At 52.1% G+C, this 40,551-nt stretch carries 43 protein-coding genes; 18 read left to right on the forward strand and 25 right to left on the reverse strand.

What is annotated here, in order from left to right; all coding sequences use genetic code 11:
• Positions 1-653: 653 nt before the first annotated feature.
• Complete coding sequence (locus Psfp_RS13910; RefSeq protein ID WP_282434344.1) at positions 654-1,478, reverse strand: class I SAM-dependent methyltransferase; 825 nt, start codon at positions 1,476-1,478, stop codon at positions 654-656.
• Positions 1,479-1,705: 227 nt separating this feature from the next.
• On the opposite strand from Psfp_RS13910, the gene Psfp_RS13915 reads away from it, so the two are divergent.
• From Psfp_RS13915 to Psfp_RS13935, 5 genes are all read left to right on the forward strand, one after another.
• The gene (locus Psfp_RS13915) at positions 1,706-2,122 is read left to right on the forward strand and encodes a DUF6147 family protein (RefSeq protein ID WP_134219145.1); all 417 of its coding nucleotides are present in this window, start codon (positions 1,706-1,708) and stop codon (positions 2,120-2,122) included.
• A gap of 527 nt (positions 2,123-2,649) precedes the next feature.
• Positions 2,650-3,318: a hypothetical protein gene (locus Psfp_RS13920; protein ID WP_134219146.1), complete on the forward strand. Its 669-nt coding sequence runs from the start codon at positions 2,650-2,652 to the stop codon at positions 3,316-3,318.
• 30 nt (positions 3,319-3,348) lie between these two features.
• On the forward strand, positions 3,349-3,564 hold the full coding sequence (locus Psfp_RS13925) for a hypothetical protein (protein ID WP_134219147.1): 216 nt from the start codon (positions 3,349-3,351) through the stop codon (positions 3,562-3,564).
• Between the two features lie 96 nt (positions 3,565-3,660).
• Positions 3,661-4,017, forward strand: a complete 357-nt coding sequence (locus Psfp_RS13930) for a Mu transposase C-terminal domain-containing protein (RefSeq protein WP_134219148.1) — start codon at positions 3,661-3,663, stop codon at positions 4,015-4,017.
• Positions 4,018-4,063: 46 nt separating this feature from the next.
• Positions 4,064-4,666 (forward strand): IS3 family transposase, encoded by a 603-nt coding sequence (locus tag Psfp_RS13935; protein WP_243120657.1) that lies wholly within the window; start codon positions 4,064-4,066, stop codon positions 4,664-4,666.
• Positions 4,667-4,806: 140 nt separating this feature from the next.
• Here the strand turns inward: Psfp_RS13935 and Psfp_RS13940 are convergent, their stop codons facing one another.
• From Psfp_RS13940 to Psfp_RS13965, 6 genes are all read right to left on the reverse strand, one after another.
• Positions 4,807-5,982 carry a class I SAM-dependent rRNA methyltransferase gene (locus Psfp_RS13940; RefSeq protein ID WP_134219150.1) on the reverse strand — a complete coding sequence of 392 codons (1,176 nt, stop codon included), beginning with the start codon at positions 5,980-5,982 and terminating at the stop codon, positions 4,807-4,809.
• A gap of 289 nt (positions 5,983-6,271) precedes the next feature.
• The gene (locus Psfp_RS13945; RefSeq protein ID WP_134219151.1) at positions 6,272-7,570 is read right to left on the reverse strand and encodes an amidohydrolase; all 1,299 of its coding nucleotides are present in this window, start codon (positions 7,568-7,570) and stop codon (positions 6,272-6,274) included.
• Between the two features lie 18 nt (positions 7,571-7,588).
• On the reverse strand, positions 7,589-8,839 hold the full coding sequence (locus tag Psfp_RS13950; protein ID WP_134219152.1) for an adenosylhomocysteinase: 1,251 nt from the start codon (positions 8,837-8,839) through the stop codon (positions 7,589-7,591).
• 270 nt (positions 8,840-9,109) lie between these two features.
• Positions 9,110-10,138: an S-methyl-5-thioribose-1-phosphate isomerase gene (gene mtnA, locus Psfp_RS13955; protein WP_134219179.1), complete on the reverse strand. Its 1,029-nt coding sequence runs from the start codon at positions 10,136-10,138 to the stop codon at positions 9,110-9,112.
• A 200-nt stretch (positions 10,139-10,338) separates the two neighbouring features.
• Positions 10,339-11,130: an S-methyl-5'-thioadenosine phosphorylase gene (gene mtnP, locus Psfp_RS13960; RefSeq protein ID WP_134219153.1), complete on the reverse strand. Its 792-nt coding sequence runs from the start codon at positions 11,128-11,130 to the stop codon at positions 10,339-10,341.
• A gap of 117 nt (positions 11,131-11,247) precedes the next feature.
• A complete protein-coding gene (locus tag Psfp_RS13965) occupies positions 11,248-11,538 on the reverse strand; it encodes a hypothetical protein (protein ID WP_243120658.1) in 291 nt (96 codons plus the stop codon).
• Positions 11,539-11,725: 187 nt separating this feature from the next.
• Between Psfp_RS13965 and Psfp_RS13970 the strand changes: the two genes are divergently transcribed.
• The 4 genes from Psfp_RS13970 to Psfp_RS13985 are packed head-to-tail and all read left to right on the forward strand — an operon-like array spanning position 11,726 to position 14,449.
• Complete coding sequence (locus tag Psfp_RS13970; RefSeq protein ID WP_205079578.1) at positions 11,726-12,022, forward strand: metalloregulator ArsR/SmtB family transcription factor; 297 nt, start codon at positions 11,726-11,728, stop codon at positions 12,020-12,022.
• Positions 12,022-13,686: an FAD-dependent oxidoreductase gene (locus tag Psfp_RS13975; RefSeq protein WP_134219154.1), complete on the forward strand. Its 1,665-nt coding sequence runs from the start codon at positions 12,022-12,024 to the stop codon at positions 13,684-13,686. Before Psfp_RS13970 ends, Psfp_RS13975 begins: the two co-directional genes overlap by 1 nt.
• Positions 13,687-13,699: 13 nt before the next feature.
• Positions 13,700-13,933, forward strand: a complete 234-nt coding sequence (locus tag Psfp_RS13980; protein ID WP_134219155.1) for a sulfurtransferase TusA family protein — start codon at positions 13,700-13,702, stop codon at positions 13,931-13,933.
• Positions 13,934-13,972: 39 nt separating this feature from the next.
• Positions 13,973-14,449 carry a DsrE/DsrF/DrsH-like family protein gene (locus tag Psfp_RS13985; RefSeq protein ID WP_134219156.1) on the forward strand — a complete coding sequence of 159 codons (477 nt, stop codon included), beginning with the start codon at positions 13,973-13,975 and terminating at the stop codon, positions 14,447-14,449.
• A 182-nt stretch (positions 14,450-14,631) separates the two neighbouring features.
• Here the strand turns inward: Psfp_RS13985 and ftsY are convergent, their stop codons facing one another.
• The 13 genes from ftsY to Psfp_RS14050 all read right to left on the reverse strand — a co-directional run bounded on the left by ftsY (position 14,632) and on the right by Psfp_RS14050 (position 24,725).
• Positions 14,632-15,543, reverse strand: coding sequence for a signal recognition particle-docking protein FtsY (gene ftsY / locus Psfp_RS13990; RefSeq protein ID WP_134219157.1), 912 nt, complete (start codon positions 15,541-15,543; stop codon positions 14,632-14,634).
• A 94-nt stretch (positions 15,544-15,637) separates the two neighbouring features.
• Positions 15,638-16,357, reverse strand: coding sequence for a ribonuclease III (gene rnc, locus Psfp_RS13995; protein ID WP_134219182.1), 720 nt, complete (start codon positions 16,355-16,357; stop codon positions 15,638-15,640).
• Positions 16,347-17,588, reverse strand: a complete 1,242-nt coding sequence (gene fabF, locus Psfp_RS14000; protein WP_134219158.1) for a beta-ketoacyl-ACP synthase II — start codon at positions 17,586-17,588, stop codon at positions 16,347-16,349. The genes rnc and fabF overlap by 11 nt, the downstream gene beginning before the upstream one ends.
• A 66-nt stretch (positions 17,589-17,654) precedes the next feature.
• Positions 17,655-17,885 (reverse strand): acyl carrier protein, encoded by a 231-nt coding sequence (gene acpP / locus Psfp_RS14005; RefSeq protein WP_134219159.1) that lies wholly within the window; start codon positions 17,883-17,885, stop codon positions 17,655-17,657.
• A gap of 44 nt (positions 17,886-17,929) precedes the next feature.
• Entirely contained in the window at positions 17,930-18,676 is a 747-nt protein-coding gene (fabG, locus tag Psfp_RS14010; protein ID WP_134219160.1) for a 3-oxoacyl-[acyl-carrier-protein] reductase, read from the reverse strand.
• A gap of 1 nt (position 18,677) precedes the next feature.
• Entirely contained in the window at positions 18,678-19,619 is a 942-nt protein-coding gene (fabD, locus tag Psfp_RS14015) for an ACP S-malonyltransferase (protein ID WP_134219161.1), read from the reverse strand.
• A gap of 2 nt (positions 19,620-19,621) precedes the next feature.
• The gene (fabK, locus tag Psfp_RS14020) at positions 19,622-20,569 is read right to left on the reverse strand and encodes an enoyl-[acyl-carrier-protein] reductase FabK (protein WP_134219162.1); all 948 of its coding nucleotides are present in this window, start codon (positions 20,567-20,569) and stop codon (positions 19,622-19,624) included.
• A 37-nt stretch (positions 20,570-20,606) separates the two neighbouring features.
• Positions 20,607-21,599 carry a beta-ketoacyl-ACP synthase III gene (locus Psfp_RS14025; protein WP_205079581.1) on the reverse strand — a complete coding sequence of 331 codons (993 nt, stop codon included), beginning with the start codon at positions 21,597-21,599 and terminating at the stop codon, positions 20,607-20,609.
• On the reverse strand, positions 21,592-22,623 hold the full coding sequence (gene plsX / locus Psfp_RS14030) for a phosphate acyltransferase PlsX (protein WP_134219164.1): 1,032 nt from the start codon (positions 22,621-22,623) through the stop codon (positions 21,592-21,594). Before plsX ends, Psfp_RS14025 begins: the two co-directional genes overlap by 8 nt.
• Positions 22,620-23,195, reverse strand: a complete 576-nt coding sequence (fapR, locus tag Psfp_RS14035; RefSeq protein WP_134219165.1) for a transcription factor FapR — start codon at positions 23,193-23,195, stop codon at positions 22,620-22,622. The genes plsX and fapR overlap by 4 nt, the downstream gene beginning before the upstream one ends.
• Before the next feature lie 153 nt (positions 23,196-23,348).
• Positions 23,349-23,528, reverse strand: coding sequence for a 50S ribosomal protein L32 (rpmF, locus tag Psfp_RS14040; RefSeq protein WP_134219166.1), 180 nt, complete (start codon positions 23,526-23,528; stop codon positions 23,349-23,351).
• Positions 23,529-23,544: 16 nt separating this feature from the next.
• Complete coding sequence (locus Psfp_RS14045; protein ID WP_243120660.1) at positions 23,545-24,087, reverse strand: DUF177 domain-containing protein; 543 nt, start codon at positions 24,085-24,087, stop codon at positions 23,545-23,547.
• Between the two features lie 53 nt (positions 24,088-24,140).
• Positions 24,141-24,725 carry a GerMN domain-containing protein gene (locus Psfp_RS14050; RefSeq protein ID WP_190240538.1) on the reverse strand — a complete coding sequence of 195 codons (585 nt, stop codon included), beginning with the start codon at positions 24,723-24,725 and terminating at the stop codon, positions 24,141-24,143.
• Between the two features lie 181 nt (positions 24,726-24,906).
• Between Psfp_RS14050 and ylbJ the strand changes: the two genes are divergently transcribed.
• The 3 genes from ylbJ to Psfp_RS14065 all read left to right on the forward strand — a co-directional run bounded on the left by ylbJ (position 24,907) and on the right by Psfp_RS14065 (position 30,337).
• Positions 24,907-26,172, forward strand: a complete 1,266-nt coding sequence (gene ylbJ, locus Psfp_RS14055) for a sporulation integral membrane protein YlbJ (RefSeq protein ID WP_134219169.1) — start codon at positions 24,907-24,909, stop codon at positions 26,170-26,172.
• 999 nt (positions 26,173-27,171) lie between these two features.
• Complete coding sequence (gene acs / locus Psfp_RS14060; RefSeq protein WP_134219170.1) at positions 27,172-29,274, forward strand: acetate--CoA ligase alpha subunit; 2,103 nt, start codon at positions 27,172-27,174, stop codon at positions 29,272-29,274.
• Positions 29,275-29,284: 10 nt separating this feature from the next.
• Positions 29,285-30,337 (forward strand): phosphotransacetylase family protein, encoded by a 1,053-nt coding sequence (locus Psfp_RS14065; protein WP_134219171.1) that lies wholly within the window; start codon positions 29,285-29,287, stop codon positions 30,335-30,337.
• Between the two features lie 4 nt (positions 30,338-30,341).
• Here Psfp_RS14065 and Psfp_RS14070 read toward each other — a convergent pair whose 3' ends face one another.
• The 3 genes from Psfp_RS14070 to rsmD are packed head-to-tail and all read right to left on the reverse strand — an operon-like array spanning position 30,342 to position 31,861.
• Positions 30,342-30,788: an ATPase gene (locus Psfp_RS14070; protein WP_134219172.1), complete on the reverse strand. Its 447-nt coding sequence runs from the start codon at positions 30,786-30,788 to the stop codon at positions 30,342-30,344.
• Between the two features lie 17 nt (positions 30,789-30,805).
• The gene (coaD, locus tag Psfp_RS14075; RefSeq protein WP_134219173.1) at positions 30,806-31,297 is read right to left on the reverse strand and encodes a pantetheine-phosphate adenylyltransferase; all 492 of its coding nucleotides are present in this window, start codon (positions 31,295-31,297) and stop codon (positions 30,806-30,808) included.
• A gap of 6 nt (positions 31,298-31,303) precedes the next feature.
• The gene (rsmD, locus tag Psfp_RS14080; RefSeq protein WP_243120661.1) at positions 31,304-31,861 is read right to left on the reverse strand and encodes a 16S rRNA (guanine(966)-N(2))-methyltransferase RsmD; all 558 of its coding nucleotides are present in this window, start codon (positions 31,859-31,861) and stop codon (positions 31,304-31,306) included.
• Positions 31,862-32,019: 158 nt separating this feature from the next.
• On the opposite strand from rsmD, the gene gpr reads away from it, so the two are divergent.
• On the forward strand, positions 32,020-33,003 hold the full coding sequence (gpr, locus tag Psfp_RS14085; RefSeq protein WP_134219174.1) for a GPR endopeptidase: 984 nt from the start codon (positions 32,020-32,022) through the stop codon (positions 33,001-33,003).
• Positions 33,004-33,157: 154 nt separating this feature from the next.
• On the opposite strand, the gene Psfp_RS14090 is transcribed toward gpr, so the two are convergent.
• Positions 33,158-33,640, reverse strand: a complete 483-nt coding sequence (locus tag Psfp_RS14090) for a DUF523 domain-containing protein (RefSeq protein WP_348981150.1) — start codon at positions 33,638-33,640, stop codon at positions 33,158-33,160.
• Between the two features lie 266 nt (positions 33,641-33,906).
• On the opposite strand from Psfp_RS14090, the gene Psfp_RS14095 reads away from it, so the two are divergent.
• The 5 genes from Psfp_RS14095 to Psfp_RS22535 all read left to right on the forward strand — a co-directional run bounded on the left by Psfp_RS14095 (position 33,907) and on the right by Psfp_RS22535 (position 38,774).
• Complete coding sequence (locus Psfp_RS14095; RefSeq protein WP_243120662.1) at positions 33,907-35,016, forward strand: BMP family ABC transporter substrate-binding protein; 1,110 nt, start codon at positions 33,907-33,909, stop codon at positions 35,014-35,016.
• A gap of 75 nt (positions 35,017-35,091) precedes the next feature.
• Positions 35,092-36,624: an ABC transporter ATP-binding protein gene (locus tag Psfp_RS14100; protein ID WP_134219176.1), complete on the forward strand. Its 1,533-nt coding sequence runs from the start codon at positions 35,092-35,094 to the stop codon at positions 36,622-36,624.
• Positions 36,621-37,712 (forward strand): ABC transporter permease, encoded by a 1,092-nt coding sequence (locus Psfp_RS14105; protein WP_134219177.1) that lies wholly within the window; start codon positions 36,621-36,623, stop codon positions 37,710-37,712. Before Psfp_RS14100 ends, Psfp_RS14105 begins: the two co-directional genes overlap by 4 nt.
• Entirely contained in the window at positions 37,709-38,641 is a 933-nt protein-coding gene (locus Psfp_RS14110; RefSeq protein WP_134219178.1) for an ABC transporter permease, read from the forward strand. The genes Psfp_RS14105 and Psfp_RS14110 overlap by 4 nt, the downstream gene beginning before the upstream one ends.
• A gap of 4 nt (positions 38,642-38,645) precedes the next feature.
• Complete coding sequence (locus Psfp_RS22535) at positions 38,646-38,774, forward strand: hypothetical protein (RefSeq protein WP_282432465.1); 129 nt, start codon at positions 38,646-38,648, stop codon at positions 38,772-38,774.
• A 37-nt stretch (positions 38,775-38,811) separates the two neighbouring features.
• Here the strand turns inward: Psfp_RS22535 and Psfp_RS14115 are convergent, their stop codons facing one another.
• Entirely contained in the window at positions 38,812-40,179 is a 1,368-nt protein-coding gene (locus tag Psfp_RS14115; protein WP_205079580.1) for a potassium transporter TrkG, read from the reverse strand.
• Positions 40,180-40,551: the final 372 nt, after the last annotated feature.

Raw genomic sequence — 40,551 nt, forward strand, 5'->3', positions numbered from 1 at the left:
CGCCTTAGCTGTTCACAATAAATGAATTGAGGCTTATTGGTTTTCCTGTTCCGTGAGCAATATTTATTAATTCTATGTAAACAAGAGAATAAGGGGAGTAGACTCTAAAATTAGGGGTTTAAACCGCAGTCAGCTATGTTTGATAAATACCTGCATATATTTGGTATTTACTCCCTGGTCCTTTTTGCCCATGCTGTCCTGCAGCAGTTCATGGGAATATCTTTTAAATCCAGCCTGAATAAATTCATTTTTCTAACTCTGGTTGGCATTAGTTTGGGCGCAATTTTTGAAATACTCGAATTCATGTCGGATATAACAATTCACCCTACACTCCCAAACCAAAAGGACCTAACGGATACAAATTTAGATCTAATCGCCGATTGCGCCGGCGCCTTAATAGCAGCATTTCATGTCGCAATTATGCCGCTAACGCGGCGCCGGTAGAAGATTGCATAATCAATAAATAAGGATCACCGGCGTATTGTATCCAGAATTGCTAAAGGTAGTGAGGTATCCATATAGAAAAAAGCCGAACGTTTCATAAATCCACGTTCGGCTCAAACCCTTGTCATTACTGATTATTTTGGTATCGGAGGCGGACTTGAACCCGTACGGTTATCAACATCCCTCAAACGTGTTACTCTCTTTGTTTGCTACCAGACCTGGAGGACGGCGCACTTGAGGTAGTGGGTTTCGGGAGAAGCCGGCAGTGTCGGGTGGTCTTTGGCCTGCCGGCGCAGCTCCACCAGACGCAGTTGGCGGCCGGCATCTTTTGCTGCTTCCAGGATGACTTCCATAAATTGCTCCTCTCTCATATGGAACGAGCAGGAGCAGGTTACCAGAAAACCGCCTGGCGGCAACAGCTTCATGCCTCTCAGGTTGCTCTCCTTATAGCCGCGCACAGCGCCCCGCAGTGCCTGCTTGGACTTGGTAAAAGCAGGCGGGTCCAAAATTACCAGGTCATACCGCTCCCCGGCCTTTTCCAGTGCCCGCAGTTCATCAAAAGCATTAGCTTCACGGAAACTGCAAACTTCTTCGAAACCGTTCCTGGAAGCATTTCGCCGGGCCACATCCAGGGCCGGGCCGGCCATATCCACGCCAAGCACTTCCCTGGCGCCGTAAGCGGCGGCATAAACGATGAAGGTACCGGTATGGCAGAAGCAATCAAGCACTCTTGCCCCTTCAGCCAGGCCCCTTAGCGCCATGCGGTTTTCCCGCTGGTCCAAAAAGTAGCCGGTCTTGTTTAATACAGTGTTTCTTGCTATAGCCTTTACCCAGGACTCCAGTTTACCCGAATCTTTTAGCTGGTCAAAATTCTTGATAGCCTGAAAAATAGTTTCCTGGGCAGCCTCCTCGGCCATTGCATGATTATCGCAATATTTGTAGGCGGTATAATATGCGGTTTTATAATAATTTTTATAAATAAACTCTGCTATATCATGACGAGTTTCATTTTTGCCGAATAATTTGAAACGCAAGCAGCTCGCCTTCGTATTAAGTTGGTAATAAGTTATAAATTACGACAAACATTTGAAGAAACCTTTAATGTTTATGAAAAACATACTACGCCCTCGGGTTTCAAGTGCATATTGGTGAATAATGTCGAACCTCGTCTATCGATTTTCAAAAAATATTGCTATTGATGTGCAACCTTTTTTAATATAAAAACTCTACTATATAGAAACAAATCTAAGGAGGACTTTTTATGAGAAGACGCTGTCAACTTATGGTCACAGTTTCAATGTTGCTGTTTTTGCTGACGTCCGGCCTTGCCGAGGCAAAAAACGGAGGGGCTACTCCACAAGCATTTAATTATTTATCAAAAGCCCAAAGCTTAATGTTTGTTAATGCCAATAACACCATCAGCGTTAAAGGAGAAACCGGTGCATACACCGACGTTGAAAAAATTGCGGTTACTGTATATCTGGAAAAGTACAACGGCAGCGGTTGGACTGTGGTAAAGAGCTGGGATAATTGCAATTACGACGATTCAAATGTCATTTGCACAGGAACCTCGGGGACTCTTTCCCCTGGAACTTACAGGGTCAAAAGTTACCACCGAATAGATAATAATGGGACTGTTGAAACAACAAATTCATATTCAAACCAGCAAACTATTTGAGAATTGCCTTCTAAATTAATGGGGGGGTGAATCCGATGGACAAATTTTAAGTGGTCCGTAAGGCGACCCAAGAAATTCGCAATAACTAGCACCTGCATTGCGCCTGCACAAACCACCTATATTAACCTCAATATTATCATTCTAGCGCGTGTGGCATAATTTAACAAATAAATAGAAAAACAAGAGGTTCTATCTGAAATCTAAAATGGAAAGACCCGCGGTAAAAAGTCAAGTCACTAAGTTGGAAAATTTTCAAAGTGTTATGTAAAAAAGGCAATATGAATAGGCACTAGTGAGCAGCAAGGTCCTTCAGGAGCTTGAGGAATTTCGAAAAAAAGGGAAAACCCTAGCGAAGTGAATCTGGTTGGCTACCATATTCGCTAGGGTTTAACAAATAACTTCCCGTATAAAGCGAGAGCTGTTTGTATCATAGCATAGTCTTCGTCTCATGGGAAGGAAAGAAAGGAGAGAAATTTAGTAAGAACTAGCCAGCCAATAATTCTAATTATAAATGGAGGTTAAATTGGATGAAATTTAGTAAGCTAAGTATTATAATGGTTATGATTGTTATTGTTGGGTTGCTCGTACCCGGAATGGCGTTTGCCAACTCTGCAGAAGTTTCTGAGAAAGACTCCGCGAAAAAGAATGCAGCTAAACATATAAGTGAATTCTTGTCTGACCGCGATAAGAGCATTTCAGCACTGAATAAAGCGGCTAAAGCTCCAGTAATAGATACTGAAGAGTATACTTTGAGTAACGGTGACAAAGTTAGAAAAGAATTCCGGAAATTAAAAGTTAATGATAATTTAACAATAGAAAGCACACGAACATATACAATAAGTGCCACTATGCATACTATCGAAGATTCTTACGGTTTGTTCTGGGGTGGCGTACCCGGTGCTGGCGGCTACATGGTAGCTGTCTATAAATATACACATCCAACGATTAACAATCCAAACTCAATGACAACCCAAATTTATGGTGCCTCTGGTCATGTCGAAAATCTTGATACAATGAACTATAGATTTGTAAACGAAGAAGGAACGTGGGATACGGGTGAATCATACAATCCTAGCGCTCAAGTAGTTTTTGAAATGGAAATGAGAATTCCCGGAACCATATATTGGCAAGATGTTACTTATACAAATTCTTGTAAATTTAACAGTTATGGCGAAGCTTCTTTTAGTTGGTCTTAATTGGTAAGAATAGTAGGGGGAAAATGGCAAATGCTAAATTTAGATGACATAAAATTAAAAATTCAGGAATGGCTATCGGTCAATTCTAATTTAATTCAACTAAAAAAACTATTAAACAAAGTTGCCTTTATATTAATCATTGCAGCATATCTTCTGCCTCTGCCCGTTTGGCTTTCCGATCTTTTATTTTGGCTAGCTATATCTATTGCCATTTTTCTCACCTATTTAGAATATAAGTTCAAATAGGTCACTAATAAGTTCTTTGGTTCTAAAAGGGCTGTTGCACATGAACGGAGTGTTCGAAGTGCAGTAGCCCTTGTTTTATCAGAAGGGCAAATAGGGATGTTTCTTGTATCGGTATCCGGTACCACCTTTCCCGGCTTATCGGGTCTTACCCGGCGTTGGTGGGTACATGGTGGAACGGGTGAAACCCCCAAGGCCCGGCTGGCCGCCAGTAAACGAGAACCCCGCCGCATCTCCGTAACTCAACTGATAGACATCTTCCTCTGGGAAGAAAAACGAAAGGTGGATAAAATGGGTTGTATCAAAGTGGCAGGCAACATCTACGAGGTGGACCTGGAGTTGGTTGGGCAGACGGTACTCTTGCGCTACGACCCCTTCTACCTCTCTGCTATCCAGGTCTGGTATGACAACAAGCGCTATGCTGATGCTGTTCCCTTAAACCTGGTTCGTTCTTAACCGGCAGCAAAATAAGCATTACAACGTCAAACGCATCCACAGACTTATGAGAGCTGCAAATCTCCAGGCAGTTATCCGCCGCAAAAAGAAGACATACATACCTTCTACACCTCAGATAACAGCAGAAAATGTTCTTAACCTTAATTTCGAAGCAAAACAAATGAATGAAAAATGGCTTACTGATGTTACTGAATTCAAATATGGTAATGGGCAAAAGGCCTATCTTAGTGCAATATTGGATTTGGGAGATCGCTCAATTGTGTCTTATGTGCTTGGGCATTGCAATAACAATAATTTGGTTTTTAAAACCTTTGATTTAGCCATTAAATACAACCCGGAAGCAAGTCCCTTATTTCACAGTGACCACGGCTTCCAATATACAAATACCGCCTTTCGGGCAAAACTTGATCGGGCAGGGTGTACGCAAAGCATGTCCCGAGTTAGCCGATGTATTGATAACGGGCCTATGGAAGGATTTTGGGGCACACTGAAATCTGAAATGTATTACTTGAAAAAGTTTCATACATACGATGAACTTGAAAAAGCAATTGATGAATATATCCATTTTTACAACTATGAACGGTACCAGGCAAAACTAAACGGCCTGGCTCCGATTGAGTTTCGAAACCAAGCCGTTAATATTGCTTAGTGCTTTTAGTTTTTTATTGTCTACTTGACAGGGAGCAGTTCAATTTAGCGGGTTTTCAGACAAATTATGGTGTCGGAGGCGGGAGTTGAACCCGTACGGTTATCAACATCCCTCAAACGTGTCAATTCTCTTTGTTTGCGCTACCAGACCTGGAGGATGGCGCACTTGAGGTAGTGGGTTTCTGGAGAAGCCGGCAGTGTCGGGTGGTCTTTGGCCTGCCGGCGCAAATCTACCAGGCGCAGCTGGCGGCCGGCATCTTTTGCTGCTTCCAGGATGACTTCCATAAACTGCTCCTCTCTCATATGGAAGGAGCAGGAGCAGGTTACCAGGAAACCGCCTGGCGGCAACAGCTTCATGCCCCTCAGGTTGATCTCCTTATAGCCGCGCACAGCACCCCGCAGGGCCTGCTTGGACTTGGTAAAAGCTGGCGGGTCCAAAATTACCAGGTCAAACCGCTCTCCGGCCTTTTCCAGCGCCCGCAGTTCATCAAAAGCATTAGCTTCACGGAAACTGCAAACTTCTTCGAAACCGTTCCTGGAAGCATTCCGCCGGGCCACATCCAGGGCCGGGGCGGCAATATCGACGCCAAGCACTTCCCTGGCGCCGTAAGCGGCGGCATAAACGCTGAAGGTACCGGTATGGCAGAAGCAATCAAGCACTCTTGCCCCTTCAGCCAGGCCGCTTAACGCCATGCGGTTTTCCCGCTGGTCCAGAAAGTAGCCGGTCTTCTGGCCGCCTGCCAGGTCGACCAGAAAGCCTAACCCGTTCTCATGGATCTCCACCAGTGGCTCAAAAGGGCCTTTTAGGATACCGGTTCTAAGCGGCAGTCCCTCCAATTCCCGCACGGAAACGTCGTTGCGCTCGTATATGCCGGACGGGGCCAGGAGTTCATCCAAAATTTTCACAATCAGGTCCTTGTACCTGTCGATACCGAGGGCCAGCGTTTGCAGCGCCAGATAATCACCAAATTTATCCACAATTAGCGCCGGCAGAAAATCGGCCTCGGCAAAAATCAACCGGCAGGCGTCGGTATCACGTACCACCCGCCGCCGGTATTCCAGCGCCGCCTTTATCCGGGCCGCGAAAAAATCGCGGTTAATCTCTTCAGAACGGTTACGTGTCAACATGCGCACCAGGATTTTTGAGGCCGGGTTGATATACCCGCGCCCAAGAAACTTGCCTTTAGCGTCAATTACCTCCACGATGTCTCCAGGCAGAAAGTCACCGGAGATTTCATCAACTTCAGTCGAGTAAATCCAGGGATGGCCCCCTGCCACCCGGTGCTGCCTGTTCCTGGCCAATTTCACCTCTGCCAAATGCTGCACTCCTGTCTTTTAAAACCGTATTTTTTTATCTAAACCAACCATGTTTTTCAATTGCAAACTTCCCTGAAAATGCAGGTGCGAATTCATTCGCACAAAGGCTACATTATATCACCCAGTTCGGCGCTAACGCGCCGTGTACGATTGAAATCGCACCTGCATCGGCTGGTGTTTTCATGATATGTGACGCCGCGATAGCGGCGTGTGGAACTATCCAGAGATAACGCATATTTATATTCTTATGAGCTGTTTTATAGGCGCGATTTTAATCGCACATTTAGTATTACCGGCCCGCCAAACGGAATGCGCTCTCCTGAGCCCGGCTCATAACTTCTTCCTCGTCAATGGTCAGGACCAGCCTGTCTTCCATGACGATCTCACCGTTAATGATCACGGTGTCCACGTCAGCCGACTGGGCGGCATAGACCAGGTGCGCAATCAGGTCGTGCTGCGGGTAGAGGTGAGGGCGCTGGAAGTCGACCAGGATCAAATCGGCCTTCATACCGGGCTTCAACATCCCCACGTCGCCAAGACCCAGCACACGGGCTCCGTTGGACGTAGCCATTTGCAGGGACTTAAAGGAAGGCATCGCCATCGGGTCGCCGGTGGCGATTTTATGCAGCAGGGACGCTATGCGCATTTCCTCCATCATATCGAGGTTGTTGTTGCTGGCAGCCCCGTCGGTACCCAGGCCTACTATTGCCCCCGCCTTGAGCAGCTCCGTTACCGGGGCAATACCGCTGGCCAGCTTCATGTTGCTGGCGGGGCAATGGGCCACACCGACCTTTTTGGCAGCCAGAACGGCAATATCTTCTTGTTTCAGATGAACACAGTGGGCTGCCAGCACCGGCAGGTCAAAGAGGCCGATTGAATCGAGCAACTGGACGGGTGTCATGCCGTACTTTTCCTCGATTTGCCGGATTTCGTCCTGTGTCTCGGCCACATGGATGTGGATACCGGCATCATACTTCTCTGCTAATGTCATGACCCTTTTTAAATAATCCGGCGGACAGGTGTAAGGAGCATGCGGCCCAAACATGGTGGTAATCCTGCCGTCGGCCCTGCCGCTCCAATCTTTCACCAGTTTTACGTTTTCTTCAATAGCCCGTTCGGCAGCGGGTCCGGCCCCCACCATGCCGCGCGCCAGGCAGGCCCTGATGCCGCTTTCCTCCACGGCCAGGGCCACTTCGTCCATTTCAAAATACATATCGGCAAAAGTAGTGGTCCCCGACTTGATCATTTCCAGGCAGCACAGCATTGCCCCCCAGTAACAATCCTCCGGCTGCAGCTTGGCTTCCAGCGGCCATATTTTCTCGTTAAGCCACTTCATCAATGGCAGGTCGTCGGCGTAGCTGCGCAGGAGGGTCATAGACGCGTGCGTGTGACAGTTGATAAAACCCGGCATCGCCACCATGCCGCTGCCGTCAATAACGTGCTCGGCTATAAAATTTTTGGGGACACATCCTTGAGGTCCCGCTGCTATGATGCTGTCACCCGCGATAGCTACCTCGCCGTTATGAAAAACAGCGTCGTGCTTCTCCATAGTCAACACGGTAGCGCCTTTTATTAAAATTCTAGCCATTTTGCTCCCCCCGGTTACTTATTCATGCCACTCTCGCATGTAAGCTTCCTGCTCGCTGGTAAGGCTGTCAATAACTACGCCCATCGATTTAAGCTTAAGAGCGGCCACCCGCCGGTCAATCTCCTCCGGTACGTGATACAGCCTCTTCTGGAATTGTTGTGCGTTTTCCACAATATACCTGGCTGAAAGCGCCTGCACGGCAAAGGACATATCCATGATTTCAGCAGGATGCCCGTCACCGGCCGCGAGGTTAACCAGCCTTCCTTCAGCCAGAAGGTAGATTCTGCGCCCGTCTTTCAGGGTGAACTGCTCGATATTATGGCGAGCCTGACGCTGTTCCACCGCCATGGCTGCCAAATCAGGTTTGTTGATTTCTACGTCAAAGTGCCCGGCATTAGCCAGGATGGCCCCATCTTTCATTTTTATGAATTGGCGCTGTGTAAGGACATCCCGGCAGCCTGTAACCGTGATAAAAATATCACCCTGGGTGGCGGCCCCATCCTTGTTCATGACCTGGTAGCCGTCCATGCAGGCCTCTATCGCCCGCACCGGGTCAACTTCGCACACAATGACACGGGCGCCCAGCCCTTTGGCACGCATGGCCACGCCCTTGCCGCACCAGCCATAGCCCATTACTACCGCAGTCTTGCCGGCTACCACCAGGTTGGTAGTCCGCATGATCCCGGACCAGACCGACTCTCCGGTACCGTAACGGTTGTCAAACAGGAACTTGCACTGGGCGTTGTTTACCGCGAGCATCGGGAAGAGCAGCTTGCCCTCGCGATCCAGCGCTTCGAGACGCCGGATGCCGGTGGTGGTTTCCTCGCAACCGCCGGCAACCCCCCCGGCCAGGTCCCTGCGGATCGTATGCAACAGGCTGACCAGGTCTCCCCCGTCGTCAATGACCACCTGTGGCCGCGTATCAAGAGCCTGCAGCAGGTGGTTATGATACTCCTGGCCGCTGGCGTTATGCCAGGCGTAAACCTTTATCCCTGCCGCGGCCAGGGCCGCCGCCACGTCGTCCTGGGTGGAAAGCGGGTTGGACCCGGTGACGGTCACTTCCGCCCCGCCGGCCCGGATAACCTCGGCCAGGTAGGCTGTTTTGGCCTCCAGGTGAATGGACATCGCAACCCGAGCGCCGTCGAAGGGACGGTCCCGCTCAAATTCCTCGCGTATATGGTTCAACACAGGCATGTGGGCTCGCACCCAGTCTATTTTTAATCGCCCGCCAGGAGCGAGCTTAATGTCTTTAATAGCATAATCGGACAAATCAGTCTGCCTCCTTGTTGAGAGATGGGACGTGAGTCGTGGGTATATACTGCATTCCCCTGGGGTCATGCACGAATAAATTCGCACCCGCTTTGTTCAGCGGAGAATCGTATTCGCAGCGATAAGACAGGGGCCGGTTTGAAATGAAGCGTTAAGAAAATAGACCTTTAATCATATAAGCCTTCAGCTTTTTTGATATAGTTACGATTTCTGCAGACACAGTTTAGGATTTTTACATTGCATTTGGCTTTTGTAGGAATGGTTCGGCTATTACCCCTCTACCGTTTTTTTAAGGTTCTCCAGGTAGGGCGGGCGAACAATCCCCCGTTCGGTGATGATGGCTGCAACCAGACGGGCCGGTGTAACATCAAAGGCAGGGTTCCAGACCTGCACCCCCGTGGGGGCTATTTGTTGTCCGGCCAGGTGGGTTACCTCGGCCATATCCCGTTCTTCAATTGTTATCTCGGAACCCGAGGTCAAGCTCAAGTCTACCGTGGAAATGGGGGCGGCCACGTAAAATGGGATATTATGCTCTTTGGCCAGGACCGCCAGGCTGTAGGTACCGATTTTATTGGCCACGTCACCGCCGGCGGTAATGCGGTCCGCGCCCACCAGTACCAGGTCAACCATGCCTTTGGCCATCAAATAGCCGGCCATATTATCCGTGATTACGGTTACCGGGATGCCCTCCTGGCACATTTCCCAGGCGGTCAGACGGGCGCCCTGCAAAAGGGGCCTGGTCTCACCGGCAAAAACGCTTATATCTTTGCCTTCCTCCCTGGCCGCCCGGATCACCCCCAGGGCAGTCCCGTAACCCGCTGTAGCCAGAGCCCCGGCGTTGCAGTGGGTAAGAATGCGGGCCCCTTGTGGTATAAGCTCCCGGCCGTATTTCCCCATCCTCCTGTTACCGGACTCATCCTCCTGATGAATGGCGTGGGCCTCGTCAAGGACAACTTGCCGAAGTACCGCCGGGTCGTCCGACTGGGCGCCAACCAACCTGCGCATGACCCGGTCTACAGCCCAGCACAGGTTAACAGCCGTCGGCCTGGTGGCCGCCAGTTCACCGGCTGCCTCCCGTAATTCTGCTATATAGGCCTCCCTGGAGCCGGTTTCAATTTTCCCGGCCGCCAACGCCAGACCGTAAGCAGCGGCCGCCCCGATGGCCGGGGCGCCACGCACCGAAAGGTTTTTAATCGCTGTAGCCACCTCGTGGTAATCACTGCACCTGAGGTAATTTACCGTGCCGGGGAGGCCGGTCTGATCCAGCAGTTCCAGCAGGCCTTCCTCCAACCAGCGCATGGTTTCCAAAACTGTTCACCCCCATTATGCTTTACCAAGCTGCTGAAAATGATAGGTTCGTACAAATGGTCGCAGGGTACAGGTGTATCCTGTCCCCCAACTTGGTTATGAATAAATGATTAGAAGGATGAATACTCAGCGATGTGTTTAAGGGATTATACTGCGTTCCTTTGTGGTCAGGTGCGAATGAATTCTCTGTACTACCCCAGTTTGACCTGGTCCAGCGCACTATGGCAATCACAGCGGCGATCCGGGTCAAGCCAGTGGATGGCCTGCATTACCAGTTTTCTGATGTTCTCTCCGTACTGCATCATCACATCTACAACTTCCTGGTGCGTCAGGCGGCTAGGGGATATCCCTGCGGCATAGTTGGTAACCATGGCGATAGTGGCGTAACACATTTCAGATTCCCTGGCCAGACAGACCTCCGGGACACTGGTCATACCTACCAGGTCGCCACCCAGCAGGCGGTACATTTTTATCTCGGCGGCCGTCTCAAAACGGGGTCCCTCGCAGCTGACGTAGGTCCCTGACGAGTGCGAGGTAAAGCCCAGGCTGCGTGCGGCATGTGAAAGGATCTCCCGCAGTTCCGGGCAGTATGGCTCGGTCATGTCAACGTGCACCACCCCGGACATGCCCCCGTCAAAAAAGGTGTGCTGCCGGCATTTGGTAAAATCAAGAAACTGGTCTACAAAGATAAAGTGACCGGGCTGCATCGCGGGGTTAAGCGACCCCACGGCTCCGGTGGCCAGAATATTCTTGACCCCCAGTTTTTTCAAGGCCGTAATATTGGCACGGTAATTAATCAAGTGCGGCGGGACTGAATGGTCTTCATGGTGGCGGTTCATAAAAGCCACCGGTTTACCGCGGTAGTTTCCGATTTTGAGCTGCACTTCACCGTATGGCGTTCCCACAGTCTCATCTCTAATGTTAGTCATAATATTCGGGTCGTATACTCCCGTTCCGCCAATCACGGCAATTTTTACTTCCATAATTATCTAGCCCCCTCTTCGTTGAGTGCAATGAGCAATTTGGATCTTTCTCCTAATATTCGCCTCTTTTGGTTTCTTTTCCTCTTCAGCGTAAAAAATAGGCAGTGGTTTAATTCATCAGCTGCCGCCCTCCACCTTCAGGAAAGTGAGGCGGTGGTCATAATGACAATTTGGACAGGCAAAAAGGTGGACACAGTGGGCGCCGTCATCACAGCCGTAACCATCCTGGTAGATGTCCTGAGCCAGATAAGGGCTGTAATCGTCGTAATAATCCTGGATTTTTCCAGCGTCAACCATCTGCCGGCCGCAATTGGGACAGTTCTTCTCTACTGCGATCAAGCTGTTGCAAACCGGACACACCACCACAGCGCTCACCCCGAAAGAAAAGTATGTAACTACTATATGCAAATGAATCAACTATGATTTTCAACCACATACTACCGGCAAAAAAAACATCTACGTACAATGTGTGCCCAGAGCAGGTTTTTATTGTACCCTTTTAGTTTTTCCCGAAAAGTTTACAATAGTCCGTTGACAAATATATCTTAATATCGTAATATATGAATTAACAGATTAATACAAAGGGGTAATGATATTGAAGGAAATGGAGCCATATATTGAGAAAGCGGAACTGCTCAAAGCGCTGGCCCATCCCACCAGGCTCTGCATTGTCCACGGCCTGCTGGAAAGCGAGTGCAATGTCAATTACATCATAAGCTGTCTTGAATTACCCCAGTCAACGGTTTCCCAGCAACTCGGTATCCTGCGCAGCAAAGGGATTATTGAAGGCCGCCGCAAGGGAACTGAGGTATGCTATAAGGTTACCAATGAACTAGCCCGCGAGATTGTAAGATTTTTATTTTTTGATCAAAAACAAGAGGAGGACTCATAATGAATCCCCAAAAACAAAAGTTACTCATTATCGGCGGTGTAGCCGCGGGTACCAAAGCAGCCGCCAGGGCCAGGCGGGTGGACCCCGACTTGGAGATTACGGTTATAACCAAGGACCAACATATTTCTTACGCCGGGTGCGGTCTTCCCTACTATATAGGCGGGGTTATCAGGGAGGAGAAAGAACTGCTGGTCAAACACCCGGAAGATTTTCAGGTGGACATGGACATCAAAGTCCTGACCCTTCAGGAAGCCCAAAAAATCCTGCCGGAGGAAAAGCTTGTAATTGTAAAAGATCTTTCCAGCGGTGAGATCCGGAACATGCCTTATGACAAGCTGCTCCTGGCGACCGGCGCCTATCCCCTTGTTCCGCCGCTGGATGGCAGGGAATTGGGCAATATCTTTACCCTGCGCACCGTTTCAGACGCTTCTGCCCTCAAGGAAAAGCTGCACGGCAACCCGCGGGAAGCCGTTGTTATCGGCGGAGGGCTGATTGGTTTGGAAGCGGCGGAAAATCTGGCGCGCCTGGGTATCAAGACTACGGTAATCGAACTGGCCCCCCACGTCCTGCCGCCTTTTGACCGTGACGTGGCCCTGCATGCGGAAAAACACTTGAGAGAAAATGGGGTTGAAATCCTGACCGGGACAGCCGTTAAGAGTTTTACAGATAACGGACAGGGAGAAGTGGGCGCCGTACTGACCAGCGCCGGCGCCATTAAGGCCGATTTCGCGGTGCTTGCAGTGGGAGTTCGCCCCAACGTGGAACTGGGCCGGCAGTGCGGTATCGCCTTGGGACCGACCGGGGCTATTGCCGTGAACAAAAAGATGGAGACAAATATTAAAGACATCTACGCCGCCGGTGATTGCGCCGAAAATACCAACCTTATTACGGGGAAACCGGTATGGTACCCAATGGGGTCCAATGCCAATAAAACCGGCCGTGTAGCCGCCAATAACATAGCAGGTGGCGGCGGGGATACCCTCGAAGGATTTTTGGGAACGGCGGTTGTTAAACTGTTTGACCTTAACCTGGCCAAGACCGGCCTGTCAGAAAGAGAAGCCAGAGCCATGGACTATGATCTAGAAACCGTCCTGGTTCCGGCCCCCGACCGGGCCCACTACTACCCTGGCAGTCGCCAGATAATAACCAAACTCATTGTTGAACGTCAGAACCGCCGCGTCCTCGGCGCTCAGGTTTTTGGCGAGGGCACAGTGGATAAACCAATTGATATCCTGGCCACAGCCATCACTTTAGGAGCAACCGTCGACCAGGTGGCAAAGCTGGACCTGGCCTACGCCCCGCCCTTTTCCACCGCCATGAGTTCAACCATCGTCGCAGCCAACGTGATGATGAATAAACTGCAAGGAAAGTTTAAGGGAACCAATCCCCTGGCCCTGAAGGAAAGGATGGATGCCGGAGCAATCCTCTTGGATATCAGAACCGAGGAAGAATTCTTCGTCCGCTCCATCCCGGGTTCCATCAATATTCCCCTGGGCCGGCTCATGTCCCGGCTCGATGAGTTGGACCGCGCCAAGGAGATAATTATTAACTGTAAAGTGGGATTTCGCTCCTACAACACGCTTCTGAAGCTTAAGAAGCTCGGCTTTGAAAACCTCAGCATCCTGGAAGGCGGGATCAGCGCCTATCCTTTCGAAATTGAATAAGGAGGCTTGAAAAATGGCGGAAAAGTTTATCAATTGCAGAGGGCTGCAGTGCCCGGGACCGATCGTGCGTCTGTTTAAGGAAGCCCAAACCTGTGCCGCTGGGGACATCATGGAAATCGAGGCAACCGACCTCGGTTTTAAAAAAGACATAGCTGCCTGGTGTAAAAAGACGAAAAACGAGCTGCTCTCCCTGGAAGAAGAGAACGGCGTTATTAAAGCCAGGATCAAAAAAGTTGACCAGTCTTAGTTCCCCGCTGATGCCTGTTTTTTTGAAAGGGTGGTAACAATGGACAGCAATAAGAAAACAATTATTGTTTTCAGCGGCGACCTGGATAAGGCGATGGCTTCGCTGATTATTGCCAACGGCGCCGCCGCGATGGGCAATGAAGTGACCATGTTCTTTACCTTCTGGGGCCTCAACATCCTGCGCAGACCGGAAAAGGTCAGAGCCAGAAAAACCTTCCTGGAAGCCCTCTTCGGCTGGATGATGCCGCGCGGCGCGGGAAAACTTGGCTTATCGAAAATGAATTTCGGCGGCATGGGCGCCTACATGATGAAAATCATCATGAAACAAAAAAATGTCAGCACCATCCATGAACTTTTAGAATCAGCCAGAGACCTGGGGGTAAGGCTTATCGCCTGCACCATGTCCATGGACGTCATGGGGCTGAAAGAAGAGGAACTAATCGACGGCCTTGAGTACGCCGGCGTGGCCACCTACCTTGGCGCAGCCGACGAGGCCGGTGTTAACCTGTTCATTTAGACACCTCTGCGGCTGACCCGTCGAGCAGAAGATGAAACTTTTAGCCAATGCGGGTTCTAATGCGCATTCGTTGAAATATTCAGCGGATGCTTTTTCTTTTTAGCTGCAACGTTACAGTAAGAGCTATAAACCAGGGATTATTGTGTACATCCTTCTCAACAACCCCGTCCCCTTGTCAACCTTTAGGAGAAGAGGGCGTCGACGAACTCCACCGGGTTGAATTCCTTCAGGTCGTCGATACCTTCCCCGATACCGATCAGCTTCACCGGGATGCCCAGGGTCTGCCTGACTGCTATGATGACACCGCCCTTTGAGCTGCCGTCAAGCTTGGTCAGGGCAATGCCGGTTACCCCGGCGGCTTCGCAGAATAGTTTGGCCTGGTTGATTGCATTTTGGCCGGTGGTGGCATCCAGTACCAGCAGGACCTCGTGGGGGGCGCCGGGCATGTCGCGATCCAGCACGCGGCCAATCTTCTTCAGCTCCTCCATGAGGTTGCTTTTGGTATGCAGCCTGCCGGCGGTATCGATAATCAACAGATCAGCCTGACGAGCCTTGGCCGCCTGCAAGGAGTCAAAAGCAACCGCAGCCGGGTCGGAACCCTCCCGGTGCTTAACCAGGTCTATACCGACACGGTCAGCCCACACTTCCAGCTGATCGATAGCTGCGGCGCGGAAAGTGTCGGCGGCGCCTAGAATAACCTTCTTGCCTTCCGATTTATATAGATAAGCCAGTTTACCGATAGTGGTGGTTTTGCCTACACCGTTTACTCCCACAACCATTACTACGGTTGGAGAATCCAAACTGGTATTGAGACGGCCCGGCAGAGAACCAAGCATTTCCCGGATGAGTTCTTTAAGGAGAGGCTTCAACTCGGCAGCGTCCTCAACCCGCCGTTCCCTGACGGTGCGGCGCAGCCTGTCCACCAGTTCCATAGCAGTAGTGACACCTACATCGGCCTGCACCATCACCTCTTCCAGTTCCTCGTACAAATCCTCATCAATAGCCTTGCGGAGGTGTACGAGATCGTCGATTTTCTCGACAAAAGAATGGCGGGTTTTGTTCAGGCTATCCTTTAAACGGTTGAAAAAGCCCATGAGCCAAATTGACCTCCCGGATTACTCGATATAGTTCATGCAGATCTAAGCTGCATTCCTTTGGAGACTTTGTGCGAATGAATTCGCGCCTGTATTACCTTCCGCTCCTTTTTCTACCCAAGTCAAGTCCGGCCAGGGCAGACTTGGCAGCCTGCTGCTCGGCGTCTTTTTTGGAGCGGCCGCTCCCGCGGCCGGCCACCTCGCCCTTTAAAAGTACTCCGGCTGTAAAGATCTTATGGTGGTCCGGGCCCTCTTCCTTCAAGATCAGGTATTGGACCTGGCCGCCGCCGCGCTGCTGGACAAGCTCCTGTAATTCGGTTTTATAATCACGGTCCAGACGCCCTTCGAGGACATCTTGAATAACCGGCGTTAGATATCCTATTGCGGCGTCGCTGGCCCCGGCCAGCCCCTGGTCCAGGTAAATGGCTCCAAGGAGCGCTTCAAAAGCGTCTGCCAGGATCGAGGGACGCTCCCTGCCGCCGGATCTTTCCTCTCCCTTACCCATGTAAAGACAGGGACCAAGTTGCAGCTCTACAGCCACCCTGGCCAGGGACGGCTCGCATACCACCGCGGCTCTAAGCTTGGTTAAATCCCCTTCGTCCAGGTCGGGGTGGTTCCGGTAGAGAAAGTCGCTGATAGCCAGCTCCAGGACGGCGTCGCCCAGAAATTCCAGGCGCTGGTTGTTTTTGACACCGTTCTGGCGGCTTTCATAGGTGAAAGAACTGTGCGTCAGCGCCTGGACCAGCAGGTCCTCGTCCCGCCAGACTATCCCAAGTTTTTTTTTCAATCCGGCCTGGTTATCCTTAACGCCCATATTCTTTGAAAGCAAGCGTGGCGTTGTGGCCTCCGAAGCCAAAAGAGTTGGAGAGGGCAAAACGCACCTTTGCCTTTCTGGCCACGTTGGGTACAAAGTCAAGGTCACAGTCCGGGTCAGGCTGCTCGTAGTTAATTGTAGGCGGGATCACACCCCGCTGTATAGCCAGGACGCAGGCCATGGCCTCCAGCCCGCCGGCGGCGCCCAACAAGTGGCCGGTCATGGATTTGGTCGAGCTAACCGCTATATTGGGAGCATGCTCCCCGAATAATTTTTTGATGGCCAGAGTTTCCGCTTTATCACCCAGTGGCGTGGAGGTGGCATGCGCATTGATATAATCAACAGACTCAAGCGCCGCGCCCGCGTCCTTGAGGGCTGCCTTCATCGAATTAACCGCGCCGTTTCCTTCCGGATCGGGGGCGACCATGTGATAAGCGTCACAGGAACTTCCATAACCAACAATTTCAGCGTATATCCTGGCGCCCCTCTTGAGGGCGTGCTCAAGGCTCTCCAGAATCAGTATGGCGGCGCCTTCTCCCGCGACAAAACCATCCCTTCGAGCGTCAAATGGACTGCTGGCCTTCTCCGGTTCTTCATTGCGGCTCGACATGGCTTTCATCGTGCAAAAGCCGGCCATGGCCAGGGGCGTGATAGGCGCTTCCATCCCCCCGGTGACCATTACATCAGCATAGCCCCACTGCAGCATTTTGAAGGCGTCTCCAATGGCGTTGCTGCTGGAAGCGCAAGCCGATACGCTGGTAATGTTGGGACCGCGCAGCCCATAGCTGATCGCCACCTGCCCGGCGCCCATGTTGGAGATAATCATGGGCACAAAAATCGGGCTGACCCGGCTTGGCCCTTTTTCAGCCAGGACCCTGGCCTGGTTTTCCAGGGTTTCGATACCACCGATACCGGAACCGAGTATTACCCCGATGCGATCCCTGTCCTCAGTTTCCAGGTCAAGGTTGGCGTCTTCAATGGCCATACCTGAAGCAGCAACCGCAAACTGGGTAAAGCGGTCCATACGCCTTGCTTCTTTTTTGTCCATATGTTCAGCCGGGTCAAAGTCAATGACTTCCCCCGCTATTTGCGTACTAAAATTGGCCGCGTCAAACCTGGTTATCCGTCTGATGCCGGAAACCCCGCCGGTAAGGGACGTCCAGAACTGCTCCAGACCTGTTCCCACCGGCGAGATGATTCCCAGGCCGGTAACGACAACCCGTTTTTGCAAAACCATTACCTCTCTTTCAAAAAAGTCCCGTGGTTTCCCCGCGGGACTTGAAACTTGCAAAAAAATTTACTGGTGTTCCTGGATATATTTGACTGAATCACCTACCGTACGGATTTTTTCCGCATCCTCATCGGGTATTTCCAGGTCAAACTCCTCTTCCAGGGCCATAACCAGTTCAACAATGTCCAGCGAGTCGGCGCCCAGGTCATCAACAAAGGATGATTCCATTTTTACTTCTGCTTCTTCTACCCCTAACTGTTCAATAATAATCGCTTTAACTTTATCAATAATTGCCATAATATACATTCACCCCCTTCCGTTACTGTATCCTATTAATCTTTTTACATACATGTCATGCCGCCGTCCGCGGCAATTGTCTGTCCGGTGATATACGCGGCTGCGTCCGTGGCCAGAAAAACGGCCAACCCCGCAACATCTTCAGGCTCTCCAAAGCGTTTCATGGGGATCTGGGCCAGCAATTTTTCCGTTACCTTCTCCGGCAGCCCGGCGGTCATTTCCGTGTTAATAAAGCCTGGCGCCACGGCATTGACGGTGATATTGCGGGAGCAGAGCTCCTTCGCCAGGGCCTTGGTCAAACCCAGGAGACCCGCCTTGGCGGCCGCATAGTTGGCCTGGCCGAAGTTACCGGTCAACCCGACCACCGAACTGATATTGATAATTCTGCCGTACTGGTTTTTAACCATAGTCCGGGCGGCTGCCCGCGCGCAATTGAACGCGCCTTTTAAGTTTACGGAGAGGACTGCGTCCCAATCCTCATCCTTCATCCTCAAGACCAGGTTATCACGGTTGATACCGGCATTGTTGACCAGGATGTCTACCCGCCCGAACTCGTTTTGCGCCGCTTTAATAAGGTCTTCCGCCGCTTCCGGGTCGGCTACATCTGCCTTGAACAGCAAAGCCCTCCGGCCGGCGGCCCTGATTAAATCAGCCACCTCGGCCGCAGCGGCGTCGTTCCTGGCATAATTAACCACAACATCTGCTCCTGCCTTGGCCATGGCCAGGGCAATAGCCCGTCCGATCCCCCGGGAAGCGCCCGTAATAATGGCAACTCTGTCGCTAAGAACCATTTTAGCTAACCTCCTTTGTTAACGCAAGGACTTTTTCCAAAGACGCCAGGTCCTCCACATTATAAAGCGACGCTTCCCGGCAGGTCTTTTTGATCAAGCCGCTAAGCACCTTTCCAGGACCCACTTCAATAAAAGTTTGAATACCACCGGCAGCCAGGAGCCTGACGCTTTCCTCCCAGCGGACCGGGTTGTATACCTGTTTGAGCAGGGAGGCTTTGACTTCGGGCCCCGTCCTGACATAATCGGCCGATACGTTGGCTACCACCGGCATTGACGGATCCGCTATTGCCACCGCGTCTAAATCCTTGGCCAGTTTTTCACCGGCGGGAACCATCAAACTGGAGTGAAAGGGGGCGCTGACCGGCAACGGTATGATTCGTTTAGCCCCGGCCTCCTTTAACAGAGGGCCGGCCGCCTTGAGTCCGGCCGTGTCTCCGGCAATTACGACCTGTCCCGGGCAGTTCAGGTTGACAGCTTCAACCACCCCCGCTGTAGACGCCTCACGGCAAACCGCCGCCACCTCTTCACTCGAAAGTCCCATAACCGCAGCCATCCCGCCCTCTCCCAGCGGAACCGCTTCCTGCATGTACTGCCCCCGTTTGCGCACCAGGCGGACCGCGTCCTCAAAGCTCAGTGAACCGGCCGCCACCAGGGCGCTGTATTCTCCGAGGCTGTGGCCTGCCGCTGCAACCGGGACCGGTCCTTTGGCCTTCCTGATCACAGCCAGACAGGCGATGCTGGTAGTCAGTACCGCGGGTTGGGTAATGGCGGTTTTATTCAGTTCCTCTTGCGGTCCCTCGAAGCACAGGCGAGAAAGTGAAAATCCTAACACAGTGTCAGCCTTTTCAAAGACAGCGGCGGCTTCGGGAAAATGACTGCATAATTCCTTACCCATCCCAACGTACTGGGAGGCCTGTCCGGGAAATACAAAGGCAATTGTCATGTCTATTTCACCACCTTGCTATTTAAATGGTCCAGAACCTCAACAGCATGGCTCAAAACTTCCTGCATGATTTCACCGGCCGGCTGCACCCGTTGGACCATGGCGCTGACCTGGCCGGACATCACCGTCCCGTAGACCACATCGCCCTCAACCATGGCCTGCCTTAAACTGCCGGCGCCAAGCTTTTCAATCTCTTCAACTGGAGCGTTGTTTTTTTCCATCTCTTCGTATTTTCTCGTAAGTTTATTGCGCAGCGCGCGCACCGGGTGCCCGGTTGAAGCGCCCGAGACAGCAGTATCGCGGTCCTTGGATTTAATTACCATTTCCTTCACTTTGGGGTGTACGGTGCACTCCGCTGCGCAGATAAACCTGGTACCCATCTGAACTCCCACGGCGCCCAGAGAGAGGGCCGCGATCAACCCCCTGCCGTCGTAAACACCTCCGGCGGCAATTACCGGTATATCAACGGCGTCGACCACCTGCGGCACCAAGGCCATGGTAGAGATCTCACCGATATGGCCGCCTGATTCCATGCCTTCAGCGATTAACGCGTCAACTCCGCTCCGGATGAGCCTTTTGGCTAAAGCCACCGAGGAAACCACCGGGATAACCTTTGTCCCGACCTTACGCAAAGGCGGCACATATTTACCAGGGTTTCCTGCTCCGGTTGTAACTACAGCCACCGGTTCCGCTTCTAAAAGCTTCATCACTTCATCTACAAAGGGCGAACGCAGCATCACGTTAACCCCAAACGGCTTGTTGGTCAGCTGCCTGGCCCGGTGAAGCTGGTCTCTAAGCCAGTCCGGAGGAGCAGCGCCGGAACCGATGATCCCCAGACCACCCGCATCGGACACGGCTGCCGCAAGTTCGGCGGTGGCAACCCAGGCCATACCTCCCTGTATAATAGGATATTCTATATTCAGCAAGTCACATAATGCAGTTCGGATCAAGACGAATCCCTCCCCCGTATCAAAGATACTAATTCTTTTATGCCGGGCTTCCCCACTTTATCACTGTGGCTCCCCAGGTCAAACCAGCCCCGAAACCAACCATAACAATGTGGTCACCCTGCTTGATGCGCCCGTCTTGGACAGCCTCCGTCAAAGCCAGGGGTATCGAGGCGGTTGAAGTATTGCCATACCGGTCCAGGTTGACCAGCACCTTATCCATGGACAGGTTCAACCTCTTGGCGGCTGATTCTATAATTCTGATATTGGCCTGATGCGGTATAAAATAGTCGATATCCGATCTATTCAGGCCGGCGGCAGCCAGGACTTCCAGAGCTGCTTTACCCATAACCCGCACCGCAAACTTGAAGACTTCCTGACCGTCCATATGGATAGTGTGGAGCTTTTGGTCGACTGTTTCCCTGGTGGCCGGCTGCCTTGAACCCCCGGCCGGTACACTCAGAAGCTGACCTTTGGAGCCGTCGGACCGTAGTGTGAAAGACAATATACCATTACCTGCCGGAACAGGACTTAAGACCACCGCCCCTGCCCCGTCACCAAAAAGGACACAGGTCTTGCGATCCTCCCAATTGACAATCCTCGATAAACATTCTGCTCCTATAACCAGGACTTTTTTATAAGTACCTGAGGTAATAAACTGGCTGCCGGTCGCAAGAGCATAAACAAAGCCGGTGCAGCCAGCCGCCAGGTCAAAGGCTGCTGCCTTAACGGCCCCCAAACGGTCCTGCACCAGGCATGCTGTGGCCGGAAAAATGGTATCAGGGGTATTTGTGGCCACAATAATGAGCCCCAGCTCTTCCGGAGCCACTCCCGCATCCGCCAGGGCGCGTTCACCGGCAATGACGGCCAGGTCTGATGTCGCCAGTTCCGGAGAGGCGATGCGCCGTTCTTTTATGCCTGATCTGGTGCGGATCCATTGATCGTTGGTGTCAACCATTTTCTGCAGTTCGTCGTTGGTAAGAACCCGATCAGGAAGATAAGCTCCTACTCCTATAATACCGGCGTTACACACTTCTCTTGGCAAGCTTGCTCCCAACTCCTTCGTTAATTCCTGTTTGCGAGATACTGTCTAAAATCGAATCCACCAGGCGGTTATCCACCGACTCCATGGCCACCCGGATCCCGTTCTTGACGGCCTTAGCCGTAGAACTCCCATGACAGATAATCGATACGCCGTTCACACCCAACAGCGGCGCTCCGCCGTATTCGGCATAATCGATGCGTTTTTTAAACCTCATTAGGGCTTTTACGGCCATAACAATCCCTATTTTGGCCAACCAGCTCCTGTTAATTTCCTCTTTCAGCGTGTTATACAGAGCTCCGGCAATTCCTTCCGCCGACTTTAGAACTACATTGCCGATAAACCCGTCGCACACGACAACATCCACCGTGCCCCGGAAAATGTCCCTGCCTTCGATATTACCGATAAAGTTGATGCCGGCTTGCTGCAGCAGGGGGTAAGCCGCCAGGGTTAACTCGCTCCCCTTGGTCTCCTCCTCCCCGTTGCTAAGGAGGCCGACACGGGGATTGGCCACACCCAGGACTCTTTTGGCGTAAAGATAACCCATCACGCTGAACTGCAAGAGGTTTTGAGGTTTGCAGTCGACATTGGCGCCCGCATCCAACAGGACGGTATAACCTTTTTCACTGGGGAGCACCCCGGCGATAGCCGGGCGGTCAATTCCTTTAATCCGGCCCAGACCCAATAGGGCCGCCGCCATCGCTGCTCCGGTACTGCCGGCGGAAACCAGGGCGCCGGCTTCCCCGTCTTTAACCAGTTGGGTAGCCCTTACAATAGAAGAATTTTTTTTACGTCTTACGGCCACCGCGGGATGCTCGCCCATATCTACAACCTCAGGAGCGTGGACGATGCTTATCAACTCGCCGGGGTCAATGCCCCCAAGCTCAACACGGATTCTCTCTTCGTCGCCGACCAGGATTACGGCCTGCTTATACTCCCTGGCCGCCATTAGGGCTCCCTTTACGATTTCACCCGGGGCGAAATCGCCGCCCATGGCATCCACTGCTATTTTCACTGCGGCACTCCCTCTTCCTGCAGGGCAAACACTAGAAATTTACCTTTAAAAACAATTTCATCCTTGACCTCGGAGGTAACTTTTACCATGTATTTATTGCCTTTTTTTATTTTTATAACCGCCTTCGCCAGAATTTTTTCACCACAGTAGACCGGCCGCTTGTAGCTCACCCTGGCTGCTCCGGTTAGCGCCGCCCCTGCGTCAATCACCGCGACCGCCAGTGAATTGGCCTGGGCAAAGATGTGATGTCCCCTGGCGACACTGGTCTTGCTGAGGGTCATGGCTGGTGTAACCGGCAGGATCGACATGCCACTGTTGCCGATTTCAAGGTCTACCAGGTCTCCCACCAGTTCTCCGCCGGACATGGTCCTGAGCTGCCGTCCTCCTCTGGCCACGTTCTTGACACGTTCCCGCAACTCCGGAATCTGCAAATCAAACCGGTCCAGCCGTATGGTCTGGACGCTAACTTTGAGAATAGAGGCCAGGTCCTCGTCGGTCAGAAAGGGGTCTTCCTCCAGATACCTGCTCAACTGGCGCTGCCTGGTGTTTTTATTTAAACTACACTTGGCCATAACCTCACCCTCATTTACCGCCATCCGGCAAAAAAATTAGTACCTGGTACCAAGAATAGTATAATGTACCTTTTGTTAATTTGCAAGTAAGACAAAAAAAATAAGCTCCGGGTTGATATCCGGGCTTATTTTAAAAAATTGAGATATTTTGCTTTATTTTGCCGCTACCACTTCTCTGGCTTTATAATACCCGCACTCGGGACACAAGTGGTGGGGCCTGATCAGAGCCCGGCACTGCGGGCAGCTTACCAAAACCGGCGCTTCAAGCTTCTCATTTGCGGCGCGGCGCTGTCTGCCGCGCTGTTTAGATGATTTCCTTTTTGGAACACCCATACTTCTACACCTCCAGTCATTCGTTCATTCCTTTGAAAATATCGCGCAAAACACTTAAACGGGGGTCAACCTCAGCGCCTGCGCAGCCACATCTTCCCTGGTTCAGGTTTTGCCCGCAACCCGGGCACAATCCCTGGCATTCCTCGTTACATACCGCTTTCATCGGCAACGACATGATCAGACACTTCAAGACCTCGGGGGTTACATCAATTTCATCTCCGCTGAAGGGGATGACTTCCTCTTCTTTGGCCTCTTCAACGGCAGTTGTGTAGATTTCAGAAAAGGGGACTTCAAAAGAATAGCGAAACGGCTCCAGGCAACGGCTACAGTTTAGCTGAAGCAGCCCGGAGGCAGTTCCCTCCACCATAATCGTCTGGCCTGTGTTGGTTGCATTCAAAACAGCTTTGACCGGTCCGTCAAAGCTGATTTTTTCACCTGCCATCTCCATGGGGGGCATATCCGCCACTAGTTCGAAAGAAACCGATTCCCCCGGCGACCTCTTTAGCCTGGCTACGTCCAATTGCAGCATCGTATCGCACACCGCCATTTCAACACCCAAAATTATATTGATTTAGTATAGTCTTGTCAAGATTTTTCCTGTTCTATGCGGTTTTACGGTGTTCCCGTTTTCACCAGCTTCCGGTCCGGGGAAATAGGACTTCCTGTATCGATGTGGCCGTATAGAGTTTCTACTTCCTTGCCTTCCACCAGGAATTGCACCTTTGTGATCCCGGGCACTTCGGCCAAAGAGTTGACAACCGAATAAACCAGGGCGATTTCACCGGCAGAGCCTGCGTAATTGCTGTTTTTGATTTCCTTTGAAAAATCGGCATAAGCTGTCTCCTGTCTAACCGACAGGGAAAGCAGCCTGGTCTCTTCAGGTAAAGTCCTTTGTAACAAATGGCTCTCCGGTCCCTTGATTAACTCTTTGACCACGGCTTCCCCGATATTATCCCCCTGAACAGCGACCTGCCGTTTTTCAGGCACCAGGCACATGGCCTGTTCGTCGGAGAAATATAGTACCAGCTCTCTTGTCTCTTCCCCGGCCCCCTGCGAAAGGGGTTCGGGCGTGTTTCCAGCGGGATTTTCCACCTGCTGGTTAAATATAGGAGCATAGGCTCCCAACAAAAACGCAGCGGCGCCCAGGCCAACCACCAGCAAAAACAGCTTAATCCAACGGTTTTTGAACTTGGACAAAACAATCGCCTCCCTCATTATTATTTAAGCCTTTTGTATAAAAATCAAGACTTACTTCATAATTAATTCACATCCCCATTGTATTCACCGGGTTGCCGAGTTGGTTTGATAGGGTCTAAAATCCAGGTGACCGGCCATATTATTAAGAGAACTCATTTTCAAAAAGACAGCCGGTGAATTCATGGCGAGATTAAATTTAAAGGGTTTTACAAAGATAGACGACCGGCGGCGGGATATGGTTCGCCTCCTTTGGACTGTCTGTGCTCTGGCCTTTGTAATCAGCATGGCGCTGTACCCGCGGGTGGTCTTTGACGGGGCGGCTCTCGGTCTGAAAACCTGGTGGAACATTGTTTTCCCCGCCCTCCTGCCCTTTTTTATTGCCTCCGAACTGCTGATGAATTTCGGGGTGGTGCACTTTATGGGGGTCCTGCTGGAGCCGGTGATGCGACCTCTTTTCAATGTCCCCGGCGCCGGCTCTTTTGTCATGATGGTCGGTTTTTTCTCTGGTTATCCAATTGGTTCCATGGTCACGGCCAGACTTCGCTCGGAGGGACTATGCACCCGGATCGAGGCAGAGCGGTTGATGTCCTTTACCAACAACTCGAGCCCGCTGTTTATGCTGGCAGCTGTAGCAATCGGCATGTTCAACAACCCCAAGGTGGGCTTATTGATTGCCGGGGCTCATTACCTTTCCAACCTGACCCTGGGTTTGGGCTTGCGTTTTTACGGCAGGGACGGCCGGGAGCGCTACCCCGGACCTCCACACAGAGACGGCAGCATTATACGGCATGCCTTCCAGCGTATGCTTCAGGTACAGCGAGAGGACCGACGCCCCCTCGGTAAAGTCATGGGTGACGCGGTGCGCAGCGCCGTAACCAACCTGCTCAATATCGGCGGCTTTATCATTCTTTTCGCCGTAATCATCAGGCTGTTGACCACAGCCGGGGTTATTGACGCTCTGGCCGGTATATTGGGGATGCTGCTGCTGCCGCTTGGGTTCGCGCCCGGCATATTACCCGCCCTGGGCAGCGGCTTCTTTGAGATGACCATCGGTTCGAAACTGGCCAGCGAGGCGGCCGCCCCTTTGATCCAGCGGGTGACTGCCGTGGGCATGATCCTGGCCTGGAGCGGCCTTTCCGTCCATGCCCAGGCGGCCAGTATGATTGCCGAGACCGACATCAGGATGAAGCCTTTTATCATGACACGGTTGGCCCACACCGCCCTGGCCGGCCTGTACACCTACCTGGCCTGCAGCTGGTTTGCGCCGCTGGAAGAAGCAACCGCGCCGGCCATGGCTGCGGCCGGCGGGTGGCAAGCCCTGGCGCCGTACACCCACGCTAAAATCTTCGGCTTTTTCCTGGCTATCTTAGCAGGGGTGATACTTCTGGCACTGCTGGCACATTTGGCCGGCAGCCTCCGGTTGTTCTTTTTAAGGCTAAAAAGATGAACGGTAACACCATAACAATGGGGACGGTTCTCATTGTAACAAACACTGTTCTCGAAAAGGCTTGACTCGCGGGCTTGGGGTTATCCGGAGCGAACGGAGCACCTGGGTGCGTTCCTTAGCGCGTGCATTGCATGCAGTAAAGCTTAAATAGCGCGTAGCTACCGCATGGCTGTCTGTAGATGCGGTGGATATGATCCCCTCGTTATACAAATGAAGAATTGCGAAGAGAGCGGAGGATAACCCCAAGCCCACTACCCCAGAGGCTTTTCGAGAACGACAGACCAGAGAACTACCTCTGTTTCACTTATCACAAATACTGTTCTCGAAAAGGCTTAACTGCGGGCTTGGGGTTTTCCGGAGTGAACGGAGCACCTGGGTGCGTTCCTTAGCGCGTGCGTTGCTTGCAGAAAAGCTTGAATAGCGCGTAGCTACCGGATGGCAGTCTGCAGATGCGTTCGGCACGACGATCTTGATGCACAAATGGAGAATTGCGAAGAGAGCGGAGGATAACCCCAAGCCCACTACCCCAGAGGCTTTTCGAGAACGGCAGACCAGAGAACTACCTCTGTTTCACTTACCACAAACACTGTTCTCGAAAAGGCTTGACTTGCGGGCTTGGGGTTATCCGGAGCGAGCGGAGCACCTGGGTGCGTTCCTTAGCGCGTGCGTTGCTTGCAGTAAAGCTTAAATAGCGCGTAGCTACCGCATGGCAGTCTGCAGATGCGGTTGGTACGACGATCTTGATGCACAAATGGAGAATTGCGAAGAGAGCGGAGGATAACCCCAAGCCCACTACGCATGAGGCTTTTCGAGAACCAATGGGCTGCAATTAATCTCATTTAATTCTCACCCACAGGTTTTTAAATCAGGCCGGCAGCCAGCAGGACGATGGTTTTTTTTCAATGAGGCTGTTTGTTTTCTTACTGGATGAATTTAGAGCAGGGTTAGAGGAAATGCTATTAAAAGTTTGCCAGCTCATCGTAAAAGAAGGTGAATTTTTTGGCAGGCCTTGTCAGTTTCTTTAACCCGAAATCGGTCGCCATAATCGGCGCGTCCAAGGCTGCTGGTAAGATCGGGAACGTGATTGTTAAAAATATGATCAGCAGTGGTTATACCGGCCCTATTTTCCCCATTAACCCCAAGGAGCAGGAAATCGAGGGGCTCGCCTGTTACCCGGCGGTGGACAAGACGCCAATGCCGGCCGAGCTCGCGGTCCTTTCCCTGCCGGCGTCCCGCACGCTGGATGCAGCCGAGCAGTGTGGCATCAGTGGGGTTAAAAACCTGGTGGTGATCACCGCCGGCTTCAAGGAAACAGGCAAAGAAGGCCTGGAACTGGAGCGCCGTCTGGTGGAAACCTGCCGCAAATACGAAATGAGGATGACGGGCCCCAACTGTGTCGGATTGATTGATACGCACACCCCGATTAACGCCTCTTTTGCTGCCGGCTTTCCTCTCAAAGGGGAAATAGCCTTTATCTCCCAGAGCGGCGCCATGGTCCTCTCCATTCTGGACTGGAGCTACCGGGCCGGTCTTGGCTTCAGCAAGTTTGTCAGCCTGGGCAATAAAGCCGACCTCACCGAGTCCCACTTTATTGAGGACGCCGGACAGGACCCCAACACCAAGGTAATCCTGTGCTACATTGAGGACGTGGAAAATGGCGCTCATTTTTTGGAGGTAGCCCGGACAGCCAGCCGCAAAAAACCCGTAATCATACTAAAATCAGGAACCAGCCAAGCCGGCGCCCAGGCAGCCTCCTCCCATACGGGCGCGCTGGCTGGAAGCGACCTGGCCTATGAAACAGCTTTCCGTCAATGTGGTGTTATTCGCGCCAGAAGTATGGCGGAACTCTTTGACCTGGCCGTGGCCTTTGCCAGCCAGCCGGTACCTTCCGGGGGCAGGGTGGCGGTGGTCACCAACTCCGGAGGTCCCGGGATTATCGCCGCCGACACCATTGAGCAGAAGAAACTCCAGATGGCGCGCTTTTCGCAGGAGACGATTAAGCAACTGCGCGGCTACCTGCCTCCGGAATCCAATATTTACAATCCGGTTGATGTATTAGGGGATGCTAAGGCCGACCGTTTCCGCTTCTCCCTTGACAAAACTCTGTCAGACCCCGGGGTGGACAGCGCTGTGGTACTGGTCTGCCCGACTGCCGTGACAGAACCGGTAGAGACAGCCAGAGCCCTGGTTGATATGAAAGCGGCTTACCCTGAAAAGCCCCTGCTTGCGGCCTACATGGGCGGAGAAAAACTGGCGGAGGGAGTCAAGGTGCTGGAAGAAGCTAAAATACCCTGTTTTACCTTCCCCGAACCGGCAGTTTCCTCGATCAGCGGCCTGACCGGCTACGGCCGCACCAGGGAACTGCCCGCCAATGAGCAGGACTTGAGTTACAAGTGCTCTAATTTAAAAAGCGTCAAGGCTATCCTTTACGATGTAAAAAAAGACAAGCGCCTGGTCCTGCTGGGCAGCGAAGCCGCTGAGGTGGTGGAGGCTTACGGCATCCCCGCCGCTCCGACAGCCCTGGCGGCCAGCCCGGAAGAGGCGGCCGAAAGCGCCGGACAGCTTGGTTACCCTGTAGTATTGAAAATTGCCTCACCTGAGATACTGCATAAGAGCGACGTGGGTGGGGTACTCATAGGGCTCGACTCCCCGGAAAGGGTGTGCGCCGGATTTCTGGAAATCATGAATAATGTCCAGCGCTACCTGCCCAAAGCAGCCGTTTATGGCGTTGAAGTACAAAAAATGATGCCCAAAGGAACCGAGCTGATTATAGGCATGAGCAAGGACATCCAGTTTGGACCTTTAATCGCCTTTGGCCTGGGAGGCATCTATGTAAACCTGTTAAAAGATGTTTCTTTCCGGCTGGCCAGCGGCTTAAACCGCCGGGAGATCGAAAACATGCTGGCCGAAACAAAGGCCTATACCCTCTTGCGGGGCTACCGCGGCGAGAAACCGGCCGACATAGAGGCCATTATAGGGATTATCGGGCGTGTGGCCCGGCTTGTTACCGACTTCCCCGAAATAACGGAAATGGACATTAACCCGGTCTTTGCCTACAACCAGGGCGCATGCGCGCTCGATGTCAAAATTACTGTATCGTGAGGTGCAAAAGGTGAAAAACCTGTTTATCATGGGAACTGCCGGAAGCGGCAAAACCAGCGTTGCGCTGGGACTGGCTTTAAAACTCCGCCAGGAAGGATACCGTGTGGGCTATTTCAAACCTGTGGGAAATGCCGTTGGAACAGGATCAAAGCTGGACGAAGACGGCCTGCTGATGAAGGAAGTACTCCACATGGAGCAACCTGTTGAGACGATTGTACCCTACCTGGCAGGTCCTGCCTACCTTTCCGGCTACAGAAACCCCTGTGAATCGCTCAGGTCCATCCGGCAGGCCTATGAGGCCGTGGCAGAGGATAAGGAACTGGTTATTATCGGGGGGGCAAGCTTTCCGCACATCATGGGCTGCCTGGGACTGGACGCCGTTAGTCTGGCCCTGGAGTTCAAGGCCGCGCCCCTGTTTACCATCAATATAACGGATGACTTCAGCATCGACCAGGCTATTTTTATTAATAGTTATTTGGCCTGTAAAGGATTAAATGTCCTGGGCAACGTCTTTCACAACGTGCCGCTCCCCCTGCTGGCCAAGACAGAAGGAATCTATCGCCCTATTCTTGCGGAGCGAGGTTTTCAAACCCTGGGCGTCATCCCCCAAAACCAGGAAATGACTGCGCCGACCGTTCAAGAATACTACGAGGTCCTGGGTGGCGAGATCCTTGCCGCCAAAGAGAAAATGGACCGCGTGGTCGAGGACGTGGTTATCGGCGCCATGTCCATCGAAAGCGCCCTGGGCTACCTGCGCCGCGCCGCCAATAAAGCTGTCATAACCGGTGGGGACCGTTCGGATGTAGCCCTGGCGGCCCTGGAAACGGACACCTCCGCTCTCATCCTTACCGGCGGGCTATATCCGGACGTGAAAGTGGCGGCAAGGGCTGAGGATAAGGGTGTTCCTGTTATCCTGGTACATTACGACACCTACACAACCATTGAGAAGGCGTCCAGTATCACCAGGAAAATCAGGGCCAATGACGAGAGAGCCATTCATACTGCGGTTGACAACATAGAAAAACACGTTGACTGGCGCAACGTGCTTAAACTACTGCAATAGGCTGCTACTTCATTGACCTCAGTTCAGAGCGGCCCTGCTCAATCTGGCTCGAAAGCTTGTCAAGACTTTCCATAAGATTAGTCAGGACATCGTCGGCATATCTGCGTGCTCCCTCGCGCAGTTCTCTGGCATTGTCTTCAGCCTTGGCCACAATTTCATCCGCCATGTCCTTGGCTTTACGTGCTACCTCGCTTTCGTCAGCCTGTTTTTCAACTTGCTTCTGAGCGTCTTCCAGGAGGCGCATAGCTTCCTTCTGGGAATCATTCATAACTTTTTCCCGTTCCTGGATAATCCACTTCGCCTGTCTAATTTCCTCGGGAATGGTAGTCCTGATACGGTCTAAAAGGTCCAGTATCCGGTCCTCATTTACCATTACTTTCCTGGTTAACGGAACCTTACCACTGGTTTCAATAAGCTCTTCAAGTTCATTAAGGGCGCTCAGCAGGTCCACAGCGGTTATATCCCTCCTTAGTCCTCATGGCAACGTTTAAACTTTTCTCTTAATTTCTCCTCCACTAACGGCGGCACCAAGCTCCGCAGGGAACCTCCAAATGAGGCTACCTCCTTAACTGTAGTGGAGCTGATGAAAGAATACTCTGCCTTGGTCATCAAAAAGACTGTTTCTATGTGGCAGGCCAGTTTTTGATTGGTAAGGGCCATTCTGAATTCGTTTTCAAAATCCGAAACCACCCGCAAGCCCCGTATAATAGCTTTTGCTTTGCACTCAATGGCGGCATCAACAGTAAGGCCTGAAAACGCCTTCACTTCGATGTTGGGATAGTTAGAGAGAACACCCTGCAGTAGTTGAATCCGTTCATCAATCGAAAACAGCGGATTTTTGCCAGGGTTGTAGGAAACTGCGACAATCAACCTGTCAAAGATCAGAGCAGCTCTACCTATAATGTCCAGGTGACCGTAGGTCACCGGATCAAAACTTCCCGGGCAAATTGCGGTTCGCATACGTTATCACCCCGGTGCTTCATTTTCTGCGTAAAAAGAGAGTAAAGTATCACCGTATTTTTCAGTGCGCAGGAGTCTCAAACCGTCCACAGACTGCGGCAGGCAGTCCCTCTTACTGCTTTCAACAATAACCATGCCCCCCGGTTTTAGCAGGTGGTACCGGTCGATATCAGCCAGTGTGACTGCTTCCAGGCTTTTCAAGTAGGGCGGGTCCAGGAAAACAAGGTCGAAAGCTTGTCCTTCTTGTGCTAACAGGTTCAACGCCTCGGTCACTTTGGCGGTAATAAGTCGAGCGCTCGGTTCCAAGCCGCAAGCTTTAAGGTTTTCTTTGATTATGGCGGCATGTCGATGATTTGCTTCGACAAAGACGGCCACGCTCGCGCCGCGGCTCAGCGCCTCGATGCCGATGCTCCCGGATCCCGCAAAAAGGTCCAGAAAACAACAACCCGGTACATGCTCGCGAAGGATATTAAAGAGCGCCTCTTTTACCCGGTCAGCTGTTGGCCGCACTGTCAATCCACCTGGAACTTTGAGTTTCCGGTTTCTGGCTGACCCGGATATCACACGTAAAATACAGATCCCTTCCTTTAATCCATAATTATAGCACAATTATAGAGGAAAATCGATTTAATTAGGAATTTCATTAAAACATTAGGACATTTGCATATTCCTGCCTCTCCAGGATAACCTATTGTTGGTTGTAATTAAAGGGAGGTGACACATTGAACCTTGATTTTTATAAGTCTAACAACATAAACGTTGATCTGGCTGTAGAAGCGCGCGATATTGTCAGGGGGCAGATTGGCCAGGAGATCCCCGGAGTCGTCGTCGACAGGGAGAAATACAGTAACACCACGGTGACGACTGTAAAGATTGTCGAGGATTACGCTGAACAGATCATGGGCAAACCCAGGGGCAATTATATTACCATTGAAGCCCCGGCTCTCCGGGACAACAGCCGCGAAGCTCATCAAGAAGTGGCTGATGTCCTGGCCAAAAAGCTTTCGTCGATGATAAATCTGCCGGAAAACGCCAATATTCTCCTGGTAGGACTAGGCAACTGGCAGGCTACGCCAGACTCACTGGGGCCAAAAGTCATTGAACACAGTATGGTCACCCGGCACATGTACAACTATGCCCCCGAGGAAATCAAACCGGGTATGCGCTCCGTCAGCGCCATTTCCCCGGGCGTGCTGGGTATCACCGGCATCGAAACCGCCGAAATAATCAAGGGAGTAGTTGAAAAAATCCGGCCGGAACTGATAATCGTGGTAGATGCCCTGGCGGCCGGCAGTGTCGATCGGATTGCCACAACCATCCAGATCGCCGACACAGGGGTGAGCCCCGGTTCCGGCATCGGCAACAAGCGCACAGGTATCAACAAAGACACCATGGGTGTCCCCGTCATCGCCATCGGCATTCCGACGGTTGTCAACGCGGCTGTCATCGCTCAGGTTACTCTGGAACACTTTTTGGAACAGATTAAAAACAACCAGGCGCTTGTTCAGCTTTCCCAGAACCTCAACCCGGGTTTAATGCAACAGGCTATCAGCCAGGTTTTAGCCCCGTTTGGCGGCAACCTGACAGTGACTCCCAAGGAAATTGACTCGCTTATCGCCAGCACCTCCAAGACTGTCGCCGGCGGTATTTCCATGGCCCTGCACCCCGCCATTGGCGCGGAAGAATATACTATGTACCTGAACTGATATGAAAGACGGCAGGCGGAAATCTTTTTCCGCCTGCCCACTATGAGATTGGAGTGGATTGACAAGCAATCTTTAAAACGAACCCGTTTTTTGATTCTACCTCCTTAAATACCAGCAAATATAGTATGATTCACCGCAAGCAAAGTTATGCCGATTATTTCAGCTCCAAAAGCTCGCGGAGTAATTCATCGGTTAAGTCTTCCTCTGAATATAAAGGTATTCCATTAGCGCCAAGCATTGCTGCAGTTACTCCCTTTCCTTCCTTAATTACGTGGCTGAAGCTGCCGTCATAAATTTTATGCGCGCCACATGACGGGCTTCTTTCTTTCAATATGGCAGCCTTAACTGGAAAAATCTCAGTAAGATATAAGCTTTGTTCAGCTCCTTTTATAAATTGGCTGGTTACCTCCTCACCCATACTATTTATCGCTTTTGAGCCATCAATTATTTCTACCGGCGCCCTCGGAGTGGCAAGTCCACCCAATTGTTCCGGACAGAACGGCAAATACTTCCCCAGGTGGCTGTATTTCATTAATAAGTCATTTTTGTTGGTGAAAGTGCCGTCGTACTTGGCATGGACACCCAGCAGGCAGGAACTGACCATAATCAATTTTCGATTCTCCTCTCTTTCCGGCAAGGGCCGCCCGGGGACAAGAAACCGGAATCAAGCCGCTTGTTTTTATTTTGTTTTACTATAACTTAATTAAGGCAGTTACACAATCCAAGTCAGGGGACCGTCATGACGGTCCCCTGACTTGGATTTTATTCATATAACTTTTTTCCATATAGGAGGATTTTTTCGAATTATATTTAATTAACTCTTTGTTTTGTTTTTTAACTTTACATATATACGGAATAAAGGAGGATAGTCTGCACTTATTAACAAAGGAAGGGGAGTTTTTTTTGAAAATTGTAAAATTAACACTTCTGACAGCCATTCTCGCGTTGGCTCTACTGGCCGCCGGCTGCGGAAGCAAAGAGACACCAAAAGGAGCGGCCCCGTCTGCCGACGCTGAAAAAATCAAGGTGGCCTTCGTGTACGTCGGGCCCGTAGGCGATGAGGGATTCTCATACGCCCATGATCAGGGACGTCAATACCTGGAAAAGGAAATGCCCAACGTTGTCACAACCAAAGTTGAATCTGTCGCAGAAGGAGCCGACGCCGAGCGCGTCATCACCCAACTCGCTCAGGAAAACAAAATAGTGTTTGCCACCAGCTTTGGCTACATGGACAGCGTGATCAAGGTGGCCGAGAAGTTCCCCAATGTGGTGTTCATGCATTGCTCCGGTTACAAGACAGCCACTAACGCAGGCACCTATTTCGGACGCATGTACCAGGCCCGGTACTTAAGCGGTATAGTGGCCGGCAAGATGACCAAAACTAACACCATCGGCTACGTGGCCGCTTACCCGATTCCGGAAGTAATCCGCGGCATCGACGCTTTTACCCTCGGCGTCCGCTCGGTCAACCCGAACGCCAAAGTTAAGGTAATGTGGACCATGACCTGGTATGACCCGCCCAAAGAAAAAGACGCCGCAGTGGTGTTATTGGACGGCAACGCCGACATCATTGCCCAGCATCAGGATACACCCAGCCCGCAGCAGGCGGCTGCTGAACGCGGCAAATACAGTATCGGCTACAACAGCGACATGAGCAAGGTCTCGCCCAATACCGTGCTGACATCGGCAGTTTGGAACTGGGGCCCCTATTATGTCAACACCGTCAAGCAAGTCCAGGCAGGCACATGGAAAAATGACCAGTACTGGGGTCCAATTTCAGATAATATCGTAGGTCTGGCTCCCTACGGCCCGGCGGTTCCCGATGATGTAAAACAAGCGGTCGAAGCAAAGAAACAAGAGCTTTTGAGCGGCAAGTTCGACGTATTCACCGGACCGATCAAAGACCAACAGGGAACTGTCAAAGTGGTCGAAGGTCAGAAAATGAGTGATGCAGATATGCTGCAGCTGAACTGGTTTGTCGAAGGTGTGGAAGGAACCATTCCCGCCCAGTAACAGCAAGCTTTTTGTAATAAGCAGCGGCCCGCCGGCTTATCTGCCGGCGGACCTTTCAATTTTGACGGAGGTTTTATGGCAAAGACTTTACTGGTGGAAATGAAGGGCATTACCAAACGGTTTCCCGGTGTGACGGCCAACCGGAACGTGCATTTACAGTTGTTCAAAGGGGAGATCCACGCCCTCCTGGGGGAAAACGGCTCGGGCAAGAGTACCCTGATGAGTGTGTTAAGCGGCCTGTACAGGCCGGATGAAGGAGAAATCTACATCCGTGGGGAAAAGGTGAATTTTCTTTCGCCGCGGGATTCGATAAATGCAGGCATCGGCATGGTCCACCAGCATTTCCGCCTGGTGGAACCCTTTACAGTAGCGGAAAACGTTGCCCTCGGCTCCAGGGAAACACCGTTCAAACTGAGAATGAAGGGGTTGGAAGTACAGATCAGGCAGCTCTCCGCCGATTTCGGCCTGAGCGTGGACCCGGCGGCGCCGGTATGGCGTCTTTCCCTGGGCGAACTGCAGCGGGTGGAGATCATCAAAATGCTCTATCGACAGACCGACGTATTGATCCTGGACGAGCCCACGGCAGTACTTACACCGGGAGAAGTCAAGGATCTTTTTACGATTCTGAAAAAAATTGCCGCGAGCGGCAAGGCTGTTGTGGTGATCACCCACAAGCTCAGCGAAGTAATGACGGTGGCGGACCGGGTGACGGTGCTGCGTGAAGGTGTCGTGGCCGGGACGGCGTTGCAGGAAGAAATATCTGAAAGCAACCTGGCTGCCCTGATGATTGGGCGGGAAATGCCGCAGCCGGCGGCTAAAACAGCGGTTGCGGCGGGACGAACCGTACTGGAACTAAAAGACATGCATGTCCGGGGAGAAGGTGGCAGCGAAGCCCTGGCAGGTGTCAATATTGCCGTACGGGAAGGGGAAATCCTCGGTATCGCCGGGGTGGCCGGCAACGGGCAAAAAGAACTGGCCGAAGCAGTCACCGGGCTGCGCCGTATCAGCGGGGGCAGCATTTTTCTCGGTGATGAGGACGTAACCGGGCTCCCAGTCCGGCAGCGGATCGACCGGGGTATCGGCTATGTGCCGGAAGACCGCCTCGGCACCGGACTTGTGCCGGGCCTAAGCGCCACCGACAACATGATCCTCAAAAATTACCGGAAACCGGGCAGCAACCGGGGCTTCTTCATTCGCCACAGCGATGTACAGAAACAAACCGGGGATTTAATCAAAAAGTTTTCTGTCCGGCTGGCCGACCCCGCCCTGCCGGTCCGTTTTCTTTCCGGCGGCAATCTGCAACGTTTGCTGCTTGCCCGTGAAATTTCAAGCCAACCGCGTCTATTGGTTGCCGTCTACCCTGTGCGGGGACTTGATATCGCGGCGACCGAGGCGATCCACAGCCTGCTGTTCGACCTCCGTGCAACGGGCGCGGCGGTACTCCTGATATCTGACGACCTGGAAGAAATTTTCAAAATGTCCGACCGTATTGCCGTTCTATACCGCGGCCGGGTCCAGTCTGTATTCCCAAATACCGGTGATACCGATATGGAAATCCTTGGCCGGCTCATGACCGGCGCAGCACAAAGAGAGGAAGAGGTATCATGAGTGTCAAACCGGCGCTGCGGCTGGAAAAAAGGCTGGAAACGTCCAGATCGGCGGCTTTCCTGGTACCGGTCGTTTCAGTAGTTCTGGCGCTCTTTACCGGGGCGCTGTTCTTCTGGTTCTCCGGTAAAAACCCGGCTGTCGTTTACAGCTCAATGTTCTATGGAGCCTTCGGCTCTGCCTACGGACTTTCCGAGACAGTGGTCAAGGCGATCCCGCTGTCCCTGTGCGGACTGGGTATTGCCCTGGCCTTCCGTATGCAGCTTTGGAATATCGGGGGCGAGGGTCAGTTTTATATGGGGGCTATGGCTGCCACCTGGGTAGCCCTCTTTCACCCCCAGCTGCCGGGCTGGATTATGCTCCCAGCCATGTTCCTGGCCGGTTTTATCGCCGGAGGCTTATGGGGCCTGCTGCCGGCTGTGCCGAGGGCCTACCAGGGAGTGAACGAAACCATAACCACCCTCATGCTCAATTACATAGCCATCTTCTGGGTGGACTACCTGGTGCACGGCCCGTGGCGGGACCCGGCAGGTTTTAATTTCCCCTTGACGGCGCAGTTTGTCCCGTCTGCCATCCTGCCTGCCTTTGGAACCACCAGGATTCACGCCGGACTGATCTTTACCATAGCAGCCGCGCTGGTGATGTACCTGGTCATGCGGAACACGCGCACAGGCTTTGAGATAAAAGTGATCGGCGAAAGTCAGAGCGCCGCCCGTTATGCCGGTATAAGTCTGGAAAAGAATATCCTGCTGGTGATGCTGTTCAGCGGCGCCCTCTGCGGCCTGGCCGGCATGGCGGAGGTCTCCGGTATCGCAGGCCGCCTGCAGGAGGGCTTGAGCCCCGGGTACGGCTATACGGCCATTATCGTGGCCTGGCTTTCCCGTTTGAACCCCCTGGCCCTGCCTGTAGTCGCCTTTATGTTCGGCGGGCTGCAGGTGGGCGGCTACTCCGTGCAGACCAGCGGCGTGCCGGCCACCACCGTCTCCATGCTCCAGGGACTGCTGCTGTTTTTTGTGCTGGGAGGCGAGTTGTTTTATCGCTATCGTTTGTCCTGGCGGAGTAAGCCCATCAAGGAGGGAGACAACTCATGACAAACGATATACTTATCGCCATACTGGCAACCTCAGTAATGGTTGGAACACCGATTCTGTTCGCTTCACTCGGGGAAATACTTACAGAGCGGGCCGGGATTTTGAACCTGGGCGTGGAGGGGGTTATGCTGGTCGGCGCAGTTAGCGGTTTTGCCGTAGCCCTGTTCAGCCACAACCCCTGGCTGGGGGTGACCGGGGCCATGCTGGCCGGCGGCGCCCTGGCCCTGGCGCACGCTGTTCTCTCCGTCACCCTCAAGGCGAACCAGGTTGTGAGCGGGCTAGCCTTGGCTCTATTTGGCGCGGGTTTAAGCGGCTATCTGGGCAAGTCTCTGGTCGGCATCCCCCTCCCGGTAAAAATAGCAGCCTCCAAAGTCCCCCTGCTTGGCGACATCCCTTTTTTAGGGCCGGTGCTTTTTCAGCAGGACGGGATGGTTTATCTGGGCTACCTGCTCGCTCCGGCCCTGTGGTACCTGCTCTTTCGGACCAGAACAGGCCTCTCTGTCCGCGCGGTGGGTGAAAACCCGGGCGCGGCCGACGCGCTCGGCATCAGCGTTTCCCTCACCCGTTACGCCTGCACCATAGCGGGCGGGATGTTGGCCGGCGCCGGAGGCGCCTATCTTTCCCTGGCCTACGCCCCGGCCTGGCTGGAGAACATGACGGCGGGGCGCGGCTGGATTGCCATAGCCCTGGTTATTTTTGCCGCCTGGAACCCGCTTTACGCCCTGGCCGGCGCCTACCTGTTCGGCGGCATCGACGCGCTTTCCCTGCGATTGCAGGCGATGAACGTGACGGTTTCCCCGTTCTTCTTGAGAATGCTGCCTTACCTTTTTACTTTACTGGTACTGGTGCTGGTCACCAGAAAGTCAACCCGCCACCGCTTCGGCGCACCCAAGGCCCTTGGACTGCCCTACGAACGGGAAGAGCGGTGATGATGTGAAGAAAGCAGGAAAAAAAATTCTTTCCGGCGCGCGCGGAGTATGGCTGCGTAAGCCGGAAACCAAAATCAAAGAAAGCGCGAAAATTTACAAACGCAAAGGACGCAGGCGCCAGGAGCAACATTAAGAAGAAATTCAAAAGCACATCGCGGGAATGGTTCTTATTAACCGATAATAATATGCTCCTTCACATAATGAAAACTATCTTCAGGCCGCCGGGTGCGGAATAAGAGCAGCAAGGAAATGAGACCGATACGGCCAATCAGCATGACGGCAATGATGATGGCCTTCCCCGCTTTGGAAAGTTCGCCGGTGATACCCATGGAAAGACCGGTTGTGCCGAACGCGGAACAAACCTCAAAAATAATTTCTGTGGTTGAGAAGTTTTCAATAGCCGCCAGAGCGACTACAGAGACAAAAATGAGGATCACCGCCAAAAAGAACACCAGCAGCGCCTTCACAATATCTTCCTGGTAAAGTTCCCGTTGGAACACTTTAACATGATTGCTTCCTTCCAGATAAGCTTTTAGGCTAAGCAACAGCACAGCAAAGGTTGTGGTGCGAATGCCGCCGCCACAGCTGCTGGGAGAAGCGCCGATAAACATCAGCAGGGATAAAAACAACAGTGTTGACGAACTGAAAATATTCATATCAATGGAACTGAAACCGCCATTTCGCGTGGTTAGTGATTGAAAAAGCGCCACCGCTATTTTTTGGCTCCACGGCATTCCAGCCAGAGTGCTTGAATATTCGGAAAGCAATATAAAGAAAAACCCGGCAATAACCAGAATGCCAAAGGTGATCGTAGTAATTTTTGTGTAAAGAGAAAACCGCAGCTTTCTTTGCTTGCGCCAGGAGAGGAGGTTGGAATAAGACTCCAGAAGCACCGGAAAACCTATGGCGCCGGCCAGAAGTAAAGTACCGATGACACCCTTCACAATATAATCCTGTTGAAAATCCAAAAGACTGTTGCCGAACAGGTCAAATCCGGCATTTGTAAAACCGGATATTCCGTGAAACACTCCCATGCCCAGCGCGCTTAAAAAGGGCGCCTGGTAATTATATATAAAATGGATGGTCAAAATCAGCGCGCCCAATAATTCAAACAGGATGGCTACCTTTAAAATAAACAGGATTAGTTTGACCATTCCCTGCAGAGATATCTGGTTTTGATCAGCCCTGATCATCAGGCGTTCCCGGAGACGGATCTGGTTGCCCCGCATAACGAAAAACAGAGTTCCCATAGACATGATACCGATGCCTCCAAACTGGATTAAAAAAGCCAGTATGGTTCGTCCGGCCAGGCTAAAGGTGTCCCTCGTTACGACAGTGGTAAGTCCCGTTACGCTGATCGCGCTGGTAGCTGTAAAAAGGGCGTCAATAAACTCAAGTTTAACCCCCGGCTGTAGTGCGAAGGGACTGCTGAGCAGAACCGACCCGAGAAAGGCAAAAAGCAGATACCCCAGCACAATAAACTGTATTGGCGTGAGGATTTTTTTCTGATTCAAAGGAACAGGCCTGATCTTCTCCAAGTCATGCACTCCCTGAAAATCAAAATTTGGACAAGATGTTCTGCCCAAAATAATATTATAGTGGAAAAGTAAATAAATACAACTCAAAATTTATTCTTTCCGGCGACATAATGACTATACGATGAGTATGGCATAAGCTGTCACGGGGACGGCCCCTTTGACAGACTGGTAGTGACGTCAAAGGAGCCGTCCCCGCAATAACTCCAAAGTACACGGATCAGGAACGAGGCTTTACACTTTAAATTGGGAGTGTACCGGCTTCCGTGTAAATGGAATAATCTCACAAGTAATTGTACACACTAATAATGCTTTTACTCATGCGCAGGATAGGGCAACGCGGGAGCGCGACCCGAGCGGGCTTGAGGTTTGGCG

Origin of the sequence: Pelotomaculum sp. FP (assembly GCF_004369245.1) — a bacterium.
Classification (GTDB): domain Bacteria; phylum Bacillota; class Desulfotomaculia; order Desulfotomaculales; family Pelotomaculaceae; genus Pelotomaculum_C; species Pelotomaculum_C schinkii.

Bases quoted from the DNA above. Each gene is read 5' to 3' on its own strand.
- Psfp_RS13915 (WP_134219145.1), top strand. From the start codon at position 1,706: ATGAGAAGACGCTGTCAACTTATGGTCACAGTTTCAATGTTGCTGTTT.
- Psfp_RS13920 (WP_134219146.1), top strand. From the start codon at position 2,650: ATGAAATTTAGTAAGCTAAGTATTATAATGGTTATGATTGTTATTGTT.
- Psfp_RS13925 (WP_134219147.1), top strand. From the start codon at position 3,349: ATGCTAAATTTAGATGACATAAAATTAAAAATTCAGGAATGGCTATCG.
- Psfp_RS13930 (WP_134219148.1), top strand. From the start codon at position 3,661: ATGTTTCTTGTATCGGTATCCGGTACCACCTTTCCCGGCTTATCGGGT.
- Psfp_RS13935 (WP_243120657.1), top strand. From the start codon at position 4,064: ATGAGAGCTGCAAATCTCCAGGCAGTTATCCGCCGCAAAAAGAAGACA.
- Psfp_RS13945 (WP_134219151.1), bottom strand. From the start codon at position 7,570: ATGGCTAGAATTTTAATAAAAGGCGCTACCGTGTTGACTATGGAGAAG.
- mtnA (WP_134219179.1), bottom strand. From the start codon at position 10,138: ATGCGCTGGTTGGAGGAAGGCCTGCTGGAACTGCTGGATCAGACCGGC.
- mtnP (WP_134219153.1), bottom strand. From the start codon at position 11,130: ATGGAAGTAAAAATTGCCGTGATTGGCGGAACGGGAGTATACGACCCG.
- Psfp_RS13975 (WP_134219154.1), top strand. From the start codon at position 12,022: ATGAATCCCCAAAAACAAAAGTTACTCATTATCGGCGGTGTAGCCGCG.
- Psfp_RS13980 (WP_134219155.1), top strand. From the start codon at position 13,700: ATGGCGGAAAAGTTTATCAATTGCAGAGGGCTGCAGTGCCCGGGACCG.
- Psfp_RS13985 (WP_134219156.1), top strand. From the start codon at position 13,973: ATGGACAGCAATAAGAAAACAATTATTGTTTTCAGCGGCGACCTGGAT.
- ftsY (WP_134219157.1), bottom strand. From the start codon at position 15,543: ATGGGCTTTTTCAACCGTTTAAAGGATAGCCTGAACAAAACCCGCCAT.
- rnc (WP_134219182.1), bottom strand. From the start codon at position 16,357: ATGGGCGTTAAGGATAACCAGGCCGGATTGAAAAAAAAACTTGGGATA.
- acpP (WP_134219159.1), bottom strand. From the start codon at position 17,885: ATGGCAATTATTGATAAAGTTAAAGCGATTATTATTGAACAGTTAGGG.
- fabG (WP_134219160.1), bottom strand. From the start codon at position 18,676: ATGGTTCTTAGCGACAGAGTTGCCATTATTACGGGCGCTTCCCGGGGG.
- fabD (WP_134219161.1), bottom strand. From the start codon at position 19,619: ATGACAATTGCCTTTGTATTTCCCGGACAGGCCTCCCAGTACGTTGGG.
- fapR (WP_134219165.1), bottom strand. From the start codon at position 23,195: ATGGCCAAGTGTAGTTTAAATAAAAACACCAGGCAGCGCCAGTTGAGC.
- rpmF (WP_134219166.1), bottom strand. From the start codon at position 23,528: ATGGGTGTTCCAAAAAGGAAATCATCTAAACAGCGCGGCAGACAGCGC.
- ylbJ (WP_134219169.1), top strand. From the start codon at position 24,907: ATGGCGAGATTAAATTTAAAGGGTTTTACAAAGATAGACGACCGGCGG.
- coaD (WP_134219173.1), bottom strand. From the start codon at position 31,297: ATGCGAACCGCAATTTGCCCGGGAAGTTTTGATCCGGTGACCTACGGT.
- Psfp_RS14100 (WP_134219176.1), top strand. From the start codon at position 35,092: ATGGCAAAGACTTTACTGGTGGAAATGAAGGGCATTACCAAACGGTTT.
- Psfp_RS14105 (WP_134219177.1), top strand. From the start codon at position 36,621: ATGAGTGTCAAACCGGCGCTGCGGCTGGAAAAAAGGCTGGAAACGTCC.
- Psfp_RS14110 (WP_134219178.1), top strand. From the start codon at position 37,709: ATGACAAACGATATACTTATCGCCATACTGGCAACCTCAGTAATGGTT.